The following is a 56,190-nucleotide window of genomic DNA, read 5'->3' as shown; positions in this document are numbered from 1 at the left end:
CCTGACGCCGAGTCGGCCGAGGACGCGGAGGCAAAGGCCGACGCGGGGTCGGAGTCGGCCGAGGACGACGACGCGGAAGCAAAGGCCGACGCAGGGTCGGAACCGGCCAAGGACGCGAGCGTGGGCACGAAGGCTGACGCCGAGTCGGACGACGACACCGAGGACGAGCCGAAGGCTGACGCCGAGCCCGAGGAGGCCGACGCAGACGCGAAGGCTGACACCGAGGTCGAGAACGCCGACGCAGACGCGAAGGCTGACACCGAGGTCGAGAACGCCGACGCAGACGCAGAGGCCGACGCCGAGGACGAGGCGAAGCCCGCTGCCGAGGACGAGGCAGAGGTCACCGACGAGAAGCCGCAGGCCGCCGAGGAGGACTCGCAGACCGCGGACGACGACCCGGAGGCCGCCGACGGCGAGGACGCCCCACAGGGGCCACCCGCAGCCGACGACGAGACCCGCACGGGTGGTGCGGGTGGGAACGAGACCGCCGACGGCGAAGCCGAGGCGAAGGACGCCGACAAGGACCCGCAGGCACCCCGCGAAGCCGAGGCGAAGGGGGTTGATCAGCCGACCACGCTCATCAAGGCCGTCCGCCCCAAGAAGCCCGCGGTGGACCAGCCCACCACCACCCTCAAGCTCGGCGGCAGCAAGTTCGTCCCGCTGAAGACGGACACCACCGCCCCCACCACCGCCCTCCCCCAGGTCGGCCCCGAGCGCACCACCCAGCAGCCCCTCCCGCCCAAGCCCCCGCTGGACCTGCTGGCCGAGCTGACGAACACGCCCCGGCCCCCGGAGACCCCGGTCCGCACGCTCGTGCGCCGGGTCAAGATCTGGACCCCGCTGGTCCTCCTCCTGGCGGTCATCTTTGCGGTCGTACAGGCCGTCCGCCCGCTCCCCCAGCCCACCCTCGACCTCACCGCGAAGGACACCTACACCTTCGAGGGCGGCAAGGCCGACATCCCGTGGCCGTCCACCGGCCAGGCCGCCCTGGACGTCCAGGGCATCGGCACGTTCGGCTCCTCCGGCACCCAGAAGCCCGTACCGATCGCGAGCGTCGCGAAGGTCATGACGGCGTACCTGATCCTGCGCGACCACCCGCTCAAGAGCGGCGAGGCCGGCCCGAAGATCACGATCGACAAGCCCGCCGAGGAGCAGTCGGACGCCGGCCAGGAGTCCACCGTCCCGGTCACCGCCGGTGACAAGATCTCCGAGCGCGAGGCTCTGGAGGCCATCCTCCTGCCCTCCGCCAACAACGTGGCCCGGCTGCTCGCCCGCTGGGACTCGAGTACGGAGAAGGCGTTCGTGACGAAGATGAACGCCGCCGCGAAGAAGCTCGGCATGACCAACACCACGTACACCGACCCCTCGGGCCTGACGGACTCGACGGTCAGCACGGCCGTGGACCAGGTCAAGCTGGCCAAGGCGGCGATGCAGCAGCCCGCCTTCCGCGAGGTCGCGGCGATGATGTCGTACGACGACTACAAGGGCGTCAACCACTCCAACTACAACCGCCTGGTCGGCCACAACAACGTCGTCGGCATCAAGACCGGCACCACCACCTCCGCCCTCGGCAACCTCGTCTTCGCGGCGAAGCAGGAGGTCGGCGGCGAGACCCGCACCATCATCGGCGCCGTGATGCGCCAGCCCGCCGGCGGCTTCGACAACACCATCATCAGCGGCGTCCTGGACGCGGGCGACAAGCTGATCCGGTCCGCGCAGGGCGCGCTGAAGTCGGCGACGATCCTGAAGAAGGGCGATGTCGTCGGGTACGTCGACGACGGGCTCGGCGGTCGTACGCCGGTCGTGGCGACGAAGGACGTCACGGCGGCCGGCTGGGCCGGCCTGAAGGTGAAGCTGTCCTTCACCTCGGATGTCGTACCGCACACCGCGAAGGCCGGCACCAAGGTCGGTTCGCTCACCGTGGGTGACGGTTCGGCCGGTGCGGTGACCGTGCCGGTGGCGCTGCAGAAGGCCCTGACCGAACCCGGCTTCACGGACAAGCTGACCCGCCTCGGCTGAGCCGTACGCCCGCTGCACCACTCCCCCACCCCGCCGACGGAGCCCCGCGGCGGGGTGCGTGCTAGCGTCACGAATCGGGGCAGGTCGCCGGTCCACGGGACGGGGCCGCGAACTGGACGAGAAGCGGCCGGTAACACCGAGGGACGCGGCCGAGAACAGAAGACGGGACACGGGGAGTGCCTTCAGGTGGCCACAACCGAGCCGACACGCGCGGACGACGCCGATCCGGACCCGGGATCCGGCCCACGAATACGCCTGTCCACGGCTGACACGGACAGTCATCACAAGGACCACACCGACAGCCACGGGGACAGCCGCGCGGACAGCCACGCGTACGGCCGCACAGACGACCGGACGGACGGCCGCGCAGACGACCACGCGGACGACCACGCGGACGGCCGTACGACCGCGCCTCAGGGCCGGCTCTGGCGTCTCCTCGTCGCCGCCGAGCCCCTCCGGCAGCGGTTCCTGCTGCACCCCGTGCTGTCGTTCACGGCTCTGGCCGGCCTTCTGCACATCATCTGGTTCTTCACGTTCGCGAACAGTGGTGGCGATCTCGCGGCCCAGGACGCCTGGGCGGAGTTCGTCGGCCGGCACCCGGACTCGGCGTACAACCTCGCCTGGTACGGCGGCATGCACCCGGTGTCGTACAGCGTGGTGTCGCCGTATCTGATGTCGGTCCTCGGCGTCCGTACGACGATGATGATCGCCGGGACGGTCTCGGCGGGCCTGCTGACGCTGGTCCTCATCCGCAGCCGGGCGGTGAAGAACCCGCTGTGGGCCTCGCTCGCCGGGGTCTTCGCCTTCCTCTGCAACGCGGTGTCGGGCCGGGTGACCTTCGGGCTCGGCACGATGTTCGCGCTCGGCGCGGTCGCGGCCGTCTTCTGCTGGCCCTACCGGTGGCGGTACAAACGCTGGGCGAAGGCCCTGGTCGCCGCCCCGCTGGCGGCGCTCGCCACGATGGCCTCGCCGGTGGCGGGGCTGTTCGTGGGCCTGGTCGCGGCCGCGCTGTTCCTGCAGAAGCGGCGGCCCGGCGCGTGGGCGCTGGGGCTCGCACCCGCGGCGGTGGTCGGCGTCTCGGCGTGGCTGTTCCCGTTCTCCGGCACCCAGCCGATGACGATCGGCTCGGTGATACTGCCCCTGCTCTACGGCCTGCTGATCCTGTTCCTCGTCCCCAAGGAGTGGATCACGGTACGGCTGACGGCCGCCGTCTACAGCCTCGGCGTCGTCCTGGTGTGGCTGATCAGCTCGCAGATCGGCTCGAACATCTCGCGGCTGCCGATGCTGTTCGCGGGTGCGGCGCTGATCGCCGCGCTGCCGTACACGGTGCCGCGCTCGCGCAAGTGGTACGTGACCGTGCTGGCGTTCCTGGGCTCCGTCGGCTGGATCGGCTTCAAGTCGGTCGACGACATCATGCACACGACCCCGGCCGCTTCCTGGGCCCGTGAGCTGGCCCCGCTGGTCAACCAGCTGCAGAACGTCGGCGCGGAGAAGGGCAGGGTCGAGGTGGTCCCGGCGCGCTCGCACCGCGAGGCCTCCGCGCTCGCGCCCTACGTCAACCTGGCCCGCGGCTGGAACCGGCAGGCCGACATGGAGCGCAACCCGCTCTTCTACGACGACACGCTCAACTCGGCGAACTACCACGAGTGGCTGCAGCGGTGGGCCGTGCACTTCGTCGTGCTGCCGAAGGACAACCCGGACGGGGACGGCGGCGAGCGCGAGCGGCAGCTGCTGCAGCGCGGGATGCCGTATCTGAAGCAGATCTGGGGCGATGCCAACTGGCAGCTGTTCCGGGTGACCGATCCGGCGCCGCTCGCCGAGCCGAACGCGGTGGTGCAGCGGGCCGAGCAGGGGGAGATGACGCTGGAGGTGCGCAAGGCGGGGCGGATCCTGATCAAGATCCCTTACTCGCCTTGGCTGAGCATCGTCGACGGGCAGGGCAAGAGCCTGAAGCCTCCCCAGAAGGCCTCGGGCGGGACGACGTACGACAACGTCAACGGGTGCCTGATGGAGACGCCGGAGGACTCCGAGGGCGACAAGTGGACGATGCTGGTCGCTCCGCGGGCCGGGACGTATCACTTGGCTGCGCCTTATCAGCTGCCGCGCGGTACTCCCTGCCCGGACGAGCTGAAGTGAGCCTCTGGGGGCTCCGCCCCCAGACCCCCGTTTCCCACCCGCCCACCCGTCTCGGTCAGCCGCGAAGCTCTGTCACGTACTTGTCCGTGCCCGGGATCGTGGGGATGAACGGTGCCACCAACTCGACCCTGCCCAGGCCCGACTCCGTCACCTGATCGTCCAGCCCCGTGAAGTGGTCCTCCCAGCACTCCCTCGGGTCCGTCTCCAGGAACCACAGCAGGGTCAGGCGGGTGTCGACGCCCTCGACCTGCTTGACGTAGGTCATGCGGTCGCCGGGGAGGGGGGTCGGGCGGAAGAGCGTGACCATCGCGGCCGGGGAGCCTGTCAGGCGGCGGGGCAGATGGCGGGTGCGCAGCCACTCCAGCAGTTCGGCCCGCCGCTCCGCCGACTCCGCGTCGATCACCTCGACCACCAGCCCCGCGTACGGATGGTCGAGGGCGTGGAAGTCCCTCGGGCCCGCCGCGCCGTCCCGGTAGACCGTCGTCTCGTGGTCCTGGAAGGCCGTGAAGACGTGGGTGCGGTCCTGGTAGACGCGGGCGTCGCGGTTGAGGCGTTTGTTGATGGCGACCGTCCACTTCATGTGGTCGTCGTAGCGGCCGTCGGTGATCCAGTACGTGGAGATGTAGCAGCCGGCGGTGACGGGCTGGGCGACGGCCGACTTCTCCGGGTAGCGGAGCAGCTGCAGGTCCCGGGTCGCCACCCAGCGGCGGCCGGCGTACATCCAGGGCATGGCCATGGCGCCGGCGTAGTAGTGGTCGTCCTCGTACCAGCGGTTGTAGGCGTACTCGTGGCCGGGGTGCGGCTCGACCATGGTGATCAGGGCGTGGCCGGGGTGGACGCCGTACGGGCCCACGGCGGCCAGTTCGGCGTACACCTCGCTGCGTGTCTCCTCGGACATGAACGCTCCTCCCCTTCCGTCCTCCTCCGCTCGCCCATACTCTGACGCTCCGTCAGATAAAGCGCCAGGGTTCGGGAGGCTCCCATGTCGTTGCTCGCGGGCAGGACCGTCGTCGTCTCCGGGGTCGGGGCCGGGCTCGGTCATCAGGTGGCCGCCGCCGTCGTGCGGGACGGGGGGAACGCCGTCCTGGGGGCACGCACCGAGGCGAACCTCGCCAAGAGCGCGGCCGAGATCGATCCGGACGGCGGGCGCACGGCGTACCGGGCGACCGACATCACCGACGAGGGGCAGTGCGAGGCGCTGGCCGCACTGGCGCGGAAGCGTTTCGGCTCGGTCGACGCGGTGGTGCATGTGGCCGCCTGGGACTCCTACTTCGGCGGGGTCGAGGACGCGGACTTCGCGACCTGGCAGTCGGTCATCGACGTGAACCTGCTCGGGACGCTGCGGATGACCCGGGCGTGCCTGCCGGCCCTGAAGGCGGCGGGCGGCGGGTCCGTGGTCTTCGTCGGAACGCAGTCGGCGGTCGCCGCGCCCTCGCAGGTGAAGCAGGCCGCGTACGCCGCGTCGAAGGGGGCGCTGACGAGTGCCATGTACTCGCTGGCACGGGAGCTGGGGCCGCATCGGATCCGGGTCAACACCGTGCTGCCGGGGTGGATGTGGGGGCCGCCGGTCCAGGCGTACGTCCAGTTCACCGCCCACACCGAAGGGGTGCCGGAGGCGGAGGTGCTGGGGCGGCTGACGGAACGGATGGCACTGCCGGAGCTGGCGACGGACGGGGACGTGGCCGACGCGGCGGTGTTCCTGGCCTCGGACCGGGCAAAGTCCATCACGGGACAGTCGTTGCTGGTCAACGCGGGTGAGCTGATGCGCTAGCGTTCATATGGGTGAACGGAGGTCATCTCTCAGAACATTTTTACTTTGACTTGACCTTACGCTCGCTTGTCGTGTTCACGCGACCGCACCCACGATCGGGCACATGAACAGTCTCGACTGGGCCGTGCTGATCGGCTACTTCGGTGTGATGGTCGCGATCGGGCTCTGGTCGCACAAGCGCGTGGACAACGTCAGCGACTTCTTCACCGCCGGCGGCAAGATGCCCTGGTGGCTGTCCGGCATCTCGCACCACATGTCGGGCTACAGCGCGGTGATGTTCACGGGGTACGCGGGAATCGCCTACACCTACGGCGTCACCTCGTTCATCACCTGGTCCTTCCCGATCGCGCTCGGCATCGCGATCGGCTCCAAGCTGTTCGCGCCGCGCATCAACCGGCTGCGGTCCCGGCTGCATGTGGCCTCCCCGCTGGAGTACCTGAAGAACCGCTACAACCTGCCCACGCAGCAGGCGCTCGCCTGGTCGGGCATGCTGCTGAAGATCGTGGACGTGGGCGCCAAGTGGGCTGCGATCGCGACCCTGTTGTCGGTGTTCACGGGTGTGTCGCTGAACCAGGGCATCCTCATCACCGGCGCGATCACCGCCCTCTACTGCACGATCGGCGGCCTGTGGGCGGACGCGCTGACCGAACTCGGCCAGTTCGTCATCCAGTTGCTGGCCGGGGTCTCGATGTTCGTCGCAGTCGTGGTGAAGCTGAGCGACAAGAACATCGGCTTCCTCGGCGCCTGGGACGAGCCCGCGCTGCACGGCCACGGCAAGCCCCTGGTCGGCCCGTACGGCACCGTCTTCCTGCTCGCGTTCCTGTTCATCAAGCTCTTCGAGTACAACGGCGGCATGCTCAACCAGGCCCAGCGCTACATGGCGACGGGCAGCGCGCACGAGGCCGAGCGCTCGGCGCGGCTGTCGTCGATCCTGTGGCTGATCTGGCCCGTGGTTCTGTTCTTCCCGATGTGGATGTCCCCGCTCCTCGTCCACGCGCAGAAGCCGGACGGGTCCGACTCCTACGCGCTGATGACGGAACAGCTGCTGCCGCACGGCCTGTTGGGCCTGGTGATCGTCGGCTTCTTCTCGCACACGATGGCCATGTGCTCCTCCGACGCTAACGCGATCGCCGCGGTGTTCACCCGTGACGTGGCGCCCGTGCTGTCGGCGAAGGCGCGGGCGTGGGGTGAGCGGTCGGGCCTGATCGCGGCCCGGGTGACCACGGTCGTCTTCCTCGGTCTGTCCATGGCGGTGGCGACCCAGGTCAACTCCCCCGCCTTCAAGGACATCATCACGGTCGTCATCAAGTGGGTGGCCGGTCTGATGGGTCCGATCGCGATCCCGATGATGCTGGGTCTGCTCCGCCCGTTCCGCCGCTCCGGGCCGACGGCGGCGCTCACCAGCTGGGCGGCGGGTCTGCTGGCCTTCTGGCTGGTCAACTACCCCATCAACTGGAACGTCGACGGCGGAGTCCCGCTCCAGTACCAGGTCTCGATCCCGCTGGCGGTCTCCCTGGTCCTGTACATCCTGATCGGCTTCCTGAAGCCCGAGGACACGCCGGAGCGGCTGGCGGTCATCGAGAAGGTCAACACGGATGGCGACGAAGGCGCTGCGCTGGCTGTGCCGGTGAGTGCGGGGGCGGGGGACGATGTGGTGGGGGCGCCGTAGGGATTGGTGCCGGTGGGCGGATGCGGGTGCGTGGGGGCTGGTCGCGCAGTTCCCCGCGCCCCTTTGGGGCGCGGCACCCTGCCAGCGCCGGTGAGTGACCCCACCCCCGGTCAGCCGCGGCTCACGCCCGCGGGTAACGCGCCAGCCACCCCGGGGACGAACCCGCAGGCCCGTGCAACGCAGGCCCCTGGGTCATCTCCATGGCGAAGTCGTCCGCGAGTTCCAGAATCGTCGGCCGCCCTTCCAGCTCGGCCAGCCAGGCCGGGGGAAGGGCGGTCTCACCGTGAAGGGCGCCCAGCAGCCCCCCGGTCAACGCCCCCGCCGCCGCCGAAGGGCCACCCTGGTTGATCGCGAGGCACAGGCCGTGGCGTACGTCCTCCCCCACCAGCGCGCAGTACACGGCCGCGGCCAGCAGACCGTCCGCCGTGCCGTCGCCGGCGAGTTCCTCCACCCGGGACGGGCCGGGCAGGCCCTGTCGTACCGCGCCGAGTGCGTGCTGGAGGGCGTCGGAGACGGGCTGGTGGCCGGGGCGGGCGGCGAGCAGGGCGAGGGCCCGCTGCACGGCGCCGTCCAGGCTCTCCCCGCGGGCGAGGGCGTGCACGATGACGGCGTACGCGCCCGCCGAGAGGTAGGCGATGGGGTGGCCGTGGGTCTGGGCGGCGCACTCCACGGCCAGTTGGATGACCAGCTGGGGTTCCCAGCCGACCAGGAGGCCGAAGGGGGCGGAGCGGGCCACGGCCTCCGGGCCCAGTTCGCCGGGGTTCTTCGGGGTCTCCAGCGTGCCCATGGTCTCGTCGCCGAGGCCGACGAGCAGGGCCCGGGTCGGGTCCCGGCGGGCGTACAGCCACTCCTCGCGCGCCAGCCAGCCGTCGTCCTTGCGGCGCTCGTCCGGCCCCCAGTCCCGCTGGGTGGCCGCCCACCGCAGATACGCCCGGTGCACATCGGTCGGCGGATGCCAGGCGCCGGTGTCACGGCGCACCTGGGCGCGGATCAGCCCGTCCACCGTGAAGAGGGTGAGCTGGGTGTGGTGGGTGACCGTACCGCGCCGCCCGTGCCCGAAGGCCAGGTCGAGCAGCCCTTCCCCGCCGTACACGGAACGGATCTCGTCCAGGGCGAGCGCGTCGGCAGGACCGCCGAGCGCGTCGCCGACGGCCACACCGAGCAGGGTGCCGCGCACCCGACTGCGGAAGTCCTGCTGCTCGGCGCGGCCCCAGACGGCAACGGATGTCGCAGTCACTCAGACCTCCTCACGGCACCGTCCGTACGTACGACGCCCAGCACTGTAATCGACCCGGGACGGTCGGTTCACGGGGGCAAATCGGCACCGCCTGGTCATTCCCGCACAGCTGTGAGCGCTTCGACCCCGTCCAGAATCCGGTCGAGGCCGAAGTCGAGGGGGGCGGTGCCGGCCGGGTCGAAGGCGCCCTCGGCGACCGCCTTGGTGAGGGCCGGGAAGCGGTCGGCGTGCCGGGCCAGCAGGTCGCCGGTGAGCCGGTTCCACTCCCGGTCGTGTTCCTCGTCGTGGTCGCGGAGCTGCTGGGCCTGGTTGCGGACGAGCCCGATCAGGAGCAGGAACACCTGGTGCCGCTGCGCCCCGCCCAGTCCCGTCGGCTCCAGGGCGGCGAGCGCCGCGTCCAGCCAGCGCAGCTGCCGGGGCCCCATGATCTGGCGGCGCATCGCGGTGGCGGTGAGCAACCAGGGATGGTCCGCGTAGACCCGCGCGCACTGCCTGGTCCATTCCCGCGCCCCCGCCCGCCAGTCGCCCTCCGGGACCCCCGACAGATCCGGCCCCCCGGCGAGCACGGCTTCCACCATCAGCTCGACGAGTTCGTTCTTCCCCGGGACGTAGCGGTACAACGCCATGGCCGAGACCCCGAATCCGCCGGCCACCTTGCTCATGGAGACGGCGTCCAGCCCCTCCGCGTCGGCCAGCTCGACGGCTGCCGCGGCGATCTGCTGCGGGGACAGCTTCGGCTTGGGGCCGCGGGTGGGCTGCTCCTGCTCGCCCCACAGCAGCGCGAGGGTCGCCCGCGGGTCACGCGGCTTGTCCTGCTCCTTGTTCCGGGCGGCCATCCGGTTCCTCCCCTTCACCCCGGCGAAGCCCGTTGACTTCGCCCACCAACTGTATATACCGTAAACACAACTGCTGACGGCATAAACAGTTTAGGGGGAACACTCATGCTGCTCACCTACCGCGCCCTCAAGCGCGCCTCGCTCGCGAAGAAGCTCGGCATCACCGCACCGAACGGCATCGACGAGTCGTCGAACGTCCGCATCGGCGGCATCGACCAGTGGATCTCCATCCGCGGCGAGGACCTGTCCAACCCGGTGATCCTGGAGATCCACGGCGGCCCCGGCGCCTCCAACCTGATCTTCATCCCGCGCACCCGCGCCTGGGAGCGGCACTTCACGATCGTGCGCTGGGACATGCGGGGCGCGGGCCGGACGTTCGCGGCGGGCGGCCCGGCCGGCCAGGGCGAGATGACGCTCGACCGCGTCTACCAGGACGCCCTGGAGGTGACCGCGTACGTCCGCGAGCGCCTGGGCGTCGCCAGGCTCCTCCTCGTCGCCAACAGCTTCGGCACGGTCACCGGCCTGCGCCTGGCCCGCAACCACCCCGAGCTGTACTCGGCGTACGTCGGCACCGACCAGAACGTCATCGACGGCGGCCGCGACACCTCGTCGTACGAGGCCCTGCTGGCCCGGCTGGAGAAGGCGGGCAAGAAGAAGGAGCTGGCCAAGATCGTGGCCATGGGCCCGGACCGGACGGCCTGGTCCGCGCACGAGTGGGCGGACCACGCGAAGATCGTGACCACCACCGATCCGCTCACCTACGACACGATGAAGACGGTCGTGATCCGCTCCCTCTGGTTCTCCCCGTTCCACACCCTGCGGGGACTGCGCATGTACCTGAAGGGCATGAGCTTCTCCGAGCAACTGGGCCCGCAGGCGATGACGATCGACGAGCGCGCCGAGGGCACGTCCTTCCGTCTCCCCTTCTTCATCTTCCAGGGCGACAGCGACGTCCTCACCCCACCGGAGCCGGCCCACCGCCTCTACGAGCAGGTCACGGCCCCCGTGAAGGGCTTCGCCCTCATCAGGAACGCCAGCCACTTCGCGTCGTTCCGGCACCCGGACCAGTTCCTGGACCTGATGCTGAGCAAGGTGCGGCCGGTGGTCTCGGGATGAGTTCGGCCCAGATCTCGCCGCTCACTCCGCGTAGCGCGCACGCATCGCGTCCCGGGCCGCGACCACTCTCGCCAGCCGGGGCGCGAGCCTGGCCCGGTCGATGCCGGGGCTGTGGAGCAGGATGTCGAGGCAGTCGGCCAAGCTCGCCTTGTAAGGCCAGTCGTACGAGGTCAGCACGCGGTGCAGCCAGGTGTCCAGCTCGGACCAGGCCTGAAGAGCCGCGCTGATCGCGGCCTCCATGTACGCGTGCACCTGTGGAGAGTAGGCATCCGGCCGCCGTGCCTCGTGGGCCAGCCTCGCCCACAAAGGACGGGCGGCGGTCGTGCCCTCTTCCCCGCTCACCGCCAGGGCCAGGTGCCACAGGCCCCATAGCTTGTCGGTCGCCAGTTCCTCTTCGGCCGCCCGCCGAGCAAGGGACCAGTTCCCGGTGAGCAGGTGCACGGCGCATCGTGTATCGGCCGTGTCCGCCTCCGCCAGCGCTTGGTCGAACCGGCCGCCCAACTGGTGCAGATAGACCAACTGCCGGTTCGCCCAGTCGGGATCACCGCCCAGCGTGACGTATCGCTCCAGGTCCACCCGCGCCTGTTCCAGCCGGCCGACGCTCATGTCGCTCTGAATCTTGTTCGCCAGGGCCCACGCACCCTCGTAGTCCAGTTCCACCGCGCGGTAGGCGTCAGCGAGCGCTCTGTCGTACCTGCCTCGGCGGTGATGCGCCTTGGAACGGTGTACCAGGGCCCATGGATAGTCCGGAGCGAGGGTCAGCGCGCGGTCCAGGTCCGCCAGCGCCTCCTCGTCGCGGCCCTGTTTGCCGTACAGGGCGCCCCTGCTGGCATACACCGAGGCGTAGGCGTCGTCGACGTCGATGGCCCGCTGGTAGTCGGCGAGCGCCTCCCGCACGCGGCCGACGGCGCTGAGCGCGTCGCCCCGCTCGCACAGCACCCAAGGCGCCTCTGGGGTGAGGGTCACCGCCCGATCGAGGTCGGCGAGCTGCTGCTCGCGTTCACCACGTGACCGCCGAAGCCGGGCCCGGCGTACGAGGCCCCAGACGAAGTCCGGGTCGATCTCCAGCGCCCGGTCCAGATCTGCGAGCGCGACGTCGTACCGGCCGAGCGTGTGGTGGATGACACCCCGCGCGGCCCAGGCGCCTCGCAGCGTCGGGTCGAGTTCGATCGCCCGGTCCAGATCCCGCAGGGCGGCGTCGTAGCGCGCGCACATCCGGTGGTAGTCGCCGCGGGACGCGAGGTAGCGGGCGTTGTCGGGCTCCAGGCCGAGAACGTGGTCCAGGTCCGCGACAGCCCCTTCAAAATCCCGCAGTTCGGCACGGACGAAAGCACGGCCGTGGCGGGCGAAGATCAGCTCGGAGTCGAGGGCGACGGCCCGGTCGTACTCGGACACCGCACGCTCGTGCTCCTCGGCCACCCGGAAGATGTTGCCCCGGACGGCGTGCGCGATGGCCCGGGACGTGGAGTCGAGGGCGGCACGGTCGAGCAGCAGGCCCAGCGCGGGGGCGGCGGTCGGGGCCTCAAGGGCGTGCAGCAGTTCCCGGCCCCAGCCCGTCACCGCCTCGGCGTGGGTGTCCGCTCCGGCCTCCACCAGCATCCGTGCCCAGCGGCGGGCCTCCTCCTCCCCCCGGCCGCAGGCCCGCACCACGCCCCCGAGCACGAACGGCAGCGCGGTCCGCTCCCCCGCGCACAGCCGGTGATACGCCTCTGCCAGCCGGAGTTCCCGCCACTCCTCGTCCGCCCAGGGATCGCCCAGGCCCCCCTCCCGCTCCGCCCGCCACCCTCCGAAGGTCTCCGCCAGCCGCCCGTGCCGTTGCGCCCACCGGCGCGGTGAGCGCCGGCGCTGCATGCGGAGCATCGGCGCCCGTACGACATCGTGGTACTGCACCCGCTCCCCGTGCTCGCTGACGAACGGCATCCCCCGCAGCCAGTCGTACAGGGTCTCGGCCTCCTCCTCGGCGCAGTCCACCACCGCCCGGAACACGTCCGCGTCCAGTCGCCGGGGCAGCGCGCAGGCCAGGGCCGCCGCCCGCCGGACCGCATCCGGCTCCCACTTCAGGAAGCGTTCCACGGCCGTGGCGCTCGGGTCCCCCACGTCGTCCGGGTCGGCCGGGCGGGCCTCGGCGAGGGTGGAGACGAGGACGGGCAGGCCGCCGGAGAGGCGGAGCACCTCCTCCACCACCGGCTCGGCCACGACCCCCCTGTCCGCCAGCAGGCCCCGCGCCTCCGCCTCGGTGAACGGGCCGAGCGGTACGTCGGTCATGAAGTCAGCGAAGCCGCCCCAGCGGGCCGTGTCGAAGGGGCGTTGGCCGGCGGTGACGACGATGACGTCGGCGGGGAGGGCGCCGTAGCGGTCGGTGGTCATCAGCTCGTGCAGCCAGCCGTCCAGATACGGGCCGGTGCGCTCGTACGTGTCGAAGAACAGCACCAGCCACGGGACCGACGAGGTGATGTCCGACAGTTCGTCCAGCAGCCGGGGCGTCAGGACTCGCTCCGGTGCCAGCACCAGCTGCACGTCCTCCTGGTTACGGAACCGCGCGCTCAGCCTCGCCTTCAAACGCGCGGCTCCCTCGGTGAGCTGGCCCGCGTCCACGGCTCCCACGAACGCGCCGGCCCCGGGGACCAGCGCCCCGAGGCCCGCCATGCCGAGCCGTACCGCAGTCGTGGCGAGCGGGGACGGGCCCTCGGGGGCAGGCTCCAGGGTCGCGACCTCGGCCTCCGCTTCATGCCGCCGGTCCCGGTACGCGGCGAGCATCTCCTCCAGCCGTTTCAACCGCCGTCCCTGCTTGGCGAGTTGGTGACCGATCGCCGCCATCGCCTCCGGCACGCTCCCCGCGCCCTCGTCGACGTACGCCGTCAGCGCCCCGCGCTCCCGCGCGAGCTGCTCCAACTCCCTGACCAGGAACGTCTTTCCGACACCGGCGTTGCCGTGCACATGAAACAGGAAGCGGTGGCGTTCATCCTCAGGCGGAAGGTCCAAGTTGGCCCGGAACGCCGCCCGTTCGTCGCTGCGCCCGACGAACCCCGCCCGCCTGCGCCGCCCGATCAGCTCCTGCATCGACGGCCGTGCCTGCGACATGCGCACACCCTCCCCGCGATCCCCCTTCATTCTGGCTCAATGCGCGTGGGAGGAGACGGCGTTCGTCGGGGAGAATCCAGCCATGACCACCACCCCCACACGCCACACAGGCCTCAGGCTCGCCGCCGGCGTCCTCACCGGCATACTCGCCCTCTACATCGCCCTCGTCGCCCTCGGGAACATCACCGACTTCGGGACGAACCAGCAGTTCGTGCGGCATGTGCTCGCGATGGACACGACCTTCAAGGACGACGACCTGATGTGGCGGGCGATCACCAGCACCGCGCTTCAGGACACCGCGTACGTCGCGATCATCGTGTGGGAGACCGTCGCCGCGCTCGTCCTGATCTGGGGCACCTGGCTGTGGGCGCGGCGGGACGTCGACCGTGCCCGGCGGTTCTCCACCTACGGGCTGCTGATGCTCGTGCTGCTCTTCGGTGCCGGGTTCATCGCCATCGGCGGTGAGTGGTTCTCCATGTGGCAGTCGAAGACCTGGAACGGGCTGGACGCGGCGACCCGGGTGTTCCTGCTCAGCGGGGTGGCGCTGATCGTCAACCAGCTGCCGGGCGGGACCGGACAGCGGGACGCTAGCTGACGACGGTCACCCTCGTGCCCTGATCGCCGAAGGCCCACAGGGCGGCACCGTCTTGCTTGTGCATGCGGATGCCGCCCAGCTTCTGGCCGTTCGAGGGCGGCGGTGAGGCGCCGTCCAGGGCGTTGGAGAAGGCCACGTTCACGCCGGACACCTTGGTGAAGTACATGACGTGCTCGATCTCGACGCCGTCCGAGCCCTTGAGGGACTGGGTGCGCAGGGTGATCGAGTAGCGGCCGGGCTGCGGGCTCACCGTGCCCGGCCACACCGTGAACGTGCGGCCCGCCTTGCCGGTGGCGTCCACCAGCCACACGCGCTTCTCGCCGAGGGAGTACACGATCCGGCGGCCCGTGCCGGACTCCTCCGGCAGCGCGGGCGGCCCCGACGGCTTCGAGGAGGCGGACGCGTGCGCGCCCGCCGACGCCGAGGGGGCCGGGCGGGCCACCGCGGCCGTGGGATGCGGCCCGTGGTCCGCCTGGACGGCCAGGGCGACGACAACCGCGATCGCCCCCGTCGTCAGACCGGAGACCCAGGCCCACGAGGGCAGTAGGGCAGCCACGGGTACGCATCTCCTCCGCTACGGGTCCCCCTTCTCAGCGCAGGGGTCGGATCATCGTACTCAGTCCAGGACCGGCAGAAGATCCGGCAGGTGGCCGTCGGAGGCCTCCGCCGCCCGCTGCCGCTCCTCGGACACCGGGCCGTAGAGCGTGGTGCGGGGCCGCGCCGGGCGGCCGGCCGCATCGGCCACCGCCACCAGGTCCCTGATCGACTTGTACGAGCCGTACGACGAGCCCGCCATACGGGAGATCGTCTCCTCCATCAGGGTGCCGCCCAGGTCGTTCGCCCCGGAGCGGAGCATTTCCGCCGCGCCCTCCGCGCCCAGTTTGACCCAACTTGTCTGGATGTTCGGGATGTAGGGGTGCAGCAGGAGCCTGGCCATCGCCGTCACCGCCCGGTTGTCCCGCGTGGACGGGCCGGGGCGGGCGATGCCCGCCAGGTACACCGGCGCGTTCGTGTGGATGAAGGGGAGCGTCACGAACTCCGTGAAGCCGCCCGTCCGCTGCTGGATCCCGGCCAGTGTGCGCAGGTGGCCCAGCCAGTGGCGGGGCTGGTCGACATGGCCGTACATCATCGTCGAGGAGGAACGGATGCCCAGTTCGTGGGCCGTCGTGATCACCTCGATCCAGGTGGCCGCGGGCAGCTTGCCCTTGGTCAGCACCCAGCGGACCTCGTCGTCCAGGATCTCCGCCGCCGTACCGGGGATGGAGTCCAGGCCCGCCTCCTTGGCGGCGGACAGCCACTCCCGGATCGACATCCCCGTCCTGGTAGCGCCGTTCACCACCTCCATCGGGGAGAACGCGTGCACATGCATGCCGGGGACCCGGTCCTTCACCGCCTTCGCGATGTCGAAGTACGCCGTCCCGGGCAGGTCGGGGTGGATGCCGCCCTGCATGCACACCTCGACCGCGCCCACGTCCCAGGCCTGCTGGGCCCGGTCCGCCACCTGCTCCAGCGACAGGGTGTACGCGTCCGCGTCCGTCCTGCGCTGCGCGAAGGCACAGAAGCGGCAGCCCGTGTAACAGACGTTGGTGAAGTTGATGTTGCGGGTGACGATGTACGTGACGTCGTCGCCGACGGCCGACTTGCGTACGTCGTCCGCCACCCGGCACAGCGCGTCCAGCGCCGGGCCGTCCGCGTGGAACAGGGCCAGGGCCTCGGCGTCCGTCAGTCTCGTCGGGTCGTCGGCGGCCGTGCGCAGCGCCTGCCGTACGTCCGTGTCGATGCGCTCCGGCGCCATGCCGGGAGCCGCCGCCTCGCGCAGCGCCTCCCAGTCGCCGTACACCTCGTCGAAGTCGTCGCGCCGGTCGGCCGTACGGCCCTCGGTGTCGATCGTGCGGTGCAGATCCGTGCGGCCGCTGGGCACGAAGGCCTCCTCCGGCTCCTGCCACGGGTGCCCCTCGACCACCGCGTCCGGGAGGGCGAGGCCCGTCTCCGGGTCGGCGAGCGCGGCCACGTGCGGGCGCAGACGCGGATCCAGCCAGGGCTCGCCGCGCCGGACGAACTCGGGGTACACACACAGCCGTTCGCGCAGCTCGAAGCCGGCGGCGCGGGAACGCTCGGTGAGTTCCTCGATCATCGGCCAGGGGCGTTCCGGGTTGACGTGGTCGATGGTGAGCGGGGACACCCCGCCCCAGTCGTCGATGCCGGCGCCGATCAGCCGCTCGTACTCGTCGTCCACCAGGTTCGGCGGGGCCTGGAGGCAGCCGCTCGGGCCCATGATGTGCCGGGCCACGGCCACCGTGGCGACCAGGTCGTCCAGTTCGGCGTCCGGCATGCCGCGCATCGCCGTGTCCGGCTTGGCGCGGAAGTTCTGGATGATCAGCTCCTGGACGCCGTGGTAGGCCCGGGAGACCTTGCGGAGGGCGAAGAGGGACTCCGCGCGCTCCTCGTACGTCTCACCGATGCCGATCAGCAGGCCGGAGGTGAAGGGCACCGAGGAACGGCCCGCGTCCTCCAGCACCCGCAGCCGTACGGCCGGTTCCTTGTCCGGGGAGCCGTAGTGCGGGCCGCCGGGCTCGGACCAGAGCCGGGTGGCCGTCGTCTCCAGCATCATGCCCATGGAGGGAGCCACCGGCTTCAGCCGCTGGAAGTCCGTCCACGACATCACGCCCGGGTTGAGGTGGGGCAGCAGGCCCGTCTCCTCCAGGATGCGGATCGAGATGGCGCGGACGTAGGCGATGGTGTCGTCGTAGCCGTGCGCGTCCAGCCACTCGCGCGCTTCCGGCCAGCGGTCCTCCGGCTTGTCGCCGAGGGTGATCAGGGCTTCCTTGCAACCGAGGGCCGCGCCCTTGCGGGCGACGTCGAGCACCTCGTCGGGGGACATGAACATCCCGTGGCCCGCGCGGCGCAGCTTGCCGGGGACGGTGACGAAGGTGCAGTAGTGACACTTGTCCCGGCACAGCCGGGTCAGGGGGATGAAGACGCTCTTCGAGTAGGTGATGACACCGGGCCGGCCCGCCGCCTGAAGGCCCGCGTCACGCACCCGGGCGGCGGACGCGGCGAGGTCGGTGAGGGCCTCGCCGCGGGCCTGGAGAAGCACCGCCGCCTCGGAGACGTCGAGGGCGACGCCGTCCCGGGCACGTTTGAGGGCGCGACGCATGGAGTTCTCGGTCGGGCCGGTCCCGGAGGTCGCGGAAGTCGTCATTCATTGAGCATAAGCATGGGGCTCCGCCGGTTCAGCGGGGTCCGGGGGGTCGGGGGGACGTACGGTGCGTGGGGTGGTGCGGCTTCGTTGTGGCTGGTCGCGCAGTTCCCCGCGCCCCTCGGGTTGGCTTACGTTGGAGACGTGACGACGTTGCGCGGCACTTTGCCTCCGGGATCGCCCGACTACGTCTATGTGCCGGTCGAAGTACCGCCCGGGACTCGCGAGTTGAAGGTCTTCTACACCTACGACAAACCCGCCGTCCCACCCGGCACCCCCGGCAACGCCCTCGACATCGGGCTCTTCGACCAGCGTGGCATCGACACGGGCTTCAGGGGCTGGTCGGGCGGTGCGCGTACGGAGTTCTTCGTGCGGGGTGACGAGGCGACGCCCGGGTACCTGCCGGGGCCGCTCGACCCCGGGACCTGGCACATCGTGCTCGGCCCCTACACGGTCGCGCCGCAGGGGCTGTCGTACGAGGTGACGGTCACGCTCGTCGAAGGGGAGCCGGGCGAGACGCCACGGCCGGTGTATCCGGCCGACCGGGCGCTGGGCCGGGGCCGGGCCTGGTACCGGGGTGACTGTCATCTCCACTCCTGGCACTCCGACGGGCGCCGCACCCCGGCCGAGATCGGGGCACTGGCCCGGGCGGCCGGGCTGGACTTCATCAACAGTTCCGAGCACAACACGACGTCCTCGCATGCCCACTGGGCCGACGTGGCGGGCGACGATCTGCTCGTGCTGCTGGGCGAGGAGGTCACCACGAGGAACGGTCACGTGCTGGCCCTCGGGACCGAGCCGGGGACCTTCGTCGACTGGCGGTACCGGGCCCGGGACGGGCGCTTCGGTCGCTTCGCCCGCCGGATCCGGGAGGCCGGCGGGCTGGTCGTACCGGCCCATCCGCATGCCACGTGCGTCGGGTGCGGCTGGAAGTTCGGGTTCGGGGAGGCCGACGCGGTCGAGGTGTGGAACGGGCCGTACACGCCCGACGACGAGGTGACCCTGGCCGCCTGGGACGCCCAGCTCGTCGCGTCCGTGCGGGAGAGGGGGAAAGGGCGGCAGTGGCTTCCGGCCATGGGCAACAGCGACGCCCACCGCGACCCGGACGCGGTCGGTATGCCCCAGACGGTCGTTCTCGCCGAGGACCTCACCCGGGCGGCGATCCAGCAGGGTCTGCGCGCAGGGCGGTCGTACGTGGCCGAGTCGCGGCATGTGACGCTCTCGCTCAGCGTTGCCGGGGGCGGCCGGGAGGCCGGCATCGGGGAGCGGCTGGCGGTGCCGGAGGACACCCCGGTGACGGTCCGGCTGGAGGCCTCCGGCGTCCCGCGCTGCTCCGTCCGTTTCGTCACCGACCAGGGCGTCCTGTTCACCAGCGAGCCGCTGCCGGTGTCCGGGGCAGGCGTGGTCGAGTGGCGCACGACACCGGCGTACGCGGCCTACGTCCGGGCGGAGGTGCGCCACGAGACGGCCCTCGGCCCGGTGCCGGGGGCGATGGCCGCGTTCACCAACCCCGTCTTCCTCGGGGCTGTTTGAGGGGCTACCAGAGGGGCTACTTGATCTGGGTGGCCGCCCACTCGGCCCACTCCCTGCGCATCGCGTTGAAGCGCAGGCCGTACTCCAGGGCGATGCGGCCGTAGACGGAGAGGTCGTCGTCGTCCCAGTCGATGGCCTCGTCGAGCTGTCTCAGCTGCTCGTGCTCGTGCGCGGACAGCTCGACCAGCTCGGTCAGATAGGCGCGGGCCTGCTCGGGGCGCAGCACGCCGAGGAAGAAGACGCGCAGGAGCAGGTCGCTGCGGGTGTTGCGCTGGGGCTTGGTCTCGGTCAGCCAGTGGCGCAGCTCGGCCATGCCCGCGTCGGCGAGGGTGTACTCCTTGCGGCCGCGCGGCCCCTCGGCGGCCACCATGATCAGCCCGGAGTCCGCCAGCTTGGTCAGCTCGGTGTAGATCTGGCTCTGCGTGGCCGGCCAGACGTTGGCCAGTGAGGTCTCGAACCGCTTCAGCAGGTCGTACCCGCTGGCGGGGCGCTCCGAGAGCAGGCCGAGCAGTGCGTGTCTGAGGCTCATGACCCCCACTCTACATTCCACTGTTGACATGTCGCGAGGTGACCTTCTACTTTTGACATGTCAGACCAGGAAGCAAGAGATCGCCGAGCACCACAGACCACCAAGCACCAGAGACCACCGAGACAAGAGATCATCGGAAACGGGGAGTCCCATGTCGTACCTGCGCACGTTCCTGCCGTGGATCGTCTTCGCCGTCTTCCCCTCCGGGGACTGGCAGTGGGGCGCTCTGGCCGCCCTGCTGGTCGCCGTCGCGATCATCGCCAAGGAGAAGCAGTCCGGCACCGGATTTGACGCACTCATCATCGAATCCGGCTCGGCGGTCTTCTTCGCCGTCCTCGCGGCCGTCGCCTTCGCCGACCCGCACTCGGGCGTGCACGACTACTCCGCGGCGCTCTCCTCCGGCACCCTCGCCGTCATCGCCGGTGTCTCGCTGGCCATCGGGCGGCCGTTCACCCTGGGCATCGCCAAGCGCAGCACCCCGCCCGAGTTCTGGGGTCTGAAGCCGTTCATCCGGACCAACGTCGTCATCACCGCCGTATGGACCGCCGCCTTCGTGGCGACCGCCGTCGCCCTCGCCCTGGTGGCCCACGCAGGCCACGCCCACTCCACCGCCGCCACCGTGATCCAGATCGCCGGCTTCGCCGTCCCGATGGTCTTCACCGTCCGCTACGTCGCCCACGTCCAGGCCAAGGCCGGACAGGTGGCCCGGTGAAGCACCTCGGCGGCAACTACGCCCCGGTCACCGAGGAACTCACCGCGCACGACCTGCCGGTGACCGGCACGATCCCGCCCGAGCTGGCCGGCTGGTACCTGCGCAACGGCCCGAACCCGGCCGACGCCGCCTCCGGGCACTGGTTCTTCGGCGACGGCATGGTGCACGGCGTCCGCCTCGACGGCGGGCGGGCCGTCTCCTACCGCAACCGCTGGGTACGCACCACCCGGTTCACCGACGGGACCCGGATGTACGACGACCAGGGCCGGCGGGACCTCACCTCCGGCCCGGCCAACACCCATGTGGTCCGGCACGCCGGCCGCACCCTGGCCCTGGTCGAGACGGCCCTGCCCTACGAGCTGACCCGCGACCTCGACACCCTGGGCCCCTACGACTTCGACGGCCGGCTGGGGACCGCGATGACCGCCCACCCGAAGACCTGCCCGGCCACCGGCCAACTGCACTTCTTCGGCTACGGCATGGCGGAGCCCACCCACCTCACCTACCACCGGGCCGACGCCACGGGCGAGTTGGTGATCAGCAGGAGCATCGAGGTGCCCGGTCCGACCATGCTGCACGACTTCGCGCTCACCGCCGGGCACGTCGTCTTCATGGACCTGCCCGTCGTCTTCGACCTCGAACTCGCCCTGACCGGCGGGACGATGCCCTACAGCTGGGACGACGGCTACGGCGCCCGGCTCGGCGTCCTGCGCCGCGACGACCCGCACGGCGCGGTCCGCTGGTTCGACGTGGACCCCTGCTACGTCTTCCACTCGCTCAACGCCCATGACGCTCCGGACGGCACCCTCGTGCTGCACGTCATGCGCTACCCGGAGATGTGGCGCCGCACCGCCGACGGCAGCTCCGCGCCGCAGCGGGCGGTGCTGTGGAAGTGGACCATCGACCCGGCCCGCGGCACGGTCCGCGAGGAGCAGATCGACGACCGCCCGGGCGAGTTCCCCCGCGTCGACGACCGCCTGACCGGCCTCGACTCCCTCCACGGGCACGTGACCTGCGGCACCTCACTGGTCCGCTACGACCTGACGACCGGCGCCGTCACCGCGCACGACTTCGGTCCCGGCCGCACGCCCGGCGAGGCCGCGTTCGCCCCGGCCGACGACGTGCCCGGCGGCCCCGGCTGGCTGCTGACGTACGTCCACGACGCCGCCACCGACCGCAGCGACCTGGTCGTCCTGGACGCCGGGGACCTGGCCGCCGCGCCGGTGGCCACGGTCCATCTGCCGGCTCGGGTGCCGTTCGGCTTCCACGGCAATTGGCTGGCCGACACGGACGCCTAGGGCGTGCCCTCACGGGTGGCCCGGCGCAGGGCGATGATCTCGGCGACCGCGGCCAGCCAGCGGGCAGCCCAGGTGTCGCCCTCCGGTGTGCCGGCGGTCTGCGCCGCGCCGCTCAGCCAGTCCCGCAGGATCGCGGCCGGCTCCGGGGACGGCAGTGGCTCGGGCAGCTCGGCCGCGTAGGCCAGGCCGCCGGACCGGACGATCTCGGCGACGAACACCAGCGAGCGCGGCAGCACGCCGAGCCGGTCGAGAGTGACGGCGGCCGCGACGGCGCCGTCGCCGAACAGAGCTGTGCGGAAGGCGTCCTGGGTCAGGCCGTAGCGCAGCAGGACGGCGACGTCGGTCGCGGCCAGGACCTCGTCGTCGGTGCGGCTGTCGGGAGCAGGGGGCATGAGGGCCTCGGTTCCGGTCCGGGTCAGCGGACGGTGATGGTGAAGACGTAGAAGCCGGCGCCGACATGGGAGTGCGGGTCGGCGGTCAGGGTGGGGTACGGGGACGGGGACGCCGTGCCGTCGGGGGTGGGGCCCAGGGTGGACCTGTCGTGAGGGCCGGGGCCGGTGCACGTGTGCAGCGGGCAGTGCAGCAGCCGTACCGCGGCCTTGCCCTTCGCCAGGGCGGTGAAGTCGAACGACTGGGTCCCGCCGGTGCTGCCGTCGGCGTCGCTGCCGTCGCCGGTCGCCCGGTCGCCCCAGTACTTCAGCACGGCCGCGTCCGGCTCGGGGTCGGCGAGGTACCAGTGCTCGCCCAGGGTCGCGGCCGACGGAACGGTGAGGGCGAACTTCTCACCCGGCTCGACCGTGATACTCCGGTGCTCGATGCCGTACTCGTCGGCCTTACCCGTCGCGCTGGGCTCGGCAGTCGCGCTGGGCCTGGCGGTCTCGCCGGGCGTGCCGGTGGGGCCGCTGTGGCCGGTCCCACCGCCCTTGCCGCAACCGGTGAGGACGAGGAGGCAGGCCAGGGCGGCGGCCGCGCCGAGAAGCGGGGTGCGTGCGGTCATGATCGGTTCCGGCCTGTTCCTCAGTCCTGGGGCAGATGGACGGCGTACGCGTCGGGCAGCTGGTTGTCGCTGGCCTTCGCCATACCGCCGTTGACGAAGTCGTCCTCGCTGACCCATGTGGTCTGGCCCCACGGGTTGTAGATCTGCAGCTTGTCACCCTCCTGGCCGATGATCATCATGGCGTGGCCGGACCGCTTGCCGTCCGTGTACCCCTCGACCCCGATGGGCACCGGCTTGCCCTCCGCCACCGCCTTCTCGATGTCCGGCAGGACGTTGCGCCGGGCGTCCGCGTCCCGGACCTCGTGCAGTTCGTAGGAGCTTCCGGTCTCCGGGCTGATCTCCTTGTTGACGACCTCGGTCTTGCCGCCCAGGTCCATGCCGTTCCAGTTGGCGCCGCCGTGGCCCTCCTGGTGCACCCGGTGCTGTTCGTCCACCAGGCGGCGCCGGAAGGCCGCCGGGTCGTCCTCCTGGCCGCTCGGGCCACCGGTGAGTCCGAGGGCGTAGACGGGGTCGGCCATGGCGCGGGCGGTGACAGTGGACGAGGCCACGCACGTGCCCTCGCTGCCGTCGCCGCCCTGGGACCACTGCTGGCCGTCGAAACTCTGCAGATCGGTGTTGACGTTGGCGCCGCTACCGGGGTCCGTCCCCTCGTCCTTCAGGCTGTCCCCCTGGGTGACGATCGGCGACAGGTGCCGCTGCAGCCAGGCCGGGTCCTTGCCGTGGATCTTCCCGTCGAACGTCTCGATGTCGTCGACGCCGTGGCCCGCCGCGAGGGCCTTCATGAGGTACGCCTTCTCCTGCGGGGACTTCGCGTTCGCCAGGAGCTGGTCCATCCGGGTCCGGTCGGCCGGCGAGAGCTTGTCCATGGCCCGGCCAGAGCGCTCCAGGTCATTGGCGGTGAGGATCTCGTTGTAGTCGGCCGCACCGGCCTTCCCGCTGGTGTCGGCCAGCATCAGCTGGTCCACCGCGGTCAGTTGACCGCTGTGCATCTTCCCGGCGCGCGCCTCGGCCGCCCACTTGTTCAAGTCCCGGGCCGCGGCGCGTACGGCGTCGTCCGCGGCGACGGCGGCCTTGTGCATCAGCCCGACCCCGTCGGTGGCGACGGTCCGGGCCGCGGCGAGGGCCTTCTCCTGCTCGGCCTTCTCCTCTTCGGTCTCGATCAGGCGGCCGAGGTCGAAGAAGCTGTCCTTGGGGCCGAGTTGCTGCTTGGCCTGCTCCATCTTGGCGCGGCCGTCGGCATCCTGCTTCTGTGCGTGCCCGAGCACGTCGGCCAGGGCGAGCAGCGCCTTCGCGCCGCCCTGGAACGCCTCGGCCATCTTCGTCGCGGCCCGGGCGGCGGCGCCCACCGCGTCGGCGGCGAGGACGCTGGTGTCGCCGACCCAGACCTCCGGCAGCCCCTTGCGGGCCACCTTGTTCGCCCGGTCGTGCACGTCACCGGCCTTGTCGACCTGGCCGCGGTACTGCTTGCCCAGCGATTCGAGGGCCGCCGTGTCGCCCACCGGCGCGGAGACGAAGAGCGCGCCGTCGATCTGGTCCAGCAGATCGTTCTTGGACCCCGCCTTGGGAATGCTCTCGACCAGATCGGCCAGCCAGGAACGGCGGCCGGCCGGGGAGTCCAGGGCGCCCAGCGGGTTCAGGAATCCCGTCATCGGCCCGCCCTCAGAACTTCGACAGGACAGACGGACGGTCGGCGTACGCCGGCATGGTGGTGACGCCTCCGTTCCCGCCGACGGACACCGCTTCCGCCCGGGTGCCGACACTGTGGTCGCTGCCCGCGTACGCGCCCTTGGAGAGGCGGACCTTGTCGGCGAGTTCATGCAGCGCCGACTCCAGCGTGGCCGCGTCCGACTGCCAGGCCGCGGCGAACGCGTTGAACGCCTCGCTCGCCTCGGAGCCGCCCAGCGCGTCCTGCGTGTAGCACATGGCGGGGCTGATCGCCGTACGGATGTCTCCCGCGTCGTCGCCCGCGTCGTCCAGTTCCTTCGCCTGCCCGGACATGCCGGACCTGACCGTGTAGCCGTCCGAAGACGCGCCCATCACGCTTCCCCCGTTGCGATAGATCATGACCGCGGGGGAGGCTAACACGCGCCATTCGTACGAACGTCCACGTATCACACGCCCCGCACGGGGCCGACACAGCTTCCCCGCGGGGCACCGGGCCGGACGCCGTCCGCGGAGGAGAGCAGGAGAGTCCGAGAGATGTCACGCAAGTCCGCCGACCTCAAGCACCGGATCGTCACCCGCTTCCAGCGCCATGTGGCCAACCCGCTCAACCGGCGTGTTCCGGCCCAGACGATCCTGGAGACCACGGGCCGCACGTCCGGCCTGCCCCGGCCGACGCCGGTGGGCGGGCGCCGGGTCGGCGACTCCTTCTGGATCGTCTCGGAGTTCGGCTTCAAGTCGCAGTACGTCCGCAACATCCAGGCCGACCCGCACGTCCGCATCCGCATCCGCGGCCGCTGGCACCACGGCACCGCCCACCTCCTCCCGGAGGACGACGCCGTGACCCGCCTGCGCGGCCTGCCCCGCTTCAACAGCGCGGCGGTACGGGCGTTCGGCACGGACCTGCTGACGGTGCGGGTGGACCTGACGGACTGAGTCCTCGGCTCACCCCGGCCACACGATCGCCTGCACCTCGCTGTACGCGTGCAGGGCGTAGGAGCCCACGTCCCGGCCGACTCCGCTCTTCTTGAAGCCGCCGAAGGGCGCCTCCATGTTGCGGCCGACCGTGTTGACGCCGACACCGCCGGCCCTCAGCCGCCGGGCCACCCGGAAGGCCCGGGCCACGTCGCCCGACCAGACGTAGTCGATGAGGCCGTAGTCCGAGTCGTTGGCGAGGGCCACGCCCTCGTCCTCGTCGTCGAAGGGGATCACCGCCACCACCGGCCCGAAGATCTCCTCCCGGGCCACCCGCATGTCGTTCGCGCAGTCGGCCAGGAGGGTGGGGGTGACGTAGAAGCCCCGTTCCAGGGGCGGGCGTTCGCCGCCGACGACCACCGTCGCGCCTTCCTTGCGCCCCAGATCGACGTACGACTCCACGCGCGCCCGGTGCTCGGCGGAGATGACCGGACCCACGACCGTGTCCGGCTCCCTGGGGTCCCCCACCTTCAACCGACCCGCGTAGGCGGCGAGTTGTTCGACGAGGCGGTCGTACACACCCCGCTGGGCCAGTACCCGGGTCGGGGCGGTGCAGATCTGGCCGCTGTAGAAGGAGAACGTCGTACCGATCCCGGCCACGGCCGAGGCGAGGTCGGCATCGTCGAAGACGACCGCCGCCCCCTTCCCGCCCAGCTCCATCAGCTGGCGCTTCATGTCCCGCCCGCACACCTCGGCGATCCGCCGGCCGACGGCCGTGGACCCGGTGAAGCTCACCATGTCGACGTCGTCCGACTCCACCGCCGCCTCGCCCACCGCCACCGAGCGCCCGGAGACGACGTTCACGACTCCTGGCGGCACCCCGGCCGCCTCCAGGGCCTCCGCCATCCGGTAGACGGAGAGCGGGTCCTGCGGGGCGGGCTTCACGACCACCGTGTTGCCCATGGCCAGGGCCGGGGCGACCTTGCCTGCCGGGTTGGCCCACGGGTTGTTGTACGAGGTGATGCAGGTGACGACCCCGACGGGCTGCCGTAGCGCCAGCGCGCCCATCACCCCCGCCTTCCCCATCGGCCCGGCCTCGTTGATCTGCGGGGCGATCGCCCACTCGGCGGGCTCCACCGTGGCGTACCGGCGGAAGCGGGCCGCGGCCACCCCGACCTGCATCGCCCGGGCCGTCCCCGTCGTCGCCCCGGTCTCGGCCCGCGCCAGCTCGGCGTACGGGACGAGCCGGCCGCGGATGATCTCCGCGGCCCGCGCGAGAATCGCCGCCCGCTCCTCCGGCTTCGTCCGCGACCACGACCCGAACGCCTCCCGGGCCGCGGCGCAGGCCGCGTGGACCTGCTCCTCCGAGGCTTCCGGCGCCTGCCCCACCGTCTCCTCGGTGGCCGGGTCGGTCACCGGGTAGTACCCGGCGTCCGGCTCCACCCACTCCCCGCCGACGAACAGCCGCTGCCCCTCGCTCACCTGGTGCTCACCGTCCCGGTGTCCCGCCCGGACCGCAGCACCCGGCCCGGTACGGCCCCGCTCACCACGTCGTCCCGGATCGCCTCGACCCCGTTGACCCACACGGCCCGCACGCCGAGCGCCCTGGAGTCCAGCCGCGGGCTGTCACCCGGCAGGTCGTGCACCAGGGTGGCCTGACCGGCGTCGATCCGCTCCGGGTCGAAGAGGACCAGGTCCGCATGCCAGCCCTCCCGCACCCGGCCCCGCTCCCGCAGCCCGAAGAGCCGCGCCGGATCGTCGGTCAGCATCTTCACCGCCTGCTCCAGACCGACCAGCTTCCGGCCGCGCAGACAGTCCCCGAGGAACCGGGTGGTGTACGGCGCCCCGCACATCCGGTCCAGGTGCGCGCCCGCGTCCGAGCCGCCGAGCAGCACGTCCTCGTGCTGCCAGGTCTCGGCGCGCAGGGCCCAGGAGGCGGGGTCGTTGTCGGTGGGCATCGGCCACAGGACCGTACGGAGATCGTCGTTGGCGCAGATCTCCACCAGGCAGGTGAAGGCGTCCTGACCGCGCTCGGCGGCGATGTCCCGGACCACCCGTCCGGTCAGCCCGCGGTTGGCCTCGCTGTACGTGTCCCCGATGACGTACCGCCCGAAGTTCGCGAGCCGCCGGAAGACACCCGCCTCCTTCGACTCGGCCCGCCGCAGCATCTCCTTCCGGACGGCCGGGTCCCGCAGCTTGGCGATCCGCTCCGGCACCGGCAGCCCGAGGATCGGCCCCCAGCCGGGGATGAGGTTGAGGGCGCAGAAGGTGCCCAGGGACATGTTCATCGGGGTCAGGATCGGCATGGTGAGCGCCACGACCCGCCCACCGGCCTTCCGCGCCCGCTCACTCGCGCTGAGCTGCCGCGGCACCCGCTCCGGGACGGCCGCGTCGACGGTGAGGACGTTCCAGTTGAGCGGCCGTCCCGCCACCGCACTCATCTCGACGAAGAGATCGATCTCGGCATCGCTGAACTGGTCCAGACAGCCGGCGACGATCGCCTCGATCTGGGTGCCCTCGTGCTCCCCGACGGCCCGGGCCAGCGCCAGCAGCTCGTCCGGCCGCGCGTGCCGGGAGGCCACGGGCTGTCCGTCACCGTCGGAGTGCGTGCTGGACTGGGTGGTGGACAGCCCCCAGGCCCCCGCGTCCATGGCCTCGTGGAACAGCCGCAGCATCTGCTCCAGCTGCTCGGCGCTCGGCTGCCCGCCGATGGCCTCCGGCCCCATCACATACCGCCGCAGCGCACAGTGCCCCACCATGAACCCGGCGTTGACGGCGATCCGCCCCTCCAGGGCGTCCAGATACTCCCCGAAGCCGCTCCAGTTCCACGGCGTCCCCTCCTCCAGCGCCACCAGGGACATGCCCTCCACCTTGGACATCATCCGGCGGGTGTAGTCGGCGTCCTCGGGCCGGTCGGGATGCAGCGGCGCGAGCGTGAAGCCGCAGTTCCCGGCCGCGACGGTCGTCACCCCGTGATTGAGCGAGGGCGTGGCGTACGGGTCCCAGAAGAGCTGGGCGTCGTAGTGGGTGTGGGGATCGACGAAGCCGGGGGCGAGGACGAGGCCGTGCGCGTCCTCGCTGGTGCGGGAACCTTCGGTGATCTCGCCGATGGCGGCGATACGGCCGCCTCGTATGCCGACGTCGGCGGTGCGGGCGGGGGCACCGGTCCCGTCGACGACGGTGGCCCCCTTGATCAGGTGGTCCAACATGCCGGGAGCCCCCTCATACCGCCTGACGGAACCGCGAGGTCCGATGCACCGGATCCGTGTCGATCTTCGGAATCACGTGCTCACCGATCAGCCGAATCGTCTGCAGCGTCTCCTCCTTCGGCACCCCCACCGGCAACCCGAAGCTCAGCTGATCGGCGCCGGCCTGCTCCCACCGCTTGCACTGCCGCAGCACCTCGTCCGGATCCCCGCAGATCAGCAGCTCCTCCTCGACGAGGAGTTCCACGAACTCCGGCGTGTACCGGGGCAGCGTCTCCGGCCAGACCGGGAACCCCTCGGGCCGCGGGAAGGTGTCGTGGTACCGGAAGACCAGCGAGGGCAGATAGTGCAGCCCGCCGTTGACGGCGATCTCGATGGCCTCGGCGTGGGTGGGCGCACAGATCGCCGTGGTCGTCACCATCACGTTGTCGTTCACGAAGTCCCCGACGGGCTCCGCGTTCACGACCGCCGTCTTGTACTGCTCCAGCACCCATTCCATGTCGGACACCTTCTGGATGCTGAAGCCGAGCACGCCGAGGCCCTTCTTCGCGGCCATGGCGTACGAGGGCGGCGACCCGGCCGCGTACCACATCGCCGGGTGCGACTTCCCGTACGGCTTCGGCAGGACCTTCCTCGGCGGCAGCTGCCAGTGCTTGCCCTGGAAGCCCGCGTACTCGTCCTGGAGCCACATCTTCGGGAACTCGGCGATGGTCTCCTCCCAGATCTCCTTCGTGTAGTTCATGTCGGTGATGCCGGGCAGGAAGCCGAGGATCTCGTGGCTGCCGGCGCCCCGCCCGCTGCCGAACTCGAAGCGCCCCTCGCTGAGGTGGTCCAGCATGGCGACCTTCTCGGCCACCTTCACCGGGTGGTTGACCTGGGCGAGCGGGTTGAAGATGCCCGATCCCAGATGAATCCGTTCCGTCGCGTGGGCGAGGTAGCCGAGGAAGACGTCGTTGGCGGAGAGGTGCGAGTACTCCTCGAGGAAGTGGTGCTCGGAGGCCCAGGCGTACTTGAAGCCCGACTTGTCCGCCTGGATGACGTACTCGGTCTCCTCCATCAGTGCCTTGTGCTCGGCCAGCGGGTCGGTCTCGGCGCGCTTGCCCACGTATCCCTGTACAAAGAGCCCGAATTCCACGGCGGTTCACCGTCCCGTTCATGGTTTCTGACACACCGTCAGTTCCGTGCGACTGTCGCACCACCCGCACGGAGGGTCAATAGCTGATGACCAGTCAGATGACGCTGACCCCCGCCAGCCACCCCCCGTCGATCACGAACGGCTGCCCGGTGATGTACGAGGAGTCGTCCGAGGTGAGGAACAGGGCGAGCCGGGCCACCTCCTCCGGCTGCCCGACCCGGCCGAGCGGCACGAGCTTGCGGTACAGCTCGTCCAGGGCCCGGCTCATCTCCTCCGGGTCCGCGTCCGGGTCCAGCCGGGCCGGGTTCGACATCGCCGTGTCGATGGCGCCCGGACAGATGGCGTTGACCCGGATCCGCCGGCCCGCCAGCTCCAGCGCGGCCACCCGGGTCAGCCCGAGCACGGCGTGCTTGGTGGCCGCGTACGTGCCCACGGCCGCCATCCCGGTGAGCGCCGTGTAGGAGGCGGTGTTGACGATGGTCCCGCCGTCCGCCATCTCCGGCGCGACGGCCTTCATGCCCAGGAAGCAGCCGACCTGGTTGACCTGCACGACCTGCATGAACTCGTCCAGCGGGGTGTCCACCAGCGCGTTGAAGCGCAGGATGCCCGCGTTGTTGACCAGCCCGTCGATGCGCCCGTACGCCTGCTTGGCGGCCGTGACGGCCTCCCGCCACCCCTCCTCCGTGCCCACGTCGAGATGGACGTAGAGGGCCCCTATCTCCTTGGCGAGCGCCTCCCCCTGGTCGTCCAGCACATCGGCTACGACCACCCGCGCGCCCTCCGCCCGGAAGAGCCGCGCCTCCTGCTCGCCCTGTCCGCGCGCCGCCCCGGTGACGATGACGACCCGCCCGTCCAGCTTGCCCATGCCTGCTCCTCAGTCCAGTCGGGGCGCGACCTCCGCCCCGAACACGCCGATCTGGTCGATGAGTTCGCTGCGGCTCCGGCTGCGGAACCGCACCTGGATCTGGTGCACGCCCAGCGCGCGGTACGCCCGCAGCGACTCGGCGATCTCCTCCGGCGCGCCGGCGAGGGTGCGCCGCCCGAGGTGCCAGTCGGCGTCTCCGAGGTACAGCGGCTCGGTGATGGCGCCGACGGTGAAGGGAGCCTCGATGCCCGCCTGTTCCCGCAGGGCCTTGAGGCGGTCGATCTGCGCGGGCAGCCGGTCCCGCGGGTCGCCCTGCGGCAGCCAGCCGTCCCCCTTCAGCGCGGCCCGGCGGACGGCCGCGGGCGAGGAGCCGCCGACCCAGATCGGCACGTGCTCCTGCGCGGGCCGGGGCCGCTGCCCCAGGTCGGCGAAGTCGTACAGCTTGCCGTGGTGCTCGGGGAACTCCTCGGGCCCCAGCGCCGCCCGCAGCGCGTCGACGGCCTCGTCCAGCACGGTCCCGCGCCGCTCGAAGTCCACCTGGAGGACCTCGAACTCCTCGCGTACGTGCCCCGCGCCCACGCCGAGGATCAGCCGCCCCCCGGAGAGGTGATCGAGGGTGGCGTACTGCTTGGCGCTGAGCAGGGGATGCCGGAGGCCCACGACGGCGACATGGCTGAGCAGCCGGACCCGCTCGGTCACGGCGGCGAGATGGGCGAGGGTGGCGACCGGGTCGTACCAGACCGTGCTCATCGCCGGGGCCAGCCGGCGCGGGATGGCCACGTGGTCGCAGCAGGCGAGGTAGTCGAACCCGGCCCGGTCCACGGCCCGCGCGATCTCGACCAGGTCGGCGGGCCCGGCGGCTGCCTCCCAGCCCTCCGTGTAGAGGGTGCTCTGGGACTGCACGGGCAGCTGGATCCCGTAGGCCAGCCGACGGCTCACCGGGACCCGCTCCACAGTCCGTCCTTCGTGAGCCCCAGCAGCTCGATGGCGTTCCCCCGCACGATCCGCTCGACCACGTCCGCCGGCAGGTGCCCCATCTGCGCCTCGCCGACCTCGCGGGACTTGGGCCAGGTGGAGTCGGAGTGGGGGTAGTCGGTCTCGTACAGGACGTTGCCGACGCCTATGGAGTCGAGGTTGCGGAGCCCGAAGGCGTCGTCGAAGAAGCAGCCGTAGACGTGGTCGGCGAAGGTCTCGGACGGGGGCCGGTGGACCTTGTCGGCGACACCTCCCCAGCCGCGGTTCTCCTCCCACACCACGTCGGCGCGCTCCAGGATGTACGGGATCCAGCCGATCTGGCCCTCCGCGTACATCACCTTCAGGTTCGGATAACGCTCGAACTTGCCGCTCATCAGCCAGTCCACCATCGAGAAACAGCAGTTGGCGAAGGTGATGGTGGAGCCGACGGCGGGCGGGGCGTCCTCCGAGGTGGAGGGCATCCGGCTGCTGGAGCCGATGTGCATCGCGACGACCGTTCCGGTCTCGTCGCAGGCCGCGAGGAGCGGGTCCCAGTCGTCGCCGTGGATCGACGGCAGGCCCAGGTACGGGGGTATCTCGGAGAAGGCGACGGCCCGGACGCCACGGGCGGCGTTCCGCCGGACCTCCTCCGCGGCGAGGTGGGCGTCCCACAGGGGGATCAGCGTGAGCGGTATGAGCCGCCCCCGCGCCGCCGGCCCGCACCACTCCTCCACCATCCAGTCGTTGTAGGCGCGCACGCAGAGCAGGGCGAGGTCCCGGTCCCGGGCCTCGGTGAAGGTCTGCCCGCAGAAGCGGGGGAAGGTCGGGAAGCACAGGGCGGACTGGACGTGATTGACGTCCATGTCGGCGAGCCGCTGCGCGACGTCGTACGACCCCGCCCTCATCTGCTCGTACGTGATGACTTCGAGCTTGATCTCGTCCCTGTCGTACCCGACGGCGGTGTCGAGCCGGGTGAGGGGCCGGTGCAGGTCCTCGTAGACCCACCAGTCGCCGATCGGGCCGTCGTCCCCCGGCCGGCCCATGACGGGCTTGAACCGCCCGCCCAGGAAGGTCATTTCCTTCAGCGGGGCGCGGACTATGCGTGGCCCGGTGTCCAGGTACTTCTTCGGGAGCCGGTCCTGCCAGACGTTCGCGGGCTCCACGGTGTGGTCGTCGACGGAGATGATCCGAGGAAAGTCGCTCCGGATGTGCTGGGTGCTCTGCGTCTCCATGGCGCTCACGGTAGCGCCGATCTGACGGTCCGTCAGCTAGTGAGGCGGCCCTACCGTGTGCGAAGACCGTGTGAGGGCCTTGTGTACTGAGGTGTACCGGCCTGTGATCGGCGTCTCCCCCGGCTGACGCAACCGCCCGGAACAAGGCAAACTGACGGGGTTGTTCGTGATGCCTAGGGGGGCGAACGCATGGACGGTGGGCCGCGAGTACCCGAGCAGCGGCGTTCCGGCTCCGCGGCCAGTGCCATCGCGGAGCCGGCGGCGTTGCGCTTCGGCGTGCTCGGTCCGGTGCGGGCCTGGCGCGGCGGGGAGCCGCTGAACACCGGCTCCCCGCAGCAACGCGCCCTGCTCGCCGCCCTGCTGCTGCGCGAGGGCCGTACGGCGACGGCGGCGGAGCTGATCGACGCGCTCTGGGGCAACGAGCCCCCGTCGCAGGCGCTGGCAGCACTGCGCACGTACGCCTCCCGGCTCCGCAAGATCCTGGACCCCGGGGTCCTGGCGAGCGAGTCCGGCGGCTACGCGGTGCGTTCGCTGGGCGAGGGCGCGCTGGACCTGGCGGTGGCGCAGGACCTGGCGGCGGAGGCGGAGAAGTCCCGGAGCGCCGGGGATCTGTGCCATGCGCGGGAGGTGCTGAACCGCGCCCTGGCCCTGTGGGACGGCGAGCCCCTGGCCGGAGTCCCCGGCCCGTACGCGGACGCCCAACGGGTCCGCCTGGAGGAGTGGCGTCTCCAGCTGCTGGAGTCCCGCCTGGACATGGACCTGGAGCAGGGCTGCCACGCCGAGGCCGTCTCCGAACTGACGGCCCTGACGGCCGCGCACCCGCTCCGGGAGCGGTTCCGCGAGCTGCTGATGCTGGCCCTGTACCGCAGCGGCCGCCAGGCGGAGGCCCTCGCCGTGTACGCGGACACGCGGCGCCTGCTGGCGGAGGAACTGGGCGTGGACCCGCGCCCCGGCCTACGGGAACTGCAGCAACGCATCCTCCAGGCCGACCCGGCCCTGGCGGAACCCTCCGCCCCGGCCGCCGAGCCCGCCGCGGTCCCGGTACGCCCGGCCCAGCTCCCCGCCTCCGTCCCGGACTTCACGGGGCGGGCCGCTTTCGTGGGCGAGCTGAGCGAGGTGCTGGCGTCGGCGTCGGAGGCGTCGGCGGCGGGCCGGGTGATGGCGGTCTCGGCGCTGGCCGGGATCGGGGGCGTCGGCAAGACGACCCTGGCGGTCCACGTCGCCCACCGGGCGCGTCCCGCCTTCCCCGACGGACAGCTGTACGTGGACCTGCAGGGGGCGGGGCCGCGCCCGGCAGAACCGGAGACGGTCCTCGGCTCCTTCCTCCGCGCCCTGGGCACGGCGGACTCGGCGATCCCCGACTCGCTGGAGGAGCGCGCGGCCCTGTACCGCTCGGTCCTGGACGGCCGCCGGGTCCTCGTCCTGCTCGACAACGCGAAGGACGCGGCACAGGTACGGCCCCTGCTGCCCGGCACGGAGGGCTGTGCAGCCCTGGTGACGTCCCGGGTACGGATGCTGGACCTGGCCGGGGCCCACCTGGTGGACCTCGACGTCATGTCCCCCGACGAGGCCCTCGCTCTCTTCACGAAGATCGTGGGCGAGGAGCGGGTGGCGGCGGAGCGGGAGGCGGCGCTGGACGTGGTGGCGGCGTGCGGCTTCCTTCCCCTGGCGATCCGCATCGCGGCATCCCGCCTGGCGGCGCGGCGCACGTGGACGGTGTCGGTACTGGCGGCGAAGCTCGCCGACGAACGGCGCCGGCTGGACGAACTCCAGGCGGGCGACCTCGCGGTCAAGGCCACCTTCGAGCTGGGGTACGGGCAGCTGGAGCCGGCCCAGGCCCGGGCGTTCCGCCTGCTGGGGTTGGCCGACGGCCCGGACATGTCCCTGGCCGCGGCCGCGGCGGTCCTGGATCTGCCCGCGGAGGAGACGGAGGACCTGCTGGAGTCCCTCGTCGACACCTCGCTGCTGGAGTCCGCGGCACCGGGGCGCTACCGCTTCCATGACCTGGTCCGCCTCTACGCGCGTGCTTGCGCCGAGAGGGATGAGCAGGCGCCTGGCGAGCGGGAGGCTGCGATGTCCCGGTTGCTGGACTTCTATCTGGCCACGGCGGCGGGGGTCTACACGATCGAGCGGCCGGGGGACCGGCTGGTGGACCACCTGGAGCCGACCGAGTATCCGGGGTTGGTCTTCGAGGACCGGCATCGGGCTCATGACTGGCTGTATTCCGAGGCGATCTGCCTGCTCGCGTGCGTACGTCAGTCGACCCGGCCCGATCAGCTGAGGCGGGCCGTGGACCTGTTGTGGGCAGCCATCGACCTCGCCGAATCGGGAGCCAACTCCAAGGAGTACGAGGCAACCGGAACCGCGGTCCGTGCCGCCGCGCAGAGCTGCCGTGACGAGCGCGCGGAGGCCCGCGCCCTGGTCACGCTGGCCAACGGCCACCACATGTCCGGCCGCTTCGAACTGGCGGGGCAAGAGGCCGCCGAGGCCGTGCGGCTGGCGGAAGTGGCGGACGATCCCCTTCCCCAGTGCTGGGCGTCCAACATGCTCGGGGTCATCGCCCTGTACCAAAGCCGGTATGACGTCGGCGAGGGCCATCTGACGCGGGCCATAGAGAGTTTCCGTTCCGCTGGGGACCGGCCCGGTGAGGCCAGCGCCTTGTGCAACCTCTCGCGGATACACCTGGCAACGGGCCGTACCGTGAGCGCGGTGTCCCTGGCCCAGCAGGGGACGGACATGTACGACGACATGGGCCACGCCTTCAAGGGCGCCAACGGACGCTATGCGCTGGGACTCGCGCTCACCCAGAGCGGTCAGCTCGAACTGGCCGCCGAACGCCTGGAAGAGGCCCGCGACCTGTTCCGCGACAGCCGACAGCGGCTCTGGGAGGGCATGACCCTCTTCCGCCTCGCAGAGGTCGACCTCGCCGCCCGGCGTCTGGCACAGGCCGCCACCCACGCGGAGTCGGCGCTGACCCTCCTCCGTGGCATCGGCGGCGAGTGGCGGCGCGGAAACGTACTCACGGCGCTCGGCCGGGCGTTGAGCGGCATCGGGCAGAGCGGTCGTGCTCAGGTCTGCCTGCAGGAGGCGCTGGCCATCTTCGAGGCGCTGGGTGCACCGGAAGCCGATGAGGTGAGGGCTCTGCTCAAGCCGCTCACGCTGGCCTGAGAGCGGGCTCCTGCACGTTCATCGTTCGTTTATCGCCGGACGGCACTCTGAGTCGTGTCGTTCCGCCGCGTCGGGGGGCAGGCGGGACGTCATATGGGCGCACCTTAAGGTGTACCGGCCCATACGTGCCCGCTCGGTGGCCTCGGGGGAGCTGCCGAGCGGGCCTTTCTGACCTATCGCACAGAGCATCAGGGGAGCAGTCATGAGCGACGCCAAGAAGACGACGCAGACGGAGACCTCGGCCACCGAGGTGACCACGCTGAACACGCACGCCACCAGCGAGCCGCTGAAGCCGGCCACCCTGGCGGCGGGCGAGGACACCGGCGTGGCCACTCCGGACAACACCCACGCCACCGACGAGAAGGCCTGACCAGACCTTTGACCCGACGGGGATCGGCCGCGGCGGCGCGGAGGGGGAGCCGCCGCGGCCGAGGTGTGTCCGAACACCTGCCGGTTCACCGCCCCCGCAGCTCCCCCTTCACGACCTTCCCGCTCGCGTTCCTCGGTAGCTCCCCCACGAACTCCACCGCCCTCGGCACCTTGTAGTTCGCCATCTCCCTGCGGGACCAGGCGATCAGGTCGTCGGAGGTCAGTACCGACCCTGGTCTGCGCACCACGTACGCCTTGCCGACCTCGCCCAGTCGTGCGTCGGGTACGCCGATCACCGCCACGTCGGCCACATCCGGGTGCACACCGAGCAGTTGCTCTATCTCCGCCGGGTACGCGTTGAAGCCGCCGACGATGAACATGTCCTTGAGGCGGTCCGTGATGCGGAGGTTGCCGGACGGGTCGAGGACGCCGATGTCGCCGGTGCTCAGCCAGCCGTCCGGGGAGATCGCCTCCGCCGTCGCGGTCGGGTCCTCGTAGTAGCCGCGCATGATGGTGAAGCCCCGGGCCTGGACCTCCCCGGGTGTGCCGGGCGGCACCGGGGCGCCCCCCGCGTCGACCACCCTCACCTCCGTCCCGGGGATCGCCCGGCCGGAGGTGGAGGCGATCACCGTCGGGTCGTCGCCGCGCCGGCACATCGTCACGATGCCGCTCGCCTCCGAGAGGCCGTACGCCGTCAGCACCGTCCCCACGCCCAGTTCGCCGTGCAGGCGTTCCACCAAGCGCAACGGCACCACCGCCGCCCCGGTCACCACGAGCCGCAGCGCCGAGAGGTCGTGGGCGTCGCGGGAAGGGTGATCCAGGAGCGACTGGTGGAGGGTCGGCGGGCCCGGCAGGACCGACACCCGTTCCGCCGCTATGTTCGCCAGTGCCGTGTCCACGTTGAACACCGGCTGCGGGATCATCGTCGCCCCACGCATCAGGCACGCGATCACCCCGGCCTTGTAGCCGAAGGTGTGGAAGAAGGGGTTGATGATCAGGTAGCGGTCCGTGGTGCGCAGGCCGGCCAGGTCCGCCCAGATCTCGTACGCCGTCAGCGTCTGTTCGTGGTTGATCATCGCGCCCTTGGGGCGGCCCGTCGTGCCCGAGGTGAAGATGATGTCCGACAGGCACCGGCCGTCCAGCTTGCCTGCCCGGTCCAGCACTTCGGCCTGCCCCACCCCCTCCCCTCCCGCCAGGAAGTCCTTCCAGGTACGGAAGTCCTGGGGAGCGTCGTCCGACAGCACCACCACCTGTTCCAGTGCCGGCAGCCCGGGGAGCGGGTGGCCCGCACCGTCGGGCGTCCCCGCCGCCCGGCGCAGCGACGCCACGTACGACGTGCCGAGGAACGTGCCCGTCACGAACAGCAGCCTCGCCCGGCTACGGCGCAGCACGTCCGCCGCCTCCGTGCCCTTGAAGCGGGTGTTGAGCGGGACCAGCACCGCGCCCGCCGACACCGCGCCCAGTGCCGCGACGATCCAGTCCAGGGAGTTGGGGGCCCAGACCGCCACCCGGTCGCCCACCCGCACGCCGCTCGCGATGCACGCCGCCGTCGCGCGCTCCACACGTGCGCCCAGTTCCGCGTACGTGATCCTCGTACGGCCCTCGACCACCGCCTCGGTGTCCGCGTACCGCTCGGCCGACCATCGCACCAGACCCGGGATGGTGCCCCAGTCACTCATAGCAGCCCCCTACGCCGTAGCTGACTGACCGTCAGATTAGCTGTAACCTGACGGACTGTCAGCAGAGGAAGGGTGGGTGCACCATGCCAGGAACGGGGCTGAAAGATGCCACCGCCATCGTCGGGATCGGGCAGACCTCCTTCGCCAAGCAGCTGCCGGAGGATGAGAAGACCCTCGCCTGCCGGGCCGTGCTCGCCGCCCTCGACGACGCCGGGATCTCGCCCGGCGAGGTCGACGCCCTCGCCTCCTTCACCATGGAGGAGACGGATGAGGTGGAGCTGGCGAAGGCTGTCGGGTTCGGTGATCTGACCTTCTTCAGCAAGGTCGGGTACGGAGGGGGCGGCTCCTGTGCGACCGTCGCGCACCTCGCCGCCGCCATCGCCGCCGGGCAGGCCACCGTCGGGGTCGCCTGGCGGTCGCGGAAGCGTGGCAGCGGGCCCCGGCCCTGGACCAACACCGCCGTTCAGCTCCCCACCCCGGCCCAGTGGACCCGGCCCTTCGGGCTGCTCCGGCCCGCCGACGAGATCGCCATGCTCACCCGCCGCTACATGCACGAGTACGGCGCCACCCGCGATCACCTGTTCAATGTCGCCCTCGCCTGCCGGAACCGGGCCAACCAGAATCCCGCCGCCGTGATGTACGAGCGGCCGCTGACCCGCGAGATGTACATGACCTCCCGGTGGATCAGCGAGCCCCTGTGCCTCTTCGACAACTGCCTGGAGACGGACGGGGCGTTGGCCTGCGTCGTCGTCAGCAGGGAGCGCGCCCGGGACTGCGCCAAGAAGCCCGTCTACGTGCACTCCGCCGCCCAGGGCCTGCCCGCCCAGCACCACGGCATGGTCAACTACTGGAACGACGACCCCCTCACCGGTCCGGCCTGGACCGCCGCCCGGCATCTGTGGAAGCACGCCGACTTCACGCCGGAGGATGTCGACGTGGCGCAGATCTACGACGCGTTCACGGCCCTGATACCGCTCTCGCTGGAGGGGTACGGGTTCTGCGGGCGGGGCGAGGGCGGGGCCTTCACCGAGCAGGGCGCCCTGGAGATCGGGGGGCGGCTGCCCCTCAACACCGGGGGCGGTGGGCTCTCCGAGGCCTATGTGCACGGCTTCAACCTCATCAACGAAGGGGTGAAGCAGCTGCGCGGCACCAGTACCGCGCAGGTTCCCGAGGCCGCCACCTGTCTCGTCACGGCGGGTGAAGGCGTCCCCACCTCCGCGCTTCTCCTGAGGAGTTGAGGCAGCCATGCTGACCCCCGTCACCGACACCGACGGCGCCCCCTTCTGGGAGTACGCCGCCCGTGGCGAGCTGCGCGTCCAGGCCTGTACCGACTGCGGCGAGCCCCGCTTCCCGCCCCGGCCCTGCTGCCCGCACTGCCAGTCCTTCGCGAGCGAGTGGCGGGCGGTCTCGGGGCGCGGGCGCGTGTGGTCGTACGTGGTGCCGCACCCGCCGCTGCTGCCCGAGTACGCGGAGCAGGCGCCGTACAACGTGGTCGTCGTGGAGCTGGAGGACGCGCCCCGGATACGGCTGGTCGGGAATCTGGTCGCCCGGGCAGGGGCGCCCCTCAACTCCCTCGATCCGCGGCGCATCAGGATCGGCGGCCGGGTTCAAGTGGTCTTCTCCGCAGGGCTTCCGCAGTGGGTGCCGGCGTGAACACCGTCCGGCTCTCCGTCGACAAGGACACCGGCGTCGCCGTCGTCACCCTGAACCGGCCCGAGCGGCTCAACGCCGTCGATCTCGACATGGTCCGGGAACTCGCCGACGTGTGGCGGGAGTTGCGGTTCGACGACTCCGTGCGGGCCGTTGTCCTGACGGGGGCCGGGGAGCGGGCTTTCTGTACCGGCATCGACCGGGACTTCGTCGTGCCGCAGCCCTCGTCGCCGTACATGCAGGACGATCCGCTGCTCGGCATCGGGCCGAAGGCGAACGACCTGTGGAAGCCGGTCGTGGCCGCCGTGCGCGGGATGGCCTGCGGTGGAGCCTTCTATCTGCTGGGCGAGAGCGAGTTCGTCGTCGCGGACACCACGGCTTCCTTCTTCGATCCGCACACCACGTACGGCATGGTCAGCGCCTACGAGTCCGTGCTCATGGCCCAGCAGATGCCGTACGGGGAGGTCGCGCGGATGATGCTCATGGGCACCGCCGAGAGGATCTCCGCCCGGCGGGCCCACGAGATCGGGCTCGTGTCCGAACTGGCCGAGCCGGGCGGGGCATTGGAGGCGGCCGTGCGCTGCGCCGCCGTCATCGCCGGGTATCCGACGGAGGGCGTCCAGGGGACGGTACGGGCCCTGTGGGCGGCCAAGGACGCGGCACGTGCGCAGGCGTTCGCGCAGGCGCCGCATCTCATCGCCCTCGGCAATCTGCCGGCCGAGCGGCAGGCGGAGCTGTTCGCGGGGCGACCGCGGGAGTATCGGGTGCGTTAGGGCCTGACCTGGGCCTCAGGGTGCGCCTCGCAGTGGTCGACCTTCAGCAGGAGGCGCTCACCGACCGTCACTTGGGTGGTCGCCCTGCCCTTCGCGGGCACCGTGACCGTGTAGGAGGCGTTGTCGAGAATCTCGGTACCTTCGTCGTCGTAGAAGGTGACCCGGGCCTGGAACTCGGCCTCGCGGTTGTTCGGGTTGGTGATCTCGACCGTCGCATACGGCTTCTTCCCGGTCGCACAGCTGATCAGCTTCGCCGTCCCGTCCTCCAGCCGCTTGCTGCTGCCACCGGAAGGGGTGGAGGTGGCCCGGTGGGTCGGGCGCCGGGTGTAGTAACCCCCGCTGGTGCTGCCACTCGTACTCGTACTGCTGCTGCCGTAGCTGTCGTCGTCCGAGTCGTCGTACGACCCGCTCCCCGACGTGGACGACGAGCTGTCGTGGTCCTGGTGGGAGCTGCTGCACCCGCCCCCGCTCCCGCTCCCGTGGCGGCTGTGGTGCCGGCCGGTCGAGAAGCCGGTGAGGCTGAGCACCACGAGGGTCAGTACGGCCGTGAACTTGAGTGCGCGCGTCCGTGTTTGCATGTGCATGCCATCACCTTAGCGACCGGTGGCACCACCTGGCGGGTGCTCGGCGCCGGGGGTAGCGTCAGCCGTGAGACGGCCGCCGTCTGGAGCCCTTCCGTGTAAACCGGTACGACGGCCGTCACGCATTCAGGCGGTCCGCGCCGTCCCCGTCCCCTTCTCCGCGTCGAGCGCGTACACGCAGCGGTCCTTGCTGCACGCGTACACCACTCCGTCCTTGACGACCGGGGAGCCGGTGATCTCGCCGCCCGTGGCCAGCTTCCACCGGAGTCGGCCGTCGTCGGCCTTCAGGGTGTAGAGGAGATGGTCGGTGGAGCCGAAGTGGATGCGGCCCTCGGCCACCGCGGGGGCGCCCACGACGTCGCCGCCGGCCTGGAAGCGCCACTTGGGGGTGCCGGTGACCGCGTCCAGGGTGTACAGCCCCTTGCCGCTGCCGACGTGGACATGGCCGGCGGCGACCAGGACCGGCTCGATGGAGGAGCGGGCCTCGGTGGCGATGCGCCAGCGGTCGCGGCCGTCGGTGGCGTCCAAGGCGTAGACCGTGCCCAGGTAGTCGGCGAGGTAGATGCCGCCGCCGGTGACAGCCGGGCCCGGGGCGAAGGCGGGCGGGCAGAGGAAGACCGCCGGGGCCTCGAAGTGCCAGCGCACCATGCCGCTCGCCACGTCGATGGAGAGGACGCGGGTGCCGGCGGAGACGTAGACGTAGCCGTCGGGGGCCGGGGTGATGCGGACCGGGACGCCGCCGCAGGAGGCCGCGTCGCCGATGGGGTACGACCAGCGCTCCTCGCCGGTGCGGGCCTCCAGGGCGCGCAGCCGGGCGTCCTGCCAGACGTAGACGGTGCCGTCGTGGACGGCGGGGCCGGCCTCGGGGGACTCGAAGTCGGTCTGGCAGCCGGTGATCTCCCACAGCTTCTGGCCGCCGGAGGCCTCCCAGGCCTGGACGCCGCCGCCACGGGTGCCGGTGACGACCGTGCCCCGGTCGGCGTGCAGGGAGTACACCCAGGCGTCCGTGGACAGCCGCCACAGATCGGCGCCCTCGCGGGCCTCCAGGGCGAACAGGGTGGGGCCGTCGGAGGCGTGGATACGGCCGTCCGCCACGGCCATCGACCAGGCGACGTCCCTCGTCTTGAAGCGGCGGCGGCCCGTGCCCACGTCCAGGGCGTGCACCTCGAAGGAGGTGACGTAGACGAGGTCGCCGTCGACGGACGGGGTGCCCCAGACGTCGTTGGACATGCGGAAGCGCCAGGGGCGCCAGCCGCTGGCGCTCTCCGGGGGCGCGGGCGGTACGGCAGGGTCTGCGCCGTTCACGCCGGGGCGGGGGCGGGACCAGCTGGCGACCAGGCCGGCCTCCGGCGGGGGCGCCTTGACGGCGGCGGCGCGGGCGTCGGCGACCCGGGGGCCGGGGCCGATGGGCACCTGGGCGCCGGCCAGCCGGACCGGGCCGGTGTCGGGTGCGCCCACCGCGCCCGCCGTACCCACCGGGCCGAACGGTGCGGGGGACGGCACGGCGGGGTCGTAGGACGGCGGCGGGGGTACGGCCCCTCGGCCGCCGCTGCGGGGGCCGGCCGCGGTGGGGGCAGGCTTGGCGGCGGGGCGGCCGCCGCGGCGGGACTCGATGAGGGCGACGGCCTTCTCCGGCAGCCAGGCGGAGGCGGTGCCGCTGTCGTCGGAGCCGGAGCCGAAGAGGTGCGGGGCGAGCTGGGCCTGGAGGTCTGCAGGGCTGGGGCGGCCGGGGGCCTCCATCTGCATACAGACCTCGATGAGCGGGCGCAGCTCGTCGGGCAGCCCGGTGAGGTCCGGGCCCTCGCGCAGCAGCATGAAGACCGTCTCGACCGGGTTGGCGCCGTGGAAGGGCGGGTGGCCGGTGGCCGCGAAGACCAGCATGGAGCCGAGGGAGAAGACGTCGCTGGCGCCGGTGACGCTGCGGGAGTCCTTGGCCTGCTCGGGGGACATGTAGGCGGGGGTGCCGACGGCGACGTTCGTCATCGTCAGGCGGGTGTTCGAGACACCGGAGGCGATGCCGAAGTCGATCACCCGGGGGCCGTCCTCGACCACCAGGACGTTGGAGGGCTTCAGGTCGCGGTGGACCAGCCCGGCGCCGTGGATGGACTGCAGGGCCTCCGCCACGCCCGCCGCCAGCCAGCGCACCGCCTGGGCCGGGAGCGGCCCGCACTCGTTCACTATCTCCTCTAGGGAGGGTGCGGGGACGTAGGCCGTGGCGAGCCAGGGCACGGCGGCGCGCGGGTCGGCGTCGACGACGGCCGCCGTGTAGAAGCCGGAGACCGCCCGGGCCGCCTCCACCTCACGGGTGAAGCGGACCCGGAAGAGCTGGTCCTCGGCCAGCTCGGTGCGGACCGTCTTGATCGCCACGCGCCGGCCGGATGCCGAGCGTGCCAGATAGACCAGCCCCATGCCGCCGGCCCCCAGCCGGCCCAGCACCTCGAACGGCCCGATCCGCCGCGGATCGTGCTGCGTCAGCTGATCCACCACTTGCCTGCCACCTCCCCGTACGAGCCGCGCCACCCACATATGTACGCGACCGAAGTGCAGCGTCTCACCACCGCACCGCCATGGCGGCACGCACCCTGATTCTTCCTGGCCGGGCGGCTGGTTGCGAACCCGGTGATGAATCGGGGTGTCTCGTGCCGAATAGGGTCATTTCATCGCCGTAGTGCCTGCCTCGGCGCCTGCCTCACCGCTGCAGTACCGCGAACGACGCCCCCTGATTGTCGGTGACGACGGCCACTCGTCCGTACGACGTCTCGAAGGGTGGCACCTGGACCCGCCCGCCGAGCCGCTGTACGGCCCCGACCGCGTCGTCCAGGTCCGCGACCCGGAAGTGGGTGACGAAGTGCGGGGGCATCTCGACCGGGAAGACGTCGGCGACGTCCGCGCGGCCGAAGTCGGGCTCGGCACCGGCGCCGAACAGGGCCTCGTGGAAGAGGGCGCCGTAGAAGGTGTTGGCGGCGGCGGTGTCGCGGGTGTACAGCTCGACCCAGACGAAGGTGTTCGGCTCGTGCCGCCGCCCGAAGCCGGGGTGGCTGCCCGCCTGCCACAGGCCGAACACCGCGCCCTGGGGGTCCGCGGCGAGGGCGGCGGTGCCGAGGTCGCCCACCGGGAAGGGGGCCATGACCACCTGCCCGCCGGCCTCGGCGATCCGCCGGCCGAGGGCCGCGGCGTCCGGAGTGGCGAAGGACACCGTCCAGACGGTGGGCATCCGGCCGTCCACCTTGGGCGCGAGCGAGGCGACGGGCTCGTCGTCCAGCAGGGCCCACACCGAGGAGCCCAGAGCCTCCTCGAAGGTCCACCCGAAAAGCTCACCGTAGAACCGCTTGCCCGCCTCGACGTCGGCAAGCTGGGCGTCCACCCAGCAGGGGACGCCCTCTCCGTACACCGATGCCCTGTTTTCGGCCATGTCGCCAAAGTAACCGCGCCGCGCGCACCCCGCAGACCAGCCACACCACCCCCGATGCACCCATGCACCCCATTTGCAGTCGGCCGAATCGCGCTCCGATCACCCCTCGGTAAGCTGACGGCATGACAGGACAAGTGCGTACCGTCGACGGCCGCGTGGCCGGCCGGCGTGGGCAGGCGACCCGGCAGAAGCTGCTCGACTGCCTCAGCGAGATGCTCAGCTCCTCCCCTTACCGGGACGTCAAGGTCATCGATGTCGCCCGGAAGGCGGGAACTTCGCCCGCGACCTTCTACCAGTACTTCCCGGACGTCGAAGGTGCCGTCCTGGAGATCGCCGAGCAAATGGCCGCCGAGGGCGCCGGGTTGACCGCGCTCCTGGAGGGCCGGAGCTGGGCCGGCAAGGCGGGGTGGCAGACCGCGCAGGAACTCGTGGACGGCTTCCTGGAGTTCTGGCGGAAGAACGACGCGATCCTGCGCGTGGTCGACCTCGGCGCCGCCGAGGGGGACAAACGGTTCTACAAGATCCGTATGAAGATCCTGAACTCGGTGAACAACTCCCTCGTGGATTCCATCGCGGAACTCCAGTCCAAGGGCCGGGTCGACAAGGACGTGAACCCGGCGGCGGTGGCCGGCTCACTGGTCGCGATGCTCGCGGCGGTGGCGGCACACCAGAAGGGGTTCCAGACCTGGGGCGTCAAGCAGGCCGAACTCAAGCCGAACCTGGCGCTGTTGGTGCACCTCGGTGTGACAGGCAAGAAGCCGACGAAGTAACACACGGCCCTTTTCCAGGTCCCAAGTCCTGTCTGGCAGGCGGTGGTTCACCCAGGTGGACCGCCGCCTGCCTTCTTTTCGGGCCCGGACGTCCCGCCCACCGCCTCGGTGACGTCCGCCCAGCTCCAGTGCCCGGGTCCGTTCGCCGCCAGCCACTCCTGTGCGTACCCGCGTACCTCCGGGGGCGGCGCCGGGTCGCGCAGCAGGGCGAGGAGCACCTCGGCCGCGCTGGGCCGGGAGGCGTTCTCGGCCAGCCAGGCGAGCGCTCGGGGCACGGCTGCCGCCCGCCAGGGGGCGGGTCCGGTGTGCTGGAGCAGTTCGGCCAGCGGGCGTCCCACCACCGCGCGGGTCGCCCGGAAGTCCAGCCAGGCCAGGAACAGCTCGGCCGCGCGGGCCAGCTGCTCCGCGGTGAGATCGCGCTGGGCCAGCAGGTGCGCGTACACGCCGCTGGGGTTGCCCGTGCCGGGCGGGCCGTACGGGGCCAGCCAGGTCAGTGTGTGGTCGATCAGTGCCGTCCGCTGCGGCGCTCCGGCCGGCACCGAGCGCAGCAGACCGATGAGGTGGGAGGCGACCGTACGGCCTTTCCGCGTCCGCTTGGCCACGTACGGGACCAGCCGGGCCGCCTGCTCCGGGCCGGGGCCCGGCCGGGCCAGCAGTGTCGCCAGCAGGGCGATACCGCCGTCGGCCTCCGGGTGGTGTTCGAGCCAGGCCACCGCCAGGGCCTCGGCCACGTCCCGCAGGTCGCCCACCACGTCGGCGCGGGTCAGCAGCGGGCCCAGTACCCGGTCGGCGCCGGGGCTCGTCGCGTGGTCCCGGAGCCACCGGGTGGTGGCCCGCAGGGTGGCGATGGCCTGGTCGGGGCCGAGGGACCGCAGGATGAGCAGCGGTTCGAGGACGAAGCCCGCCTCGTCGCCCTCGGCGTGTTCCGCGAGCCAGGCCAGGGCGTGGTCCACCGCCTGCCCGGCCTGGTCCTCGGCGAGGCCGCCGTGGTGCAGCAGCAGGGGCCGCAGGACGTAGCTGGCGTGGGGGTCGGTGCCGTGCTGCGCCAGCCAGTCCAGGGCGAGCCGGGTGGTGTCCGCGCGGCCGGGCTCGGCGGTGAGGAGGTCGTCCAGCAGGAAGCTGGCCTCGGCGGCGGTGCCGTACCGCTTCAGCCACCGTACGGCCCGTTCGGACGCCTCGGCCCATGCCTCGCCGGCGGGCGGGAGTCGGCGGAGCAGCCAGTGCAGCAGCGCGGAGTCCGGCCCCTGGCCGTGGACCCGCAGCCAGCGCAGGGACGCGGCGACGACCTCCTGGAGGAGCGGCTCCGGCAGGTCGCCGCGGAGGAGGTCGGCCAGCAGGTGCTGCTGCGACTCGGTCACCGGCTGCTGCCGGAGCAGCTTGCCGACGCGCTCGGCGGCCGACTCGTCCCAGCGCACCAGGGCGCCGAGCACGAATTCCTGCGGTTCGTCGGCGTTGCGGGTCAGCCACTTCTTCGCGTGCGCGACGGCCTGCTGGGCCTCCTCCTCGGTGAGGTCGAAGCGCAGCAGGGGGCGCAGGACGAAGGAGGCCTGCGGGCGCTCACGGTGATCGCGCAGCCATTTCAGGGCCTGGCCGACCGCCCGGTCCCGGTGTCCCCCGAGGTCCGTGCGGCGCAGGAGGCGCGGCAGGACGAACGAGACGCCGGGGTTGCCGTTCTGCCGGACGACCCAGGTCAGCGCGGCGTCGAGCACGGCCTTGGCGTGGGGTCCGAGGTCGTCGCGGTCGAGCAGCGGGCCGAGCACCACGGAGCCGGCCGAGTGCCCCGGGTTGCGGCGTATCCACTCCCGGGCCGCCTCCACCACCCGCCGGGCGGTCGCCGGGGTCGGCTCGGGGCGGCTCAGGGCGGCGGCCAGCAGCTGGACGGCGCGCCGTTCGCCCTGGTGGCGCCGTATCCAGGCGAGGGCGCGGTCCGCGACCGTGTCCAGCTGTTCCGGTGCCAGGCCCTCCGCGTACAGCAGGGCCTGCAGGAGCAGGCCCGTCTCCGGGGCGTGGCGTCGGGACTCCAGGCAGGTCAGGGCGCTGCCGAGCAGCTGCGGGGGCAGCGGTCCGACGATGCTGTCCACGGCCTGGGCGAGTACGCCGGGCAGGGCACGGGGCCGCTCGCGCTCGATCTGGTCCAGCCAGGGTCCGACCAGCCCGTCCCAGTGCCGGAGCATCCCGGCCTGCCAAGGCGTGCGGGCCATCAGGTCGAACGCGGTCTCACCGAGGGCGTCGGCGGCGAGCAGGGCGCCGATCCGGTCGGCGCGCACCTCCAGCCAGCGGGCGCAGGCGTCCTCGATCCTGGCCTGCCGGGCGGCGTCCTGGTCGGTGGTCCAGCGGGAGAGGTGCCGTACGGCCTGGGTGAAGGCCGGGCCGCGGTCGAGCAGCGCGTCCAGGAGTTCCTCGGCGGTGCCGCTCTGAACGGTCTGCCCGGGGACCAGCGTGGCGCCGAGCAGGCCGTCCGCGACGATGTCGTGGACCAGTTCGAGCCGGTCGGCGCCGCCCACCAGCCAGCCCTGGTCGCGCAGCAGGGCGAGCACGTCAGCGCCGCGGAGCGCGAACTCGCCGTCCGCGCGCCGGTCGAGTGCCCGGTCCACGGCCGCCCGCACGGCGGCGGAACGGTCCTGCGGGCAGGCCAGCAGGGCCACCGTGGAGGCCAGCAGGCCCACGCGCGGACGGGACAGGCCCGCTTCGCGGTCCGCGGCGGTCGGGACGCCGAAGTCGCGTTCGAGCCGCCGCCGCAGCCAGTCGAAGAGACTGCCCTGGCGCAGGTCGGAGAGGTCGGGGGCGTCCTGCCCGGCCCGGGCCTGCTCCTCCAGGGCCCGCGCGATCAGCAGGGCGAGGACCGGACGGTCGCTGCACGCGGCCACCAGCCGTTCCTCGCCCCACCGCCGCCAGGCCTCCGGGGCGACCTTCTGGAAGATCGCGGCGGCCACCCGGGCGCGGTACTCCTCCCCCTCCTCAAGGGGCACCTGGCCGAAGACGCCCTGCACCTCCGCTGTCTGGAGCGCACCGGGCCGGGCCGAGGCCAGGCAGGCCACCCGTCCCTCCGGGTCGAGGGTCTGCAGTTCCCGGCCCAGCTCCGGCAGCCCGAGCTGGGAGTAGCTGTCCAGGTAGTCGAGGACGAGCAGGACCCGGGCGGCGTCCGCGAGCCCGGCGTGCGCCAGGGCCGCCTGGACGAGGTGCTCGGCGGTCACGGCCGACCCGGGTGTCACGTGCAGGACCAGCCAGGTGCCGTCGCGTTCCTGTCCGGCCAGCTTCGCCACCTCGAAGCAGGTGCGGGTCTTGCCGGCCCCGGCCACGCCCTCCAGCAGCACCCCGCGCCGCGGCTCCGCGTAGCCGCCGGGCTCGTACTGCGCGTCGAGCCGGTCCAGCAGGCGGACCGGAGCGGCGCCGCTGCCCGGGCCGGGGCTGACGAACTCCAGCTGCTCGGCGGTGAGGTACTGCTCCTTGTCGTCGAGGTCCCGCAGCACCTGCTCGTGCGTGCGCAGGTACGGGGAGAACCAGGACAGCTCCCGCGGGGCGAGCGCGGCGAGATCCTCCGTCCCGGCCGTCCACACCGAGTCGCGCAGCCAGCCGTCGGTGCTGTTGTAGCGGGCGCTGACCACGCCGAGGACGGCATCGTCGGAGGTACGGCGCACGGGGGCGCCGCTCATGCCGCGCAGCAGGTCCTTGGTGCTGAGGCGGCCGAGCCGGACGCCGTCGTCCCGCTCGGTCGTGTGCTCCCACCGGCCGCCCGCCCTCAGGTACCGGTAGGTGTGCCCGTCGTACGCGGGGACCTCCCCGAAGCCCTCGACGACCACCTCCGTGCCGGGCTCCACCGACTCCGACGGCATCGCGCGGGTCACGGACGCGGGCAGGGGGCTGTCGGTGCGCAGAACGGCCAGATCGTGCTTCTGGTCCACCCGTTCGACCGTGGCCGTGCCCGCCGGGCCGCCCGCCAGCGGGGCGAAGCGCACCCGCGCGCCCGGGGCGCCGAGGCCCAGGCTCTCCAGGACGTGGCAGGCGGTGGCGAGGACGCCGGGCGAGAGCTGGAAACAGGTGCCCACCGGGGAGTCGTCGGCGGGGTGCAGGACGCTGCCCAGATATCCGGGGACGCTCAGCTGTCCGGGGACGGAGGACACGGTCATCAGGACGCCTCGTCGTCCGCGTCCTCGTCGCCGGCCGGTTGGGCTGCTCCCCTCCCGTCGTACGTCAGCTTCACCTTGAGGGTGACCTCGCCGCTCGCGCCGGCCACGATGATGTCGCCCTTGGCGGAGAACTTCACCCCGAACTCCACCTCCATGGCGTCGGGCCGGGCCGCCCGGCCCGCCTGGCGCAGGGCCGTCGCCGTGGCGGCCGCGATCTCCACGATCGCCGACTGCGCCTGCCCGAAGGCGTCCCGGGCCCGCTCGGCGAGCTGCCCCGGCCGCGCGGCCGTCGGCTCCGATCCCGGCACCCGCACCTCGGTGGCCTCCACCAGGACCTCGACACCACCCACTTCAACCGGTATGTACGTACCGCTCATATCCGCCCCCGTCTCCCGGATCCGCTGATCGCGTTCTCGGTGTACCACAGGCCGCTTCCGCCCCACAGGGGTCAACATCCTGTCCACACACACCATTTGAGACATCGGGCCGTCGCGCGGGGATGGGCCGGAGTGCCGTCGGGAGGCCGAGGAGCCCGGTGCGCCGGCGCCGGCCGTGCTACCCCCGCGCCGCGGGCAGCGGCCGGTCCTGCACCACGTGCTTCATCACCAGCGTCGAGGTCAGCCGCTGCACGCCCGGCAGGGTCGCGAGCCGCTCGTCGTACAGCCGCTGGAAGGCGGCGAGGTCGGCGGTGGCCACCCGGAGCAGGTAGTCCGGTTCGCCGAACAGCCGCTGGGCGTCCAGGACGTGCTCCAGCTCGCTGACCGCCCGCTCGAACTCGGCGACCGTCTCCCGGTCCTCCTGCCGCATGGAGACGAAGACCAGCGCCTCGAAGTTCAGCCCGAGCGCGGCCGCGTCCACCACCGCCCGGTAGCCCTGGATGGCACCGGAGCGCTCCAGCTCGCGCAGCCGCCGGTGGCAGGGCGAGACGCTCAGGCGCACCCGGGCGGCCAGCTCGGTCACGGTCAGCCGCCCATCCTGCTGCAGCTCGGCAAGGATTTTCCGGTCCACGTCGTCCATGAAGAAGATAATTGCTCAGATCTCACGATCATGGGCAAACTTCAGGAACACTTTCGGGCCATTCACGCCTAATGTCCCCTGCATGGACTCAGGACTGCTCTTCTCCTTCCTCGCCGTGGACCTGCTGCTGGTGTGTGTGCCGGGCGCGGACTGGGCGTTCGTCATCGCGACCGCCCTGCGCGGCCGCTCGGTGCCGCGCGCGGTGGCGGGCCTGGTCTCCGGCTACGCCCTGCACACGGTCCTGGCGACGGCGGGTCTCGCGGTCCTGGTGGCGGGCTCGCCCCGGCTGCTGACGGCGCTCACGGTGGCGGGCGCCGGGTATCTGCTCTGGCTGGGCTGGGGGGTGCTGCGCCGCCCGGCCGTCCCGGGCGCGGCGGACGAGACCGCCGGCACCGAACGGGGCCTCTTCCTGCGGGGCGCCACGATCAGCGGCCTGAACCCCAAGGGCCTGCTGCTCTACCTCTCCGTGCTCCCCCAGTTCCTCACCCTCCGCGGCGCCCACCTGCCGGTACCCGCGCAGACCGCCGCACTGGGCCTGCTGCACATGGCGTGCTGCGCGGCCGTGTACCTCAGCGTCGGCGCCCTGGCCCGCGTCCTCCTGTCGGCCCGCCCGGCAGCGGCCCGCGCGGTCACCCGCACGTCGGGCGCGGCGATGCTGGGAATCGGTGCGTTTTTGCTGGTGGAGCGGTTGGCGACGCTCTAATTAGTCGCGCTTGGGCCAAGTCGGGCCCTGGTCGGTCCAGATGACGCCCTTGTTGCGGCACAGGCAGAAGGGGTGGCCGATCGGGTCGGTGTAGACCTGCCAGCCGTAGCCGTTGGGGCCGATGAAGTCCTGCCTTAGCGTCGCGCCGAGGTCGAGGACGCGGCGCTGCTCGGACTCGATCTCGTCCACTTCGAAGTCGAGGTGGAACTGCTTGGGGTGCTCGCTGTCGGGCCACTGCGGAGCGCGGTAGTCATCCACCCGGATGAATGCCAGCTCGATCTCGCCGAACTGGATGCCGGCCCAGTCCTCAGAGCTGCCTTCCTTGATCGGACGGCCCGTCACCTCGGAGTAGAAAGCCGCCAGCTTCATCGTGTCCGGGCAGTCGATAATGAAATCGGTGAGTCGCAGCATCCCGCGATCTTGGCACAAGCTCACACCCGACTTCGAGAGCAGGCCCTAAGTAGCTCCGCTGAGGTGCGGGAGCAAAAAATTCCTGGGGGCTTCGCCCCCAGACCCCGTTCACCAGGGGCCGCCAGGTTTGTACCGCAGGTGCGGATCAGCAGCGGACTTCGGCGGAGCCGCTTAGACACACCCTGCAGCACGGAGAGGCGCCCGCCTACGCCCAGATCGGGCAGGCGGTCGGCATGAGCAGCCGCGCCTCCGTCCACTACCAGCGCTGGCCGCGGAGGGTGCGATCGTCCGCGAGCCGGGCCTCCGCCGCGGGATGCCCCTGACCTGATGCGGCCAGATGCTCCGCCGGCTCGAGCTGCCTGCCGACGTCATCGCCACATCGGGGGAGTGGGGTGTCGCCAAGCCGGGCTCCCGCTTCTTCGAGCGCGTTCTGGAGGTGGCCCAGGCGCCTGCCGAGCGCACCCTGTACGTCGGCGAGCACCCGGCGAATGATGTGCTTCCCGCGAAGGCGGCCGGGCTCAAGGCAGCGCATCCACGGCGGGGTCCCTGGGGCTATCTGTGGGCGACCGACCCGGACGTCGCCGGAGCTGCTGACTGGCACATCGACAGCCTCACCGAGCTGGTCGGCATCACCGGTCGCTGATCAACGAGTCGGCCCCGCCCCGGAGGGGAGCTGTTCCCGTACACGCAGCGCGGTGGCGCGCGTACCGTTCGGAGCGGATGAACCGAACGGGAGCCAGGATGCCCACACTTACGTACCCGGGGGTGGGCCGTCGCATCGCCTACCAACGCAGGTTGGCCCGCATGACGCAGCAACATCTGGCCGACGCTGCGGACGCCTCTCTCGGCGCGGTACGCAAGATCGAGCGCGGCGAGCGCAACCCCAGCGAGGACATGCTGGAGGCCTTCGCGGATGCCATGGGCGTCGACGCGGCCGTGCTGCGCTACGACGCTGAGACGACACGGACCTTAGGACGATCAGATCGCCTTCGTCTTCGACGGGGGAACCCTGCCCCAGGACCAGGCCGACCGGCTGCGCCCCAGGGACGAGGAACTGGCCGAGGCCGCGTTCGTCACGCCGGACGAGGCCGGCGCCCGGCTCGGCGAACGCATCCGGCGCCGCTTCACGGCCGCCATCACGGCCGTTACGGCAGGACGGCCGCTCTACCTCCACGACGGGGCACCCCGGCTGCTCAGCCCTGAGACTGAAGCTCCTCCAGGCCGGCTGCCATCAGCAGCGGCGTGAACTCCACCACGTGGTGCTCCGCTACGCCGTTGACCACATACGGGTCGGTGGCCAGCAGCAGATCAATCTCCGCGGCTCGCATCCCAGGGGCGATATAGACACCCCCGACCGACTGTGGCTGACGGCCCGCCATGAGGAGCAACCGCCGCGCGATGAGGTCATTCAGCCACTCACCGTGGGCCGGCCTCCACCGATCCACCTCGTCAAGCGGCGCTGTGTACGTCACGGTAACAACGAACATCCTCGGACCATAGAGGAGCTTCGTGCCTCACGACGACCGAATTCTGTGACCCCCTGCCCCATCGGACAGGCCTAGCCCTCCACGGCCGTCAGCCGAAAGATCCTGATCTCCCGCTCCACCCGCGCCTGATACGTCGCGTACGGCGGCCAGAACGCCAGCAGTGCCTTCCAGCCGGCCGCCCGCTCCTCCCCCTCCAGCAGCCGGGCCGTGACGGGGATGTCCCGGCCCTTCCAGCTGATGGAGGCGTCCGGGTGGGCGAGCAGGTTGTGGGTCCAGGCGGGATGGTCGGTCCGGCCGAAGTTGGAGCCGACGAGGAGCCAGCCGCGCCCGTCCTCCTCCGGCATGCAGGCCAGCGGCGTCCGGCGCGGCAGGCCGCTCCTCGCCCCGGTGGAGGTGAGGATCACCCCCGGCAGCAGCTGGGCGCTGAGCAGCACCTTTCCCCGGGTGAGCCGGTGGACGGCCCGGTCGAGGGCCGGGATCACATGCGGGGCGACCTTCGCGAAGGCCCGGGTGGCGGACACCTTCTGCACGAACCGCACGCCGACGCCGGCCATCAGACCGCCACCTCCCCGCGCACGAACAGCCCGGCCTCCTCGGCGGCCCGGTCCCGCAACCGGTGCACGGGCCCGAACAGCAGCTCGTCCCCGGCCGCCCGTTTGAAGTACAGGTGGGCCTCGTGCTCCCAGGTGAACCCGATCCCGCCGTGCAGCTGGACGGCTTCTCCGGCCGCACACCGCAGCGCCTCCAGCGCCTGCGCGAGCGCGAGCCCGCCCACTCGCCCACCCGTCTCCCGCCACCGCCCTTCCAACGAGGCGCTTCGCGCCGCACCTTCTGATTCGTGCGCGGTCGCCCAGGCGGCGTAATACGCGGCCGAGCGCGCGGCCTGCACGCCCACGTACACGTCCGCCAGCCGGTGCTTGACCGCCTGGAAGGAGCCGATGGCCCGCCCGAACTGCTCCCGCTGCCCGACGTACTCCACGGTCCGCTCCAGCGCCCGGTCGGCGGCCCCCACCGCCTCGGCGGCGAGCACGGCGGCGACGGTGTCACCGAGTCCGGCGAGGGCGGGAAGCACGTCCTGGTCGGCCGGGCCCAGCAACTCGGCGGGTACGTCCCGGAGTTGGATCCGTCCCTGCGGCCGGGTGGCGTCGAGGGCGGTCTGCCGGGCCCGTACGACCCCCACGGCGTCCCCCGCGACCAGGAACAGCAGCGTCCGGGACCGCGCGAACCCGCCGGTGTGCGCGGCGACGACGAGCAGCCCCGCGCTGTGTCCGTCCAGCACCTGGTCGACCTGCCCGTACAGCCGCCATCCGTCCCCGCTCTGCCGGGCCTGCACGCCCCCCGCCCGGCCCCCGCCGGCCCACGGGCCGGCGTTGCCGCCGGTCAGGGACAAGGCCGTGGTGAGGGCAGGGCCGGGGACGGCGAGGGCGGCGGTGAGGGTGCCGTCGGCGATGCGGGGCAGCAGGTCGGCGCGCTGGGTCTCGGTGCCGAGCGCGAGGACCAGCGGGGCCGCGAGGACGGAGGTGGCCAGCAGCGGGGAGGGGGCGAGCATGCGCCCCACCTCCTCGCAGGCGAGGGCGAGTTCGGTGGCCGAGCAGCCGATGCCGCCGTAGGCCTCGGGGAGGGCGAGCCCGGGCAGGCCGAGCCGGCCGGCGAGCGCGGACCACAGGGCGGGGTCGTACCCGGCCGGGCTGTCGACGGCGGCCCGCAGCGCCTCGGCGTCACAGCGTTTGCGGAGCAGTTCACGCAGGGTGCGGCGGATCTCGTCCTGCTCGGCGGTGAGACGCGTGTCCATGGCTGATCCGATCCCTCCGACCTGATCTGACGGTGCGTCATGTTAGGGCGGGCGGGGAGGGATGCCCAGGGGTGCGACACCTGCCGCGGGCACCCATATCTGATGTACCGTCAGATTCATGAAGCCCGGGAACCGGAAAGTCGCCGTGGCCGGGGTGGCCCTCTCCGACTGCGGCCGCGTGGACGACACGACCCCGTACACCCTGCACGCCCAGGCGGCCCGCCGCGCCCTCGCGGACGCGGGTCTGGACCGCACCCTGGTGGACGGCTTCGCCTCGGCGGGCCTCGGCACGCTGGCCCCCGTGGAGGTGGCCGAGTACCTGGGCCTGCGCCCCACCTGGGTGGACTCCACCTCCGTCGGCGGCTCGACCTGGGAGGTCATGGCGGCCCACGCGGCGGACGCGATAGCGGCGGGGCATGCGAACGCCGTCCTGCTGGTCTACGGCTCGACGGCGCGGGCGGACATCAGGGCGGGCCGCAGAACGGGCAACCTGTCCTTCGGTGCGCGCGGCCCGCTCCAGTTCGAGGTCCCGTACGGCCACACGCTGATCGCCAAGTACGCGATGGCGGCCCGCCGCCACATGATCGAACACGGCACGACGATCGAGCAGTTGGCCCAGGTGGCGGTCCAGGCCCGCGCCAACGCCGCCCTGAACCCCGAGGCGATGTTCCGCGACCCGATCACGGTCGACGACGTCCTGTCCGGCCCGATGATCGCCGACCCCTTCACCAAGCTGCACTGCTGCATCCGCTCGGACGGCGGGGCGGCGGTCCTGCTGGTGGCCGAGGAGTACGTGCGGGACTGCCGTACGGCCCCCGTCTGGATCCTCGGCACCGGCGAGCACGTCTCCCACGCCACGATGTCCGAGTGGCCGGACTTCACGGTCTCCCCGGCGGCGGTGAGCGGCAGGCTCGCCTTCGAACGGGCCGGAGTGCGGCCGTCCGAGATCGACTTCGCCGAGATCTACGACGCCTTCACCTACATGACCCTGGTGACCCTGGAGGACCTGGGCTTCTGCGCGAAGGGCGAGGGCGGGGCGTTCGTGGAGAAGGGCCGGCTGCTGGTCTCCGGGGACCTCCCCGTGAACACGGACGGCGGCGGCCTGTCCGCCCAACACCCTGGCATGCGGGGCCTGTTCCTGCTGGTGGAGGCGGTACGGCAGCTGCGCGGGGAGGCGGGCGAGCGCCAGGTGCGACGGCCGGACGGGAAGGTGCCGTACCTCGGGGTCGCCTCCGGCACGGGGGGCTGGTTCTGCTCCTCGGGGACCGTGGTGCTGGGCCGGGAGTGACGGCTGCGGTACCGGGACGCTCGACCTCCCCCGTCCGCACGCGAGATTCCGCCGTTCCGCCCCTTTTCGCCCGGCGCCATACTCGGGGGCATGGAAACGGATCTTCACGAGCTTCTGCGTTCCCTGCGGGTGTGGTCGCCCGAGCTGACGGAGCTACGGCCCTTCGACCCGGACCAGGCGCCCGCGACACCGCTGCCCCTGTTCACGAGCTGGTTCGCGGAGGCGGTGGAGGCGGGCCAGCCGGAGCCGCACACCATGGCGTTGGC

The 56,190-nt window shown here is 71.7% G+C and carries 48 protein-coding genes and 1 pseudogene (2 of these 49 only partly in view); 21 read left to right on the top strand and 28 right to left on the bottom strand.

Features of this window, described 5'->3' with window-relative positions:
* Window positions 1–2,019 carry the 3' portion of a D-alanyl-D-alanine carboxypeptidase gene (locus tag BEK98_RS16590; RefSeq protein WP_167444184.1) on the top strand. It extends 354 nt beyond the left edge of the window, so the window shows 2,019 of its 2,373 coding nt (coding positions 355–2,373); its start codon lies off the left edge, out of view; it ends in the stop codon at window positions 2,017–2,019.
* A 186-nt stretch (window positions 2,020–2,205) separates the two neighbouring features.
* Window positions 2,206–4,155 carry an MFS transporter gene (locus tag BEK98_RS16585; protein WP_208643122.1) on the top strand — a complete coding sequence of 650 codons (1,950 nt, stop codon included), beginning with the start codon at window positions 2,206–2,208 and terminating at the stop codon, window positions 4,153–4,155.
* Between the two features lie 55 nt (window positions 4,156–4,210).
* On the opposite strand, the gene BEK98_RS16580 is transcribed toward BEK98_RS16585, so the two are convergent.
* Window positions 4,211–5,053 (bottom strand): hypothetical protein, encoded by an 843-nt coding sequence (locus BEK98_RS16580; protein ID WP_094217284.1) that lies wholly within the window; start codon window positions 5,051–5,053, stop codon window positions 4,211–4,213.
* A gap of 84 nt (window positions 5,054–5,137) precedes the next feature.
* On the opposite strand from BEK98_RS16580, the gene BEK98_RS16575 reads away from it, so the two are divergent.
* Together BEK98_RS16575 and BEK98_RS16570 are read left to right on the top strand one after the other, a co-directional pair.
* Complete coding sequence (locus BEK98_RS16575; RefSeq protein WP_094217283.1) at window positions 5,138–5,926, top strand: SDR family oxidoreductase; 789 nt, start codon at window positions 5,138–5,140, stop codon at window positions 5,924–5,926.
* A gap of 103 nt (window positions 5,927–6,029) precedes the next feature.
* Window positions 6,030–7,595: a sodium:solute symporter family protein gene (locus BEK98_RS16570; protein ID WP_094217282.1), complete on the top strand. Its 1,566-nt coding sequence runs from the start codon at window positions 6,030–6,032 to the stop codon at window positions 7,593–7,595.
* A gap of 121 nt (window positions 7,596–7,716) precedes the next feature.
* Here the strand turns inward: BEK98_RS16570 and BEK98_RS16565 are convergent, their stop codons facing one another.
* Together BEK98_RS16565 and BEK98_RS16560 are read right to left on the bottom strand one after the other, a co-directional pair.
* Entirely contained in the window at window positions 7,717–8,832 is a 1,116-nt protein-coding gene (locus BEK98_RS16565) for an ADP-ribosylglycohydrolase family protein (protein ID WP_094217281.1), read from the bottom strand.
* 95 nt (window positions 8,833–8,927) lie between these two features.
* Window positions 8,928–9,668, bottom strand: a complete 741-nt coding sequence (locus BEK98_RS16560) for a TetR/AcrR family transcriptional regulator (RefSeq protein ID WP_094217280.1) — start codon at window positions 9,666–9,668, stop codon at window positions 8,928–8,930.
* Window positions 9,669–9,773: 105 nt separating this feature from the next.
* On the opposite strand from BEK98_RS16560, the gene BEK98_RS16555 reads away from it, so the two are divergent.
* A complete protein-coding gene (locus BEK98_RS16555; RefSeq protein WP_094217279.1) occupies window positions 9,774–10,784 on the top strand; it encodes an alpha/beta fold hydrolase in 1,011 nt (336 codons plus the stop codon).
* Window positions 10,785–10,805: 21 nt separating this feature from the next.
* Here the strand turns inward: BEK98_RS16555 and BEK98_RS16550 are convergent, their stop codons facing one another.
* A complete protein-coding gene (locus BEK98_RS16550; RefSeq protein WP_094217278.1) occupies window positions 10,806–13,865 on the bottom strand; it encodes an ATP-binding protein in 3,060 nt (1,019 codons plus the stop codon).
* 82 nt (window positions 13,866–13,947) lie between these two features.
* Here BEK98_RS16550 and BEK98_RS16545 point away from each other — a divergent pair, with 82 nt between their 5' ends.
* On the top strand, window positions 13,948–14,460 hold the full coding sequence (locus tag BEK98_RS16545; RefSeq protein WP_094217277.1) for a DUF2165 domain-containing protein: 513 nt from the start codon (window positions 13,948–13,950) through the stop codon (window positions 14,458–14,460).
* On the opposite strand, the gene BEK98_RS16540 is transcribed toward BEK98_RS16545, so the two are convergent.
* Both BEK98_RS16540 and BEK98_RS16535 read right to left on the bottom strand, forming a co-directional pair.
* Window positions 14,453–15,016, bottom strand: a complete 564-nt coding sequence (locus BEK98_RS16540) for a hypothetical protein (protein ID WP_094217276.1) — start codon at window positions 15,014–15,016, stop codon at window positions 14,453–14,455. The genes BEK98_RS16545 and BEK98_RS16540 overlap by 8 nt on opposite strands.
* A 60-nt stretch (window positions 15,017–15,076) precedes the next feature.
* Entirely contained in the window at window positions 15,077–17,662 is a 2,586-nt protein-coding gene (locus BEK98_RS16535) for a bifunctional FO biosynthesis protein CofGH (protein ID WP_094217275.1), read from the bottom strand.
* A gap of 15 nt (window positions 17,663–17,677) precedes the next feature.
* Here BEK98_RS16535 and BEK98_RS16530 point away from each other — a divergent pair, with 15 nt between their 5' ends.
* Window positions 17,678–19,192, top strand: a complete 1,515-nt coding sequence (locus BEK98_RS16530) for a CehA/McbA family metallohydrolase (RefSeq protein ID WP_167444183.1) — start codon at window positions 17,678–17,680, stop codon at window positions 19,190–19,192.
* Between the two features lie 16 nt (window positions 19,193–19,208).
* Here the strand turns inward: BEK98_RS16530 and BEK98_RS16525 are convergent, their stop codons facing one another.
* On the bottom strand, window positions 19,209–19,721 hold the full coding sequence (locus tag BEK98_RS16525; RefSeq protein ID WP_094217273.1) for a PadR family transcriptional regulator: 513 nt from the start codon (window positions 19,719–19,721) through the stop codon (window positions 19,209–19,211).
* A gap of 151 nt (window positions 19,722–19,872) precedes the next feature.
* Between BEK98_RS16525 and BEK98_RS49570 the strand changes: the two genes are divergently transcribed.
* Window positions 19,873–20,433, top strand: a complete 561-nt coding sequence (locus tag BEK98_RS49570) for a hypothetical protein (RefSeq protein ID WP_208643121.1) — start codon at window positions 19,873–19,875, stop codon at window positions 20,431–20,433.
* On the top strand, window positions 20,430–21,731 hold the full coding sequence (locus BEK98_RS16520; RefSeq protein ID WP_208643120.1) for a carotenoid oxygenase family protein: 1,302 nt from the start codon (window positions 20,430–20,432) through the stop codon (window positions 21,729–21,731). The genes BEK98_RS49570 and BEK98_RS16520 overlap by 4 nt, the downstream gene beginning before the upstream one ends.
* On the opposite strand, the gene BEK98_RS16515 is transcribed toward BEK98_RS16520, so the two are convergent.
* The 4 genes from BEK98_RS16515 to BEK98_RS16500 are packed head-to-tail and all read right to left on the bottom strand — an operon-like array spanning window position 21,728 to window position 24,765.
* Window positions 21,728–22,123: a hypothetical protein gene (locus BEK98_RS16515; protein WP_094217271.1), complete on the bottom strand. Its 396-nt coding sequence runs from the start codon at window positions 22,121–22,123 to the stop codon at window positions 21,728–21,730. The genes BEK98_RS16520 and BEK98_RS16515 overlap by 4 nt on opposite strands.
* A gap of 23 nt (window positions 22,124–22,146) precedes the next feature.
* Window positions 22,147–22,728, bottom strand: a complete 582-nt coding sequence (locus BEK98_RS16510; RefSeq protein WP_094217270.1) for a protease inhibitor I42 family protein — start codon at window positions 22,726–22,728, stop codon at window positions 22,147–22,149.
* Window positions 22,729–22,748: 20 nt separating this feature from the next.
* Window positions 22,749–24,377: a peptidoglycan-binding protein gene (locus BEK98_RS16505; RefSeq protein ID WP_094217269.1), complete on the bottom strand. Its 1,629-nt coding sequence runs from the start codon at window positions 24,375–24,377 to the stop codon at window positions 22,749–22,751.
* 10 nt (window positions 24,378–24,387) lie between these two features.
* Window positions 24,388–24,765, bottom strand: a complete 378-nt coding sequence (locus tag BEK98_RS16500) for a hypothetical protein (RefSeq protein WP_094217268.1) — start codon at window positions 24,763–24,765, stop codon at window positions 24,388–24,390.
* A 162-nt stretch (window positions 24,766–24,927) separates the two neighbouring features.
* Here BEK98_RS16500 and BEK98_RS16495 point away from each other — a divergent pair, with 162 nt between their 5' ends.
* The gene (locus tag BEK98_RS16495; protein ID WP_094217267.1) at window positions 24,928–25,326 is read left to right on the top strand and encodes a nitroreductase/quinone reductase family protein; all 399 of its coding nucleotides are present in this window, start codon (window positions 24,928–24,930) and stop codon (window positions 25,324–25,326) included.
* Window positions 25,327–25,335: 9 nt separating this feature from the next.
* On the opposite strand, the gene BEK98_RS16490 is transcribed toward BEK98_RS16495, so the two are convergent.
* The 6 genes from BEK98_RS16490 to BEK98_RS16465 form a co-directional block, all read right to left on the bottom strand.
* Window positions 25,336–26,787 (bottom strand): aldehyde dehydrogenase family protein, encoded by a 1,452-nt coding sequence (locus BEK98_RS16490; RefSeq protein WP_094217266.1) that lies wholly within the window; start codon window positions 26,785–26,787, stop codon window positions 25,336–25,338.
* Window positions 26,784–28,514 (bottom strand): N-acyl-D-amino-acid deacylase family protein, encoded by a 1,731-nt coding sequence (locus tag BEK98_RS16485; protein ID WP_094217265.1) that lies wholly within the window; start codon window positions 28,512–28,514, stop codon window positions 26,784–26,786. The genes BEK98_RS16490 and BEK98_RS16485 overlap by 4 nt, the downstream gene beginning before the upstream one ends.
* Window positions 28,515–28,527: 13 nt before the next feature.
* Window positions 28,528–29,646: an LLM class flavin-dependent oxidoreductase gene (locus BEK98_RS16480; protein ID WP_094217264.1), complete on the bottom strand. Its 1,119-nt coding sequence runs from the start codon at window positions 29,644–29,646 to the stop codon at window positions 28,528–28,530.
* A 94-nt stretch (window positions 29,647–29,740) separates the two neighbouring features.
* On the bottom strand, window positions 29,741–30,511 hold the full coding sequence (locus BEK98_RS16475) for an SDR family NAD(P)-dependent oxidoreductase (protein WP_094217263.1): 771 nt from the start codon (window positions 30,509–30,511) through the stop codon (window positions 29,741–29,743).
* 9 nt (window positions 30,512–30,520) lie between these two features.
* Entirely contained in the window at window positions 30,521–31,450 is a 930-nt protein-coding gene (locus BEK98_RS16470; RefSeq protein ID WP_244201876.1) for an LLM class F420-dependent oxidoreductase, read from the bottom strand.
* Window positions 31,447–32,697 carry an amidohydrolase family protein gene (locus BEK98_RS16465; RefSeq protein ID WP_094217262.1) on the bottom strand — a complete coding sequence of 417 codons (1,251 nt, stop codon included), beginning with the start codon at window positions 32,695–32,697 and terminating at the stop codon, window positions 31,447–31,449. The genes BEK98_RS16470 and BEK98_RS16465 overlap by 4 nt, the downstream gene beginning before the upstream one ends.
* Before the next feature lie 189 nt (window positions 32,698–32,886).
* Here BEK98_RS16465 and afsR point away from each other — a divergent pair, with 189 nt between their 5' ends.
* Together afsR and BEK98_RS49020 are read left to right on the top strand one after the other, a co-directional pair.
* The gene (afsR, locus tag BEK98_RS16455; RefSeq protein ID WP_094217261.1) at window positions 32,887–35,865 is read left to right on the top strand and encodes an SARP-family global regulator AfsR; all 2,979 of its coding nucleotides are present in this window, start codon (window positions 32,887–32,889) and stop codon (window positions 35,863–35,865) included.
* 202 nt (window positions 35,866–36,067) lie between these two features.
* Window positions 36,068–36,235: a hypothetical protein gene (locus BEK98_RS49020; protein WP_167444182.1), complete on the top strand. Its 168-nt coding sequence runs from the start codon at window positions 36,068–36,070 to the stop codon at window positions 36,233–36,235.
* Window positions 36,236–36,320: 85 nt separating this feature from the next.
* Here BEK98_RS49020 and BEK98_RS16450 read toward each other — a convergent pair whose 3' ends face one another.
* Window positions 36,321–37,913 (bottom strand): FadD3 family acyl-CoA ligase, encoded by a 1,593-nt coding sequence (locus BEK98_RS16450; RefSeq protein ID WP_094217260.1) that lies wholly within the window; start codon window positions 37,911–37,913, stop codon window positions 36,321–36,323.
* An 83-nt stretch (window positions 37,914–37,996) separates the two neighbouring features.
* On the opposite strand from BEK98_RS16450, the gene BEK98_RS16445 reads away from it, so the two are divergent.
* The 3 genes from BEK98_RS16445 to BEK98_RS16435 are packed head-to-tail and all read left to right on the top strand — an operon-like array spanning window position 37,997 to window position 40,336.
* Window positions 37,997–39,151, top strand: coding sequence for a lipid-transfer protein (locus tag BEK98_RS16445; protein ID WP_094217259.1), 1,155 nt, complete (start codon window positions 37,997–37,999; stop codon window positions 39,149–39,151).
* A 7-nt stretch (window positions 39,152–39,158) separates the two neighbouring features.
* Complete coding sequence (locus BEK98_RS16440; protein ID WP_094217258.1) at window positions 39,159–39,566, top strand: Zn-ribbon domain-containing OB-fold protein; 408 nt, start codon at window positions 39,159–39,161, stop codon at window positions 39,564–39,566.
* On the top strand, window positions 39,563–40,336 hold the full coding sequence (locus BEK98_RS16435; RefSeq protein ID WP_094217428.1) for an enoyl-CoA hydratase/isomerase family protein: 774 nt from the start codon (window positions 39,563–39,565) through the stop codon (window positions 40,334–40,336). The genes BEK98_RS16440 and BEK98_RS16435 overlap by 4 nt, the downstream gene beginning before the upstream one ends.
* Here the strand turns inward: BEK98_RS16435 and BEK98_RS16430 are convergent.
* The 3 genes from BEK98_RS16430 to kbpA form a co-directional block, all read right to left on the bottom strand.
* Window positions 40,333–40,914, bottom strand: coding sequence for a hypothetical protein (locus tag BEK98_RS16430; protein WP_094217427.1), 582 nt, complete (start codon window positions 40,912–40,914; stop codon window positions 40,333–40,335). The two genes, BEK98_RS16435 and BEK98_RS16430, sit on opposite strands and share 4 nt — an antisense overlap.
* 129 nt (window positions 40,915–41,043) lie before the next feature.
* Entirely contained in the window at window positions 41,044–43,404 is a 2,361-nt protein-coding gene (afsK, locus tag BEK98_RS16425) for a protein serine/threonine kinase AfsK (RefSeq protein WP_094217257.1), read from the bottom strand.
* Between the two features lie 202 nt (window positions 43,405–43,606).
* On the bottom strand, window positions 43,607–44,329 hold the full coding sequence (gene kbpA / locus BEK98_RS16415; RefSeq protein ID WP_167444181.1) for an AfsK-binding protein KbpA: 723 nt from the start codon (window positions 44,327–44,329) through the stop codon (window positions 43,607–43,609).
* Window positions 44,330–44,463: 134 nt separating this feature from the next.
* Here kbpA and BEK98_RS16410 point away from each other — a divergent pair, with 134 nt between their 5' ends.
* Window positions 44,464–45,099 carry a TetR family transcriptional regulator gene (locus BEK98_RS16410; RefSeq protein WP_094217255.1) on the top strand — a complete coding sequence of 212 codons (636 nt, stop codon included), beginning with the start codon at window positions 44,464–44,466 and terminating at the stop codon, window positions 45,097–45,099.
* 47 nt (window positions 45,100–45,146) lie between these two features.
* On the opposite strand, the gene BEK98_RS50865 is transcribed toward BEK98_RS16410, so the two are convergent.
* The 3 genes from BEK98_RS50865 to BEK98_RS16395 all read right to left on the bottom strand — a co-directional run bounded on the left by BEK98_RS50865 (window position 45,147) and on the right by BEK98_RS16395 (window position 50,243).
* Window positions 45,147–49,226 carry a S1 family peptidase gene (locus BEK98_RS50865; RefSeq protein ID WP_094217254.1) on the bottom strand — a complete coding sequence of 1,360 codons (4,080 nt, stop codon included), beginning with the start codon at window positions 49,224–49,226 and terminating at the stop codon, window positions 45,147–45,149.
* A complete protein-coding gene (locus tag BEK98_RS16400) occupies window positions 49,226–49,603 on the bottom strand; it encodes a CU044_2847 family protein (RefSeq protein ID WP_143684120.1) in 378 nt (125 codons plus the stop codon). Before BEK98_RS16400 ends, BEK98_RS50865 begins: the two co-directional genes overlap by 1 nt.
* A 178-nt stretch (window positions 49,604–49,781) precedes the next feature.
* Window positions 49,782–50,243: an Lrp/AsnC family transcriptional regulator gene (locus BEK98_RS16395; protein WP_094217252.1), complete on the bottom strand. Its 462-nt coding sequence runs from the start codon at window positions 50,241–50,243 to the stop codon at window positions 49,782–49,784.
* An 82-nt stretch (window positions 50,244–50,325) separates the two neighbouring features.
* Here BEK98_RS16395 and BEK98_RS16390 point away from each other — a divergent pair, with 82 nt between their 5' ends.
* The gene (locus BEK98_RS16390; RefSeq protein WP_094217251.1) at window positions 50,326–50,946 is read left to right on the top strand and encodes a LysE family translocator; all 621 of its coding nucleotides are present in this window, start codon (window positions 50,326–50,328) and stop codon (window positions 50,944–50,946) included.
* Here the strand turns inward: BEK98_RS16390 and BEK98_RS16385 are convergent, their stop codons facing one another.
* Entirely contained in the window at window positions 50,947–51,357 is a 411-nt protein-coding gene (locus BEK98_RS16385; protein ID WP_094217250.1) for a VOC family protein, read from the bottom strand.
* A 331-nt stretch (window positions 51,358–51,688) separates the two neighbouring features.
* On the opposite strand from BEK98_RS16385, the pseudogene BEK98_RS16380 reads away from it, so the two are divergent.
* Together BEK98_RS16380 and BEK98_RS49990 are read left to right on the top strand one after the other, a co-directional pair.
* Window positions 51,689–52,000, top strand: a pseudogene (locus tag BEK98_RS16380) (HAD family hydrolase); the annotation flags it as partial.
* Window positions 52,001–52,077: 77 nt separating this feature from the next.
* Entirely contained in the window at window positions 52,078–52,560 is a 483-nt protein-coding gene (locus tag BEK98_RS49990) for a helix-turn-helix domain-containing protein (protein ID WP_341868973.1), read from the top strand.
* On the opposite strand, the gene BEK98_RS16370 is transcribed toward BEK98_RS49990, so the two are convergent.
* The 3 genes from BEK98_RS16370 to BEK98_RS16360 all read right to left on the bottom strand — a co-directional run bounded on the left by BEK98_RS16370 (window position 52,551) and on the right by BEK98_RS16360 (window position 54,636).
* Window positions 52,551–52,844: a YciI family protein gene (locus tag BEK98_RS16370; RefSeq protein ID WP_094217247.1), complete on the bottom strand. Its 294-nt coding sequence runs from the start codon at window positions 52,842–52,844 to the stop codon at window positions 52,551–52,553. The two genes, BEK98_RS49990 and BEK98_RS16370, sit on opposite strands and share 10 nt — an antisense overlap.
* A 71-nt stretch (window positions 52,845–52,915) precedes the next feature.
* Window positions 52,916–53,398, bottom strand: a complete 483-nt coding sequence (locus tag BEK98_RS16365; protein ID WP_094217246.1) for a nitroreductase family deazaflavin-dependent oxidoreductase — start codon at window positions 53,396–53,398, stop codon at window positions 52,916–52,918.
* A complete protein-coding gene (locus BEK98_RS16360) occupies window positions 53,398–54,636 on the bottom strand; it encodes an acyl-CoA dehydrogenase family protein (RefSeq protein WP_094217245.1) in 1,239 nt (412 codons plus the stop codon). The genes BEK98_RS16365 and BEK98_RS16360 overlap by 1 nt, the downstream gene beginning before the upstream one ends.
* Before the next feature lie 118 nt (window positions 54,637–54,754).
* Between BEK98_RS16360 and BEK98_RS16355 the strand changes: the two genes are divergently transcribed.
* The gene (locus BEK98_RS16355; protein WP_094217244.1) at window positions 54,755–55,924 is read left to right on the top strand and encodes a thiolase C-terminal domain-containing protein; all 1,170 of its coding nucleotides are present in this window, start codon (window positions 54,755–54,757) and stop codon (window positions 55,922–55,924) included.
* A 90-nt stretch (window positions 55,925–56,014) separates the two neighbouring features.
* Window positions 56,015–56,190: the 5' end (the start) of a pyridoxine/pyridoxamine 5'-phosphate oxidase gene (locus tag BEK98_RS16350; RefSeq protein WP_094217243.1), read on the top strand. It continues 502 nt past the right edge of the window; the window shows 176 of its 678 coding nt (coding positions 1–176); it begins with the start codon at window positions 56,015–56,017; its stop codon lies beyond the right edge, outside the window.

Source organism: Streptomyces diastatochromogenes (genome assembly GCF_002242805.1).
In the GTDB taxonomy this organism is placed as follows: Bacteria; Actinomycetota; Actinomycetes; order Streptomycetales; family Streptomycetaceae; genus Streptomyces; species Streptomyces diastatochromogenes.
Note: the sequence above shows the minus strand (reverse complement) of the source record. Positions and strands in the feature narration are given on the sequence as shown.

What these genes read in the sequence shown, in the direction of transcription:
- BEK98_RS16365 (WP_094217246.1), bottom strand. Translation starts at nt 53,398, where the DNA reads ATGGCCGGCGTCGGCGTGCGGTTCGTGCAGAAGGTGTCCGCCACCCGG.
- BEK98_RS16515 (WP_094217271.1), bottom strand. Translation starts at nt 22,123, where the DNA reads ATGCCCCCTGCTCCCGACAGCCGCACCGACGACGAGGTCCTGGCCGCG.
- BEK98_RS16485 (WP_094217265.1), bottom strand. Translation starts at nt 28,514, where the DNA reads ATGTTGGACCACCTGATCAAGGGGGCCACCGTCGTCGACGGGACCGGT.
- BEK98_RS16465 (WP_094217262.1), bottom strand. Translation starts at nt 32,697, where the DNA reads ATGGAGACGCAGAGCACCCAGCACATCCGGAGCGACTTTCCTCGGATC.
- BEK98_RS16445 (WP_094217259.1), top strand. Translation starts at nt 37,997, where the DNA reads ATGCCAGGAACGGGGCTGAAAGATGCCACCGCCATCGTCGGGATCGGG.
- BEK98_RS49990 (WP_341868973.1), top strand. Translation starts at nt 52,078, where the DNA reads ATGAACCGAACGGGAGCCAGGATGCCCACACTTACGTACCCGGGGGTG.
- BEK98_RS16385 (WP_094217250.1), bottom strand. Translation starts at nt 51,357, where the DNA reads ATGCTGCGACTCACCGATTTCATTATCGACTGCCCGGACACGATGAAG.
- BEK98_RS16360 (WP_094217245.1), bottom strand. Translation starts at nt 54,636, where the DNA reads ATGGACACGCGTCTCACCGCCGAGCAGGACGAGATCCGCCGCACCCTG.
- BEK98_RS16535 (WP_094217275.1), bottom strand. Translation starts at nt 17,662, where the DNA reads ATGACGACTTCCGCGACCTCCGGGACCGGCCCGACCGAGAACTCCATG.
- BEK98_RS16555 (WP_094217279.1), top strand. Translation starts at nt 9,774, where the DNA reads ATGCTGCTCACCTACCGCGCCCTCAAGCGCGCCTCGCTCGCGAAGAAG.
- BEK98_RS16580 (WP_094217284.1), bottom strand. Translation starts at nt 5,053, where the DNA reads ATGTCCGAGGAGACACGCAGCGAGGTGTACGCCGAACTGGCCGCCGTG.
- BEK98_RS16430 (WP_094217427.1), bottom strand. Translation starts at nt 40,914, where the DNA reads ATGCAAACACGGACGCGCGCACTCAAGTTCACGGCCGTACTGACCCTC.
- BEK98_RS16495 (WP_094217267.1), top strand. Translation starts at nt 24,928, where the DNA reads ATGTCACGCAAGTCCGCCGACCTCAAGCACCGGATCGTCACCCGCTTC.
- BEK98_RS16395 (WP_094217252.1), bottom strand. Translation starts at nt 50,243, where the DNA reads ATGGACGACGTGGACCGGAAAATCCTTGCCGAGCTGCAGCAGGATGGG.
- BEK98_RS49570 (WP_208643121.1), top strand. Translation starts at nt 19,873, where the DNA reads ATGTCGTACCTGCGCACGTTCCTGCCGTGGATCGTCTTCGCCGTCTTC.
- kbpA (WP_167444181.1), bottom strand. Translation starts at nt 44,329, where the DNA reads ATGGCCGAAAACAGGGCATCGGTGTACGGAGAGGGCGTCCCCTGCTGG.
- BEK98_RS16560 (WP_094217280.1), bottom strand. Translation starts at nt 9,668, where the DNA reads ATGGCCGCCCGGAACAAGGAGCAGGACAAGCCGCGTGACCCGCGGGCG.
- BEK98_RS16545 (WP_094217277.1), top strand. Translation starts at nt 13,948, where the DNA reads ATGACCACCACCCCCACACGCCACACAGGCCTCAGGCTCGCCGCCGGC.
- BEK98_RS16505 (WP_094217269.1), bottom strand. Translation starts at nt 24,377, where the DNA reads ATGACGGGATTCCTGAACCCGCTGGGCGCCCTGGACTCCCCGGCCGGC.
- BEK98_RS16570 (WP_094217282.1), top strand. Translation starts at nt 6,030, where the DNA reads ATGAACAGTCTCGACTGGGCCGTGCTGATCGGCTACTTCGGTGTGATG.
- BEK98_RS16550 (WP_094217278.1), bottom strand. Translation starts at nt 13,865, where the DNA reads ATGTCGCAGGCACGGCCGTCGATGCAGGAGCTGATCGGGCGGCGCAGG.
- BEK98_RS50865 (WP_094217254.1), bottom strand. Translation starts at nt 49,226, where the DNA reads ATGACCGTGTCCTCCGTCCCCGGACAGCTGAGCGTCCCCGGATATCTG.
- BEK98_RS16400 (WP_143684120.1), bottom strand. Translation starts at nt 49,603, where the DNA reads ATGAGCGGTACGTACATACCGGTTGAAGTGGGTGGTGTCGAGGTCCTG.
- BEK98_RS16500 (WP_094217268.1), bottom strand. Translation starts at nt 24,765, where the DNA reads ATGGGCGCGTCTTCGGACGGCTACACGGTCAGGTCCGGCATGTCCGGG.
- BEK98_RS16440 (WP_094217258.1), top strand. Translation starts at nt 39,159, where the DNA reads ATGCTGACCCCCGTCACCGACACCGACGGCGCCCCCTTCTGGGAGTAC.
- BEK98_RS16525 (WP_094217273.1), bottom strand. Translation starts at nt 19,721, where the DNA reads ATGAGCCTCAGACACGCACTGCTCGGCCTGCTCTCGGAGCGCCCCGCC.
- BEK98_RS16575 (WP_094217283.1), top strand. Translation starts at nt 5,138, where the DNA reads ATGTCGTTGCTCGCGGGCAGGACCGTCGTCGTCTCCGGGGTCGGGGCC.
- BEK98_RS49020 (WP_167444182.1), top strand. Translation starts at nt 36,068, where the DNA reads ATGAGCGACGCCAAGAAGACGACGCAGACGGAGACCTCGGCCACCGAG.
- BEK98_RS16390 (WP_094217251.1), top strand. Translation starts at nt 50,326, where the DNA reads ATGGACTCAGGACTGCTCTTCTCCTTCCTCGCCGTGGACCTGCTGCTG.
- BEK98_RS16450 (WP_094217260.1), bottom strand. Translation starts at nt 37,913, where the DNA reads ATGAGTGACTGGGGCACCATCCCGGGTCTGGTGCGATGGTCGGCCGAG.
- BEK98_RS16530 (WP_167444183.1), top strand. Translation starts at nt 17,678, where the DNA reads ATGGGGCTCCGCCGGTTCAGCGGGGTCCGGGGGGTCGGGGGGACGTAC.
- BEK98_RS16510 (WP_094217270.1), bottom strand. Translation starts at nt 22,728, where the DNA reads ATGACCGCACGCACCCCGCTTCTCGGCGCGGCCGCCGCCCTGGCCTGC.
- BEK98_RS16355 (WP_094217244.1), top strand. Translation starts at nt 54,755, where the DNA reads ATGAAGCCCGGGAACCGGAAAGTCGCCGTGGCCGGGGTGGCCCTCTCC.
- BEK98_RS16475 (WP_094217263.1), bottom strand. Translation starts at nt 30,511, where the DNA reads ATGGGCAAGCTGGACGGGCGGGTCGTCATCGTCACCGGGGCGGCGCGC.
- BEK98_RS16370 (WP_094217247.1), bottom strand. Translation starts at nt 52,844, where the DNA reads ATGTTCGTTGTTACCGTGACGTACACAGCGCCGCTTGACGAGGTGGAT.
- afsR (WP_094217261.1), top strand. Translation starts at nt 32,887, where the DNA reads ATGGACGGTGGGCCGCGAGTACCCGAGCAGCGGCGTTCCGGCTCCGCG.